This is a genomic window from Kribbella sp. NPDC058693 (assembly GCF_042715335.1).
Taxonomy (GTDB): domain Bacteria; phylum Actinomycetota; class Actinomycetes; order Propionibacteriales; family Kribbellaceae; genus Kribbella; species Kribbella jiaozuonensis.
In genome coordinates this window covers 1-54,890 of record NZ_JBHXSQ010000001.1, presented here as the reverse complement: position 1 = coordinate 54,890, position 54,890 = coordinate 1, and the positions used below count along the sequence as shown (strand labels likewise).

The window sequence follows — 54,890 nt, the reverse complement described above, 5'->3', positions numbered from 1 at the left end:
CACATCGAGCGGGTTCGCCGGGATGTGCAAGCTCTCGATCATGCCGTCGCGCATCCGCTGCACGACGACGGCTGTGTCGATCAGATCGCCACGGAACTTCGGGAACAGCACGCCGCGCGACACCGCGCCGACCTGGTGACCCGCACGACCCACTCGCTGCAATCCACTCGCGACGGACGGCGGCGCCTCGACCTGGATGACGAGATCGACTGCGCCCATGTCGATGCCGAGCTCGAGGCTGCTCGTCGCGACGACGCAGGGCAGCCGCCCGGACTTCAGATCCGCCTCGATCAGTGCTCGCTGCTCTTTACTGACCGAGCCATGGTGGGCTCGGGCGATCAAGGGAGGCGCGGCCAGGGATCCACCCGACTGAGCCATCACCTGCGCAGGCGAGCCCAACTCCGGCAGCTCCAGCTCGGCCCGCTCCGCAGCGATCTCGTTGAGCCGAGCGGTCAGTCGCTCGGCCAATCGTCGCGAGTTCGAGAAGACGATCGTCGACTTGTGCTGGGAAATCAGATCGAAGACGTGCTCCTCGACATGTGGCCAGATCGAGGCGTGCTGCTGGGGACCGGCCGCGGATCCAGAGGTCTCGACCTCGGTCGCGGCCAGCTCTGCCATGTCCTCGACCGGAACGACAACGCTCAGATCCCACTGCTTGGTGAACTTGGGCTGCACCACAGTCACCGGCCGCTCGCCACCAAGGAACCGCGCAACCTCCTCCACTGGTCGCACTGTCGCGGACAGTCCGATCCGCTGCGCAGGCTTCGGCAACAAGGTGTCGAGTCGCTCGAGTGTGAGCGCCAGATGGGCGCCCCGCTTGGTCCCGGCGACCGCGTGCACCTCGTCGACGATGACGGTCTCGACTCCTCGCAGCGACTCCCGCCCCTGCGAGGTCAGCAACAGGAACAACGACTCCGGGGTGGTGATCAGTACGTCGGAAGGCCGCGTCGCAAACCGTCGGCGCTCGCTGGCGGGAGTATCGCCCGAACGCACCGCGACTTCGACGTCGATCGGTGCCTCACCGAGTCGGCGCGCAGTCTCCCGGATGCCGATCAGCGGCGCACGAAGGTTGCGCTCGACGTCGACCGCGAGCGCCTTCAGCGGTGATACGTACAGCACTCGGCAGCGCAGCTTCGGATCGTCTGGCGGGGGCGTCGTGGCCAGCCGGTCGAGCGCCCAGAGGAAGGCCGCCAGCGTCTTACCTGATCCCGTCGGGGCGACCACCAGCGCGTCCCGGCCCGCGGTGATGGCGTCCCACGCCTCGAGCTGGGCCGGGGTGGCCGCCTCGAAGACGTCGCCGAACCACGCCCGGGTCGCGGGCGAGAACCGGCTCAACGCGCTGGTTTTCTTCACGCTGACCATCTTGCCGGGTCCCGCCGACAGTTTTCACGAGCGGTTGGTGGCAGACGGTGAGGAGACGCTTTCCGTCCGGTGCAGAGGTTGTCCCCGTCGTCTGGAATGATCGGCGACATGATCAACCGCGTACGCGCAGCGCTCGTCGTCGTTGCCTGCCTGGTCGCTCTGACCGGGTGTGTGAAGCTCGACGCCGATCTGAAGGTCGGGTCGAACGAGACGGTCTCGGGCTCGATGAAGATCGGGGTCGACAAGCAGCTGCTGCAGTCCAGTGGCCAGTCCCTCGACAAGGTCCGCCAGCAGATCGAGAGCGGTATCAAGCAGACGACCACCGAAGGGGTCAGCTGCAACTCGTTCGAGGACGACAAGTACGTCGGTTCGAACTGCACCTTCGAGAGCGTCCCGTTCGACAAGATGGGCAGCTCCAGCGGCGACGGCGTCAGCTTCCGCAAGGACGGCGACAAGGTCATGGTCACGGTGAAGGCCGGCAACCTGGGCAGCGTTCCGTCCGGCAGCCAGCCCGAGGTCAACTTCAAGATCACCATGCCGGGCAAGATCCTCGAGCACGACGACGGTGCGAAGATCAGCGGCCGCACAGCGACGTACGACAGCCTCGACAAGCTCGGCAAGATCTCGCTGACGTCCGAGGCCGGCGGCGGATTCCCGACGTGGGCGCTGATCCTGATCATCGTGCTGGTGCTGCTGGCGATCGCCGCGGTCGTGTTCTTCGTGCTGCGCGGCCGCAGGCGCAAGGGGCAGCAGGGCTACGGACAGCCGTTCCCGGGTGAGTACCCCGGCCAGCCTGGTCAGTACGGCGGTCCGGGGCAGTATCCGGGGCAGCCGGGGTACGGGCAGCAGCCTGGTCCGGGTCAGTACCCGGGGCAGCCGGGTCAGTACGGCGGTCCGCAGGGGCAGCCCGGTCAGTACGGTCCGCCTGGGCAGTACCCGGGTCAGCCGCCGCAGGGTCAGCCGCCGTACGGCGGTCAGCCTGGTCAGCCGCAGTACCCTGGGCAGCCTCAGCCGGGGCAGTGGGGTCCGCAACCGGGGCAGCAGCCGCCTCAGCAGGGACAGCCTCCGCAGCAGGGCCCTGGTGGCTGGGGACAGCAGCCCGGCCAGGGGCAGCCTGGTCAGTACGGTCAGCGGCCGCCGCAGCAGGGTGGTCCTTCGGGATCCCAGCCGGGGCAGCAGGGCGGTTGGGGACCGCCGCCGAGGAACGATGACGGGCAGGAATGAGACTGACGGAGTTCTGGGCTCGGATGGATCACCATCTCGGTCCGGCGTACGCGCGGACCTGGGCCGAGACCCAGGTGGTCCAGGAACTCGGCGGCCGTACGGTCGTCGAGGCCCTGGCCGAAGGGGAGGCCGCGAAGGTGGTCTGGCGTGCCGTGTGGGCGCACCTGAACCTTCCGGCCAGCGAACGTTGATGCCCTAGGCAACAAACGGTCTAGGCGGTCCACCCGGTGCGGGCGGCCCACTCCTCGGCCGGCAGGTAGATGAGGTCGCAGACCGGGTCCTTGAGATCGGAGTAGTCGCCGATCTCGAGCCGGAGCGCGGCAGCCTGCTGCTTGAAGACGGCGTACGCACGTGCTGTCTCCGGATGGCTGCGCAGATAGTCGCGGAACAGCAGCGCGTACCGCTGGTTGGCGCGTCCGGCCACGCGGATGTGCAGATTCACCCGGCGCCGGTACATCGGCTCGACCAGCATGCGTTTCACCCACTGCGTGTCATCGGTAGGCAGGCCCGGCACCGGGTGGTCACGACGCGGCGGCCGCAGTTCCCAGTCCGCAGCGGCCATCCGCTCCGCCACGTCGTCCAGCTCCGGCTCCGAGCCGACCGTCACCTGGATGTCCAGGATGTCCTTGGCCGGCAGGCGGGGCACGGCAGTGGAGCCGACGTGATCGATCCGCTGAGCCAGTTCGCCGAGCAGTCCGCCGATCGCATGCGCGGTCTTCTCGTACTGCGAGGGCCAGCTGTCGTCCGGTCGTACGATGACGATCCCAGTCATGCGGAGATCATCCCAGTACTCCGGCGGCCGGTCACAGTCCTTCAGACAGGTTTGATCCGGAACGCGCCGTTCGTGAGCAGGTCGGCCGCTTCGTACGCCGCCTTGCGAATGGCCCTGCGCTCGTCGAAGTACCCGCCGACCATTCCGATACCCGGCAGCTTCCCGACGAACCGGGCGCCGAGGCCGCCCCGCGGACGCTCCTCGAACACCTCACCGAGCCCGCCGAAGAGTTTGCTGATCCGCCAGAGCAGACGGATGCCCTGACGCAGTCCGGCCTCCTCGGACTCGTCGCCGAGACCTAGCTGCTTCGCCACGTCCTGCCCGGCCGCGGTCGGGTCGTCGTACTTGAGTACTTCGTCCGGCGTGATCGGGCGGTCGGTCAGTACGCGCGCAATGACCGCAGTCCGGTCGGCGTGCGCTTCCACGCCGTACTCGCGGCAGATCGCGCCGATCACCATGGCCTGCACGGCGGCGCCGAGGGTGTCTTTGATCGGGAGCCGGTCGGCGGCCGCACCGCTGATCCGGGGGAAGGCCGCGACCACGGCCGCGAATCCGCCCAGCCGCTGCACCCACCAGTCGCAGCGCTTGGCGAGCGGCAGCTTCGGCCACTCCGAGTGCCCGGGCACCTGTATCTTCAGCAGCTGGTCGATCGCGAGGATCAGCGCCCGTTCGGCCAGGTTGGGCTTCTGCTGGGCGGAGTACTCCGTCAGGATGCTGCGGACGCCGAACGGGTCGGGGGTACGGAGCGCGTCGAGAACGGTGTCGATGCCGAACTCGACCCTGCTGAGTGCCAGGATCACGGCGGAATCGGGCACGTCGGGACGGTCGGTCACGCCCGCAAGGGTAGGGATCCGGCGGGTCAGATCGGTTGCCGTGCAAGCTTCGGCGTGTCAGTTGTGATTCGAACACGTGTTCGGGATACTTTGGTGCGCGGAAGGTGTGGCGGGCGGTCGAGTTGTCCACAGATTCGGAAGTGGCGACGAAAACTGTCCGACGTGATGGATACCTTCTCTGGCGACACGAGAAGTCCTCCGGGCGGCTGGGAAGCGGCCCCGATTATGAGATGGGTCAGGTGGCATTCAGATGGCGGGTGCAGCGAGTGCGGAGCGCGCGGTGGCCGATCGCGAGAAGGCGCTTGCGACCGCGCTGACGCAGATCGAGCGGCAGTGTGGCAAGGGTTCGGTGATGCGTTTGGGGGAGCAGAACAGGCCGCCGATCGAGGTCATCCCGACCGGGTCGATCTCGCTCGACATCGCGCTCGGGATCGGTGGTCTGCCACGCGGTCGCGTGGTGGAGATCTACGGCCCGGAATCTTCCGGTAAGACGACGGTTGCCCTGCACGCGGTCGCGAACGCGCAGCGGGCCGGCGGGATCGCGGCCTTTATCGACGCCGAGCATGCGCTCGACCCGGAGTACGCGAAGAAGCTCGGCGTCGACACCGACGCGCTGCTGGTCTCGCAGCCCGACTCCGGTGAGCAGGCGCTGGAGATCGCCGACATGCTGGTCCGCTCCGGCGCGATCGACATCGTCGTGATCGACTCGGTGGCCGCGCTGGTGCCGCGCGCCGAGATCGAGGGCGAGATGGGCGACAGCCACGTCGGTCTGCAGGCCCGGCTGATGAGCCAGGCGCTGCGGAAGATGACCGGTGCGGTCAGCGGGACGAACACGACCGCGATCTTCATCAACCAGCTGCGCGAGAAGATCGGCGTGATGTTCGGCTCTCCGGAGACGACGACCGGTGGTAAGGCGCTGAAGTTCTACGCGTCGGTGCGGCTGGACGTGCGCCGGATCGAGTCGCTGAAGGACGGTACCGACGTGGTCGGCAACCGGACCCGGGTCAAGGTCGTGAAGAACAAGGTGGCCCCGCCGTTCAAGCAGGCCGAGTTCGACATCATCTACGGCCAGGGCATCAGCCGCGAGGGCAGCCTGCTCGACCTCGGTGTGGATCAGGGCTTCGTCCGCAAGGCCGGCGCCTGGTTCACCTACGAGAGCGACCAGCTCGGCCAGGGCCGGGAGAACGCGCGGAACTTCCTGCGCGACAACCCCGATCTGGCCAACGAGCTGGAGAAGAAGATCAAGGAGAAGATGGGCATCGGCCCGACCCTTGACCAGCCGGCCGCCGAGGCCGCTGCGGCCGAGGTCGATGTCGACTTCTGATCGCCCGACCGCGGGCGGCAGCGTCCCCCGGCAGCCCACCGCTGCCGACGACGCTGCCCCCGCGGCGCTGTCTCTACCCCACGACGAACGCCTGGCGCTGGCACGCAAACTCCTAGCTACGGGCACGGACGCTTCCACGCTGTCCAGCAGTTCGAGCCAAGAAGCTGGTTCCGGCGCCGATCGCATTACCGATCGTGCTGGTGGTGCTGAGCGGGGTCGCGCTGACGAAGGCGGCTCCGACGCAGTTCGTGGTTCTGACGCGGGCGTGGAGCGTGGGCGTCGTGGTGGTCGTACGTCGGGTGCGCGGCGGGGTGAGCCGTTGGCCGATGCGGACGAGTTCGTTGGTGAGGACGAGTCGGGGTGGGACGGTTCTCGTCGACGTACGGGCTCCATCAGGCGAACGGTCGGCACGGTCGACCCGTGGGACGAACCGCAGGACGAGCAGAAGAAGGCTCGGCCGGCGAAGCGTCGGGGTGGTTCGGGGCGGGATTCGAGCGCAGGTTCGGCTGATCCTTGGGGTGAGCAGGAGGAGAGCTCCGGTCGTACGTTCGAGGCGCGGGCGGCCGATCGGTTGGCTGAGGCGCGTGCCTTTGCGGATGACGCGCCGGCGCGGGCGGCGGACCTAGGTACGCCTTCAGACCAGTTCGATCCGTGGGCAGACGCGGATTCAGCAACCGCGGTTGAACCCGCCGCCGGCATCTCGTCGAGTTCTCAAACGCGGGCGAGCAGTACGCCGAGTGCGGAGCGCACACCCAGCCCAGACCAGCACACGCCGGCTGACGAGTCTTCGCAGTCGGAGAGCACGACCTCAGCGCAGGCGCCGTCCGAGGGCGAGAACACGTCCGCCAACGAGCACATGTCCGCGGACGAGAGCTGGCCGGCAGGCGAGAGCGGGTCGGCAGGCGAGAGCGGGTCGGCGGTCGAGAGCGGGTCGGCAGGCGAGAGCAGGCTGATAGCCCGGAGCAGGCCGGCGGGCGAGGCTGAGTCGGTGGGGGCGGGCGACGGGGCACCGGGTGGCGAGCCGGGTGCGTCGGGTCGGTCGGTGGCTGGTGGGCGGGCTGGTGGGCGGGCTGGTGGGCGGGCTGACGGTCAGGCTGACGGTCAGGCTGACGGTCAGGCTGACGGTCAGGCTGACGGTCAGGCTGACGGTCAGCCTGCTGGGGACGGGCCTGCAGTAGGCGGGCAGGCTGCTGGGCACGCTGACGGGCAGGCTGGTGGGGACAGGCCTGCAGTTGGCGGGCGGGCTGACGGGCGGGCTGCTGGCCGGGCTGCTGGGCAGGCTGCTGGACCTACTGCTGGGGATGGGCCTGCAGTGGGTGGGTGGGCTGCGGAGAGTGGGCGGGCTGCTGGGCGGGTGAGTCGGGGGCGGCGGACTGTTGGTGGGGGGTTTGGGCGGGGGCGGAAGCGGCGGGGGAGTGAGGAGCCGGAGGGGGTTGGGGATGCGGCGATGGAGCAGGAGGCGGATCCGGCTTCGGTGGCTCGGACGATCTTGCTCGATAAGTTGACGGGGCAGCCGCGGACGAGGGCTGAGTTGGCTGATGTGTTGGCGGAGCGGGACATTCCGGACGAGGTGGCCGATGAGGTGCTGGATCGGTTCACGGATGTCGGGCTGATCGACGATGCCGCGTTCGCGAATGCGTGGGTCGAGTCGCGGCATCGTGGGCGTGGGTTGGGAAAGCGCGCACTGGCGCAAGAGCTTCGGCGGCGAGGCGTGGATGACGAGCTGGCCAGGGACGCGCTCGAGGAGCTGGAGCCGGAGCAGGAAGAAGAGACGGCGCGGCAGCTGGTACGGCGGAAGCTGCGGTCGATGCGTTCATTGGAGCGGCAGGTGGCGATGCGCCGACTGCTCGGGATGCTTGCGCGGAAGGGGTACCCGGGCGGGATGGCGATGAGCATCGTGAAGCAGGAGCTCGACGCCTCGCACGACGAGTTCCCGCTCATTGATTCGTCCGGCCTAGGACCTGAATGACGACCGAGCCGCCGATCATCCGTGAAGCGACACCGGCGGATCGAGCAGGCATCCAGCGGCTGTTGCGCGAGCTGCACGGCGACAGTGCAGACTCCACAACCCTGCCCGAGATCCGTCAGCAGGCTCGGACCTTCGTTGCCGGCGATGACGAGATCCGAGGGCTCCTCGTAGCGACCTTCGTGGACTACGGACACGAGCCGTACGGCGTCCTGGAAGAGCTCGTAGTGGATCAGGCCAGCCGCGGCTCCGGGACCGGCAGCGCCTTGCTCGCGCAGTGCAAATCCTGGCTAGGAGCGCTGGGAGCCGAGGTGGTCTTCGTCTCCGCCATCGACGAAGAGGCAGCCGACTTCTACCTGCACGCCGGATTCACCCGATGCACCGGCCCATGGCTCTGGGCGGCGGCGGATCAACCAGGTTAGGCGGGCCTAAGGGTGTTTACCTTTGCTAAAGGTCGTGCTCGGTAACTGGTCCGGCAGTGTTGGAGAGCGAGCCGGGCGCTGGCCACCTTGTGGGCGGAAGGTTCTTGACGGAATCACCGCCTACTTTCGAGAGGTTCCGCCCAATGTCTGACTTCACCCGCCGCCGATTTCTCGGCGGCGCTGCAGCGACCGCGAGCCTGGGTGCCGCGGCCGCGTTGATGCCCGCGAGCGTCCAGAAGGCCCTCGCATCCCCGCCGCCGCGCCCGGCGCGGCTCGGCGACATCAAGCACGTTGTGATGCTCATGCAGGAGAACCGCAGCTTCGACCACTACTTCGGCACGCTGTCGGGAGTGGCCGGGTTCGACGACCCGCACGCGATCAAGCTGTCCACCGGGCGCAACGTCTTCTACCAGCCCGACGCGGAGAACCCGGACGGCTATCTGCTGCCGTTCCACCTCGACACCCACTCCACCAACTCACAGGCGATCCCGTCCACGAGCCACGCGTACTCGGTCCAGCACCAGGCCTGGAACGGCGGCAAGATGGATGCCTGGCTGCCCGCGCACCGCGCCGCGGACAAGGCCAACGGGCCGTACGTGATGGGGTACTACACCCGCGACGACATCCCGTTCCAGTACGCGCTCGCCGACGCGTTCACGATCTGCGACCAGTACCACTGCTCGGTCCAGGGCCCGACCTGGCCGAACCGCCTGTACTGGCAGACCGGCACGATCGACCCGGGCGGCACGCTCGGCGGCCCGATCACGTCGAACTCGGTGCCCAACGGCGCGTACCGCTGGACGACGTACGCCGAACGCCTCGAGGCCGCCGGGGTCAGCTGGAACGTGTACCAGGACCAGGTCGGTCTGAGCAGCTACAACATGCTCCCGCACTTCAAGCAGTTCCAGGACGCCACGCCTGGTACGCCGCTGTACGACAAGGGCATGAAGGTGTCGTCGCTCGGCCAGTTCGAGTACGACGCTCTGCACGACAAGCTCCCGACCGTGTCCTGGCTGATGACGGCCGGTGGCGTCTCGGAGCACCCGAAGGAGATGCCGGCCGCCGGGGCCGACTTCGTCGCGTCGAAGATCGCCGCGATCGCCGCCAACCCGGACGTCTGGAAGAAGACCGTCTTCATCCTCAACTACGACGAGAACGACGGCCTGTTCGACCACGTCGTACCGCCGACTGCTCCGGCGGGAACGCCGGACGAGTACGCGCTCAACCTGCCGATCGGTGGTGGGTTCCGGGTGCCGTGCATCGTGATCTCGCCGTGGACCGCCGGTGGTTGGGTCAGCAGCCAGAAGTTCGATCACACGTCGGTGGTGCAGTTCCTCGAGAAGCTCACCGGCGTACAGGAGCCGAACATCAGCCAGTGGCGTCGCAAGACGTTCGGCGACCTGACCTCGGTGTTCCGCCACGACCACATCAGCAAGCCGCCGGCGCTTCCCGAGACGGGCGCCCGGCTGAACCTGGCGACGTACGAGGCCGCGCAGTTGCCGGCTCCGACGTTCCCGACCTCGTCGCAGGTCGTCCCGCACCAGGAACGCGGCGGCCGCCACCGCCTCTGACGTAGGACGACGGCCGGGCAATCGCACCTGATCGCCCGGCCGCGTCACGCCTCGACAAGAGGTAGCGTCAGCGCCATGGCGACCTTCGAAGACGTGGAGCGGTTGGTTGGCCAACTGCCGGAGACCGAGGAGATGACTCGGCACGGCCGGCGGACCTGGGCGGTTGGCGGCAAGGGGTACGCGTGGGAGCGGCCGTTCAGCAAGGCAGACCTCAAGCGGTACGGCGACGAGACGCCGCCCGACGGGCCGATCCTGGCGATCACGGTCGAGGACCTGGCCGAGAAGGAAGCCGTGTTGGCCGCGCGCGCAGACGACGGATTCTTCACGATTCCGCACTTCAACGGGTACGCCGCCGTGCTCGTGGAGCTCGACAAGGTGCCGGAAGAGGTGCTGCGAGAGGCCTTGCTCGACGGGTGGCTGGTGCACGCGCCGGCCGAGGTGGCGAAGGCCCACCTGGACGGGCGGTAACGGAGAGTGAAGTGGTTTCAGGTCCGGTGAGCGGCGAGGGGCGTTGACGGGTGCGGTGCGACGGTGTGTTATCCGAGGTAGGACTGGTATTTGGATCGGTCCGTAGGCTGGGATTTTCCGTCGATCCGCCCCAGACACCGCGGAGGGTGCAATGAACGATTTCCAGGAACAGGCGAAGAACTGGCTCCGGAATGTCGTCAAGCAGAACCCGGACAAGATCAAAGCCGGCGTCGAGAAGGCCGGCGACCTGATCGACAAGCAGACCGGCGGGAAGTACGCGGAGAAGGTCGACTCGGTCCAGCAGAAGGTCGGCACGTTCGTCGACAAGCAGACCACCGAAGAGCCGGGCCAGGCAGCCCAGGCGGATCAGACACCCGCGGACACGACCTCGGAGTCAACCACCGCAGGTACGGCGGAGCCGGACCGGCCCGCCGACCGTTCGACGAGCTCGCCCGTGGACGGCCCCGCGAACTGATCAGCTCCGCATCTGCAGCCCCGCAGCCGGTTCGGCGCCGCGGGTGCTGGAGGTTCGGCCGGGTCGGGGTGTAGACCTCTGCCCGTTGTGGAGTAGTCCAGTGCCTGAAGTGGTCTCATCCCGCGGGTGACGGGGGAGTGTCCGTCTTGACCGCGTGATGGGCCGCGCTTAGCCTCGGGATCAAGAAGGGATGAATCCACCGCAACGGTGGCGGATATAACGATCGGTGAGTCGGGTGAAACAGCCGACTGACCGGCAAAAAGACGCAACCACGCTCGACTGAGCTGAAGGAAGGACGACGGCGCCGTGCGCCGTCGATAGACGGCACCGCACGCAAAACCCGGACGGTAACCATCCGGTCAGGGCGCGAGCGGCGTCACCGCGATCTCCGCGTTGTCGGCGGCGACTCACGGTGAGCAAGAGGCAAGCAACGCTGGAAAGCCGCACCGCGCGGCATCCACGGAGTCGTCGCAACGGTAGACACCGGTACCGCCATACCCAGGTGGCACCGGCACTGCCGTACCCCGATAGCCGCTGGAACCCCGGTGGCGCCTTCAGTCGTACCAGTGGCGAGTCCCTTCGACAGACGGCCACAGTCCCGCGTGGACTCGAAGGAGAGGGGAGAAGCCGATGACCGCTACGTCCATTGGCCTGACCCTGATCGGTTTGCTGATCGCCGGATTGCTGGCCTGGATCGGCCTGACCCTCTCCCGCCGGAAAGCCGCCGACAACTCGACCGCCCAACTCGAGGCCGCGCAGCTGGCCGCCGGCGCGAAGTCCGCCGCCGAGCTGATACGCCGGCAGGCCGAGGAAGAGGCCGCCGTACTGCGGACGCGGGCCGAGGCGGCCGAGCAGCGCAGCGAGGAGATCCGCCGCAGCGCCGAGGACCGTGCCTCCGAAGTACGGCGGGATGCCGAGCAGCGGGCGTCCGACGTACGGCGGGAAGCCGAGGCGGAGGCGCAGTCGATCCGGGACGACCTGCGCGAGCAGCGACTCGAGATGGAGCGCCGCGACCACCGGCTGACCGAACGCGAGGAGCGGGCCGACGAGCAGCACCGCGCGATGGAGCAACGCCAATTCGAGCTGACCGCGCAGCTGGCCGAGCTCGATCAGCGCAAGCAAGAGATCAAGGACCTCGAGGACGAGCGCCGCCGGATCCTCGAAGGCGTCGCGAACCTGACCACCGAGCAGGCCAAGGCCGAGCTGGTCGCCTCGATCGAGGAAGAGGCCAAACGGCACGCACACACGATCGTCCGCGACATCGAGCGGCAGGCCCAGGATGAGGGCGAGATCAAGGCCCGCAAGATCATCACCGGTGCGGTGCAGCGGTTGGCGTCCGAGCAGACCAGCGAGTCGGTCGTGTCCGTCGTACACCTGCCGAGTGACGACATGAAGGGCCGGATCATCGGGCGCGAGGGCCGCAACATCCGGTCGTTCGAGCAGACCACCGGCGTGAACCTGATCATCGACGACACCCCTGAAGCGGTGCTTTTGTCCTGCTTCGATCCGGTACGGCGGGAGACTGCGCGGCTGACCTTGGACTCGCTCGTGCTCGACGGCCGGATCCACCCGAGCCGGATCGAGGAGATCTACGAGCGCAGCAAGGGCGAGGTTGCCGAGCTGTGCGAGCGGGCGGCCGAGGACGCAATGGCCGATGTCGGGATCACGGACCTGCACCCGGAGCTCGTTCGCACGATGGGGCTGCTCCGCTACCGGACGTCGTACGGGCAGAACGTGCTCAAGCACCTGATCGAGTCGGCGCACATCGCGGGGATGATGGCGGCCGAGCTCGGGCTGGATCCCAAGCTGTGCAAGCGCGGCGCGTTCCTGCACGACATCGGCAAGGCGCTCACGCACGAGTCCGAGGGCAGTCACGCGATCGTCGGCGCCGAGCTGGCCCGCAAGTACGGCGAGAACGACGACGTCGTGCACTGCATCGAGGCGCACCACAACGAGGTCGAGGTACGGACCGTCGAGGCTGTGCTGACGCAGGCCGCGGATGCGGTGAGTGGCGGGCGGCCCGGGGCGCGGCGCGAATCGTTGGAGGCGTACGTCCAGCGGCTCGAACGCCTCGAGGAGATCGCGATGCACCACGACGGCGTCGAGAAGGTGTTCGCGATGCAGGCCGGCCGCGAGATCCGGGTGATGGTGCTACCGGACGCGGTCGACGACATCGCGGCGCAGGTGATGGCGCGCGATATCGCGAAGCAGGTCGAGGAGGAGCTCACGTACCCGGGCCAGATCCGCGTGACCGTCGTACGCGAGTCCAGGGCTACTGAGGTGGCGAAGTAACGTACCTCGCCCGCCACTCGGGCGGCTCGAACGGAGCCCCGTCGATCCGGGTCTCACGCGCGATCCGTCCGTCGCGGAACTCGACGACGTTCGCCACGTAGTACACATCGCCGCCGTAGTCCGACCGGCCGAGGACGACGAAGTTGTCGCCGGAGCCGGTGATGCGGAGAATCCGGATCGACGGCGGGTTCGGGTACTCCTGCTGCATCGCACGCATGGTGCACCCGGCTCGCGTCGACGGCCGTGGCTACATCTGCGAGCGGTTCTGCTTCCCGCGGAGGTGTGTCGGGGTCACGTCGATCGGCTCGTCGGCGACGCGCTCCGGCGGGGCCGTGCGGTACTGGGCCTCGACCTCCGGGTCGATGACCGGACGGTCGGTGCTCCGGCGCTGGTTCGCGAGGCGGTACGACAGCCAGATGCCCGCGGCTCCGCCGAGCATAATGATGATCCCGAGAGCGGTCAGGTTGAACGTGTCGGACGTGTCCCGTACGGCGAACGCGATGACAGCGCCGATCACGACGAGTGCGATCCCGGCCCCGATCCGCATACCTGCTCCTTCCATCAACAGGGAGTAACTGCTCTCACTCCCTGTGCCCAGAAGAGGCCGGGTGTATGCGGTCTAACGGAACGCGGACTGCCCGGTCAGCGCCTGGCCGATGACGAGCTGGTGCACCTCGGACGTGCCCTCGTAGGTGAGGACCGACTCGAGATTGTTGGCGTGCCGCATGATCGGGTACTCGCCGCTGATGCCGTTCGCCGCCAGGATCGTGCGGCACTCGCGGGCGATCGCGATCGCCTCGCGGACGTTGTTCAGCTTGCCGACCGACACCTGCTCGGGGCGGAGCGTGCCCTTCTCCTTCAGCCGGCCGAGGTGTACGGCGAGCAGGACGCCCTTGTTCAGCTCGACCGCCATGTCGGCGAGCTTCGCCTGGGTCAGCTGGTACGCCGTGAGCGGCTTGTCGAAGACGATCCGCTCACCGGCGTACGCGATCGCGGTCTCGAGGCAGTCGCGGGCCGCACCCATCGCGCCGAAGATGATGCCGAACCGGGCCTCGTTCAGGCAGCCGAGCGGGCCGGACAAACCGCGTGCCTCGGGCAACATTGCGCTCGCCGGGAGTCGTACGTCCTCGAGCACCAGCTCGGAGGTGACCGATGCCCGTAGCGACATCTTCTGCTTGATCTCCGGCGCCGAGAAGCCGGGCGTCGACGTCGGTACGACGAAGCCGCGGACGCCGTCGTCGGTCCGGGCCCAGACCACCGCGACGTCGGCGACCGAACCGTTGGTGATCCACATCTTCGAACCGTTCAGCACCCAGTCGTCCGTGTCACTGGAACCGTCGCGGCGGGCGTTGGTGCGCATGCCGGCCGGGTTCGAGCCGAAGTCGGGCTCGGTCAGCCCGAAGCACCCGATCGCCTCACCGGCGGACATCCGGGGCAGCCACTCGTCCTTCTGCTCGTCGCTGCCGTACTTCCAGATCGCGTACATCGCCAGCGATCCCTGCACGGACACGAGCGACCGCATCCCCGAGTCCGCCGCCTCGATCTCCAAGCAGGCGAGGCCATAAGCCACCGGGCCAAGCCCAGCACACCCGTACCCCGTCAGGTGCATCCCGAGAAAACCGAGCGCCCCCAACTCCTTCGCCAACTCCCGCGCCGGAATCGAAGCCGCCTCGAACCACTCCGGCAACGCCGGCCGCAACCGCTCATCCGCAAACCGCCGAGCAGCCGCCCGAACATCAACCTCCTCCTCACTCAGAAGAGAGTCGACGTCAACGAGGTCCAGAGAAGCGGTCATACCCGAACGCTAATCGATCACTTGCGGTACCAGGGCCACCACCAGTGGCGTTTGCGGGGGTGGCGGACTATGACGCTGGCGTGGTGGGCTCGGCCGGTGACGTGGAGGCGGACTCCGCCGGGGCGGGGGGCGACGGCTCGGTTCTTCGCGCTGCTGTGGTTTGCCTCGACCTGGTCGATGTCGACGCTCCAGCCTTCGGGGATGACCATGACCACCGAGCTGTGGATGGCCTGTGCGTCGACGTGGATGTCGGCCCAGTGGACCACCGCGTCGGTGAAGTCGAGTTTGACCGAGGAGTGTTCCGCGATCGCGGTCAGCCGCTCGGGCACGACCCACGCGCCTTCACGTTTCTGTGCGCTGTGCCTGGCGCGGAGGGTGAGCTCCTGGGTGCTGCCGTGGGCGACCGGCATCAGGTCGGCGGTCGCGTTGCGCAGTTCGAGCTGGGTCTTCGCCGTGTAGATCTGGGTCAGCCGCTCGTCCAGTTCCTCGAAGTCCAGCCGTCCGTCGGTATGTGCTTCCTGGACCACGGCTGCGGCACGCTCACGGTCGTTGTCGGATGCCCGGTGACCGGGCGGCGGCTGCTCCAGACTCATGCGACCAAAGGTAGCGCCGCTACCGGTCCGAGCAGAACGACAGGAACGTGCCGACGACCGTCGACCACGTCTTGTCCAGCTCCTCCGCGTACCGCTGGGCGTCCGCGAGCACGGTCGCCGGGTCGAACCCCATCGACCGCAGCCTGTCCGGGTTCCATCGCCGCACCCGGTCTGCTGCGACCTCCGGGTGGAACTGCACGCCCCAGCTCCGGTCGCCGACGCGCAGCATCTGGTTCGGGCACCGCTCACTGGACATCAGCAGTACGGCGTCCTCCGGCAGCCTCGTGATCTGGTCCTGGTGACTCTCTACCGCCCGCACCGTCGACGGCAGATCGGTGAGCAGCGGATCGTCTGCGGCAGCAGGCAGGACTGTCAGCGACGTCACACCCTTCTCCGGCAGCCCGTACTTCCCCTGCACCTCGCCGCCGAACGTGTGCGCCAGCAACTGCCCGCCCAAGCAGATCCCGAGCACCGGCACCTTGCCGTGCGCATCACGCAACAGCTCACGCTCCGCCGGCAACCACGGCGCACGGTCGTCCTCGTCGGGCAGCAGCCCGCCGCCGAGCATGATCAGTCCCGCATGACCGTCCACGCTCGTGGGAACCGGCTCACCGTCCCAGGCCCGGACGACGACGGGAGTGAATCCACGGTCATCGAGCCAGCCGAGCAACTTGCCCGGGCCGCTGTCCTGGTCGTTCTCGATCATCAGCAGGGTCGTCACCGGGCCACGGTACGCGGCACACCGGACACCGCCGTACCGGAGTCGTGATTCCTGGATACTGATGCACTGGGGGTGCAGATGGAGCCGATCAGTGGATTCGTGCGCGCCGTGGTGGGGGACGTTGCCTTCATCTTCGGCAAGGGCATGGTGAACGCGTACCTGCTGGCCCGCCGCAACGGAGTGTCGAGGCCGCAGCTCGACCTCCTCGTGCGGTCACACGGCCAGTACGTGCCGCTCGCCATCCCCACCGGCACCGTGCCCGCTGTCGACCGGCTGGTCGGCCTCGACGAGGTCCGTCCGGCGCCGCTGGTGACCGTCGAGTTCACCCCGGGCGACACCGGAGCCGAGGCGCACCTCACTGCCAACAATCCGGTCCTCATCACGATCACCGACGTCAGCCACCGCGAGTACGACGCTGTAGTACTGACTACCTCGCTCGGCTCAGCGGCGTATGCGCAACTGCCACCCGGGTACTACCACGTCTCCGCTGTCGTCATCGACGAGTACGGCGAACTGCTGCAGGGGTACGGCGCTCAGCACAACCTGCACGTGGACAAGGGCGACGACCTGATCGTCTCGCTGTCGATCCGCACCGCCGGGGTCGGCGAGATCGCGACCGCCCTGGAGACCGGGCCGCAGCCGGTGCTCGTGGGGGAGGAGGGTGACGTCGTACCACTGCTCGACCTGGTCCGGATCGGACGCGCACCGGACTGCGACGTGATCATCGACCGTCAGGAGATCAGCCGGCACCACGCGGAGCTGCTGCGGATCGACGCGAACAGTTACGAGCTGCGCGACCTCGGCTCGACCAACGGCACGCACGTCAATGGTGCGCGGGTCGAGACCGCGTTGGTTGGCGACGGTGACGAGATCCGCCTCGGGGCGCTCCCGTTCCGGCTGTTCCTGTCCTGACCTGGAAGAATGGCGTCGTGAACTCACGCAGCGTCGTCATCCTCGGCTCGACCGGCTCGATCGGTACTACGGCGCTCGAGCTCATCGGCCGGAACCGGGAGCGCTTCCGCGTGCTCGCGCTGTCCGGCGGCGGCCAGAACGTCGGGTTGCTCGCGCAGCAGGCGCTCGAGTTCGACGTCGAGGTTGTCGCGGTGGCGAAGGCCACGGTCGCGCAGGACCTGCAGCTGGCGTTCTACGCCGAGGCGCAGCGGAAGGGGTACGCGCAGGGCGAGTTCCGGATCCCGAAGATCATCACCGGGCCGGATGCCTCCAGCGAGCTGGCCGCGATGCCGTGTGACGTGGTTCTCAACGGCATCAACGGATCGGTCGGCCTGCACGCGACGCTGGCCGCGCTGGACGCCGGGAACACGCTGGCGCTGGCCAACAAGGAGTCACTGGTGATCGGCGGGCCGATCGTCACCCGGCGGGCCAAGCCGGGCCAGATCGTCGCGGTCGACTCCGAACACAGCGCGATCGCCCAGTGCCTGCGCGGCGGTACGCCGAACGAGGTCCGCAAGCTCATCCTGACCGCCAGCGGCGGCCCGTTCCTCGGCCGTCCCCGCAGCGAGCTCGCGGACGTCACGGTCGAGCAGGCCCTCAACCACCCGAACTTCGCGATGGGCCCGGTTGTCACGATCAACTCGGCCACGCTGGTCAACAAGGGGCTGGAGCTGATCGAGGCGCATCTGCTCTTCGGCATCCCGATGGACCGGATCGACGTCGTGATCCACCGGCAGCAGGCGATCCACTCGATGGTCGAGTTCTTCGACGGCGCCACGATCGCGCAGGTCGGCGTACCGACGATGACGGTGCCGATCGGGCTCGCGCTCGGCTGGCCTGACCGGATAGCGGACGCCTCGCCGCCGTGGAACTTCGCCGAGGCGAGCAGCTGGACGTTCCAGCCGGTCGACGACGCCGAGTTCCCGTCGGTCGGCCTGGCCCGCGAGGCGGGCACCCGGGGCGGTACGGCGCCGGCCGTGTTCAACGCCGCGAACGAGGTGTGCGTGGAGGCGTTCCGGGCCGGTCGGCTGCCGTTCACCGGGATCGTCGACACAGTCGCCCGGGTGGTGACCGAACACGACGTACCCTCGTATGTGGAACTGTCCGTCGACGACGTGCTCGCCGCGGACGCGTGGGCCCGAAAGCGGGCTCGTGAGATCACCGGCGGCGTACAGGAGAACCAGAAGGCATGACTGTGCTTCTCACCACTCTCGGCATCGTGCTGTTCGTTGTCGGGGTGCTGATCTCGGTGGCGCTGCATGAGATGGGCCACATGCTCCCGGCGAAGGCCTTCGGGATGAAGGTCACGCAGTTCTTCGTCGGCTTCGGCCGTACCGTCTGGTCGACCAAACGCGGCGAGACGGAGTACGGCATCAAGGCGATCCCGGCCGGCGGGTTCGTCCGGATCATCGGGATGCTGCCGCCGGGCAAGGGACAGGACCCGACCAAGATCCGCAAGGCCAACACCGGCCCGATCCAGTCGATGGTCGAGAACGCGCGGTCCGCGGAGTACGAGACGATCTCGCCCGAGGACGACGGCCGGCTCTTCTACCAGAAGGTGTGGTGGAAGAAGCTGATCGTGATGGCGTCCGGGCCGCTGGTGAACGTGGTGATCGCGTTCGTGCTGTTCGGCGGGCTGTACATGCTCTACGGGACGCCGGTCGCGCAGACCACGGTCTCCACCGTCACCGACTGCGTGATCCCGGCCTCCCAGGCCACGGCGGACCGCAAGTGCACCGACGCCGACAAGGTGTCGCCGGCCAAGGACGCCGGCTTCCGGGTCGGTGACAAGATCGTGTCGTTCAACGGCACGCAGATCACCACCTGGGACCAGCTCACCCCGCTGATCCGCGCGAACACCGACAAGCCGGCCGTGATCGTTGTCGAGCGCAACGGTGCGCAGAAGACGCTGCAGACCAACACGATCCTGAACCAGGTGCAGGAGAGCGCTACCTCCGACAAGCTCGTCTCGGTCGGGTTCCTCGGGATCTCGCCGACCGAGCAGGTGGAGCGGCAGAGCTTCGGCTTCGTCGTCGACCAGATGGGCAAGCTGACCGTCAGCACCGTGCAGGCGCTCGGCAAGTTCCCCGAGAAGCTCGTCGGGGTCGCCAAGTCGATCGTCGGCGGTCAGCGCGACCAGGACAGCCCGATGAGTGTCGTCGGCGCCAGCCGGGTCGCGGGTGAGGTCGCCTCCAGCGATCTCGGCGTCGGCCAGAAGATCGCCACCGGGATCCTGCTGCTCGCCTCGCTGAACCTGTTCCTTGCCCTGTTCAACTTCATCCCGCTGCTGCCGCTGGACGGCGGCCACATGATCGGCGCGATCTGGGAAGGTATCCGGCGCGGCTTCGCCAAGCTGTTCCGCCGGCCCGACCCCGGGTACGTCGACGTGGCCAAGCTGCTCCCGATCGCGTACGTCGCGGCCAGTGCGATCGTGGTGATGGGCGTGCTGCTCGTCATCGCCGACATCGTGAACCCGATCAAGCTCTTCAACGGCTGACCCTCACCCAATGGTTAAGGACTTATGAGCATCAACCTGGGCATGCCCGCGCTGCCGCCACCGACCCTCGCGCCGCGCCGCAAGACCCGTCAGATCAAGGTCGGCAGCGTGCTGGTCGGCGGCGACGCGCCGATCTCCGTGCAGTCGATGACCACCACGCCGACCAACGACGTCAACAAGACGCTGCAGCAGATCGCCGAGCTGACCGCGGCGGGCTGCGACATCGTCCGGGTCGCCTGCCCGCGGCAGGAGGACGCCGACGCGCTCGCGGAGATCGCGAAGCACTCGCAGATCCCGGTGATCGCCGACATCCACTTCCAGCCGAGCTACGTGTTCGCCGCGATCGAGGCCGGGTGCGCCGCGGTCCGGGTGAACCCGGGGAACATCCGCAGGTTCGACGACCAGGTCAAGGAGATCGCCCAGGCGGCGAAGGACCACGGTACGTCGCTGCGCATCGGCGTGAACGCGGGTTCGCTGGACAAGCGGCTGCTGGAGAAGTACGGCAAGGCGACGCCCGAGGCGCTGGTCGAGTCGGCCGTCTGGGAGGCATCGCTGTTCGAGGAGCACGACTTCCACGACTTCAAGATCTCGGTCAAGCACAACGACCCGGTCGTGATGGTGCAGGCCTACGAGCAGTTGGCCGAGCGGGGCGACTGGCCCCTGCACCTCGGCGTGACCGAGGCCGGCCCGGCGTTCCAGGGCACGATCAAGTCGTCGGTCGCCTTCGGCGCGCTGCTGTCGAAGGGCATCGGTGACACGATCCGGGTGTCGCTGTCCGCGCCGCCGGTCGAGGAGGTCAAGGTCGGCCTGCAGATCCTGCAGTCGCTGAACCTGCGTGAGCGCAAGCTCGAGATCGTCTCCTGCCCGTCCTGCGGCCGCGCCCAGGTGGACGTCTACACCCTCGCCGAGCAGGTCACTGCCGGCCTCGAGGGTATGGAGGTCCCGCTCCGCGTCGCGGTCATGGGCTGCGTCGTCAACGGCCCCGGCGAAGCCCGCGAAGCCGACCTCGGTGTCGCCTCCGGCAACGGCAAGGGCCAGATCTTCGTCAAGGGCGAGGTCATCAAGACCGTCCCGGAATCCGCCATCGTCGAAACCCTGATCGAAGAAGCCATGCGCATCGCCGAAACCATGGAGACCACCGGCGACGCCGGCGAACCCACCGTCACCGTCAGCTGAGCCCGCGATGACCGACTACCTGGTGGTGAGTGCTGTCGCCGGGGAGGCTCGGTATGTTCCCGACGGGATTCCGGTGGTGATTACCGGGGTTGGGAAGACTGCTGCCGCGGTGGCGGTCAGCCGGGCCTTGGCGGGGCGGGGGACCGCAGAACTTGTCGTGCTCAACGTGGGGACGACGGGGGCCTTGCGGGACGGGTTGTCGGGGTTGTTTCTGCCGAGCACGGTGATCAATCACGATGTGAATGCGGATGCGATTCGGGCTATTGGGTTGGATCCGCAGGATGAGTTGGCGGTTGAGGGTGGGGACGGGACGGTGCTCGCGTCAGGGGATGTGTTTGTGACGGATCCCGTGGTGCGACAGCGGCTGGCTGAGCGGGCGCATCTGGTGGACATGGAGGCGTACGGCGTCGTCTACGCCTGCCGCGAGTACGGCGTACCTGTGCGGGTCGTGAAGCATGTGTCGGACTCGGCGGACGAAGCCGCGTTGGACTGGCCGGCTCTGGTGGATGCGAGTGCGAAGGTGTTGGGGGAGTGGGTCAGCGAGTACGTGCGCTGAGCCACTCCAGTACGGCGGTCTCGCGCACCAGCCAGCGCATCACACCGACGCCGCTCTCCATCACGCGACGGTTGGCCGCCAGGGCCGCGTCGACAGTCACCCACTGCGGCGTGAGCTCCAGCTCGGCCTCGTAGCCCTCCAACTGCTGCTCGCCGACCGGCGTCCCGCCTGAGCAGTCGAAGTAGTACGACGTCATGCCGAAGACGTCGTACTCCGCCTCGATCGCCGGCACCTCCTCGCGGGTCGTTACCAGCTCGGCCCCGACGACCACCGCGTCGTACCCGCACTCCTCGCGGAATTCTCGCTGCAGGGCAACAGCGAAGGACTCACCCGGCTCGACACCGCCGCCGGGGAACTTGTAATCACCGTGCCGGGACGCAAGCAGTAGCAACTCCGGGCCGCGGAACAGGACCCCGCGGACGGCGGTGCGCTCGACCAACCGGCCGCCGGGTGCGAGTTCCGGTGAGCGAAAGGTCGCGAGCAGCATGCGGTCTATGCTGACCTGGCCTCGGGTCACCCGCGTCACTTCGTGGAGGTTCGTATGTCGCTTCTGCCGGCACTCGTCGCAGCGCTTGCCGATGGGTCGATCGAGGTGGTGGATCTGACGTCGCCGCTGTCCGCGTCGACGCCGGTGATCCAGCTGCCGCCGGAGTTCGGTCAGACGGCGCAGTTCGCACTCGAAGAGATCAGCAGGTACGACGATCGCGGCCCGGCCTGGTACTGGAACAACTTCACCAGCGGCGAGCACACCGGCACGCACTTCGACGCGCCGAACCACTGGGTCACCGGCAAGGACCTCGCCGACATCGCCTCGGTCCCGGCGAACCGGCTGATCGCACCGGCCGTCGTACTCGACTTCACCGCAGAGGTGGAGAAGAACCCCGACTTCCTCGTCGAGGTCGACCACCTCAAGGCCTGGGAGGCGGAGAACGTCCCCCTGCCCGCCGGCGGCTGGCTCTTCGTACGCACGGGGTGGGACGCTCGATCGCACTCGCAGGAGGCGTTCCTCAACGCCGATGAGAACGGACCGCACACGCCAGGCCTGTCGCCGGAGTGCGCGCGGTGGGTCGCGCAGGAGTCGCCTGTGCTCGGCATGGGCGTCGAGACTGTCGGCACCGACGCGGGCAAGGCGCACTCGTTCGATCCGCCGTTCCCGTGCCACTCCTACTTGATGGGCAGTGACAAGTACGGGCTGACGCAACTGCAGAACCTCGCCCAGCTCCCGCCGACCGGCGCCGTCATCATCGCCGGACCGCTGCCGATCGTCGGCGGCTCCGGCGCTCCGGCCCGGGTGCTCGCGCTGGTCGAACGCGGATGAACGTCGCGGATGCCGTCGGCCGCGCGTTGGCGGCCGCGGGTGTCCGCCAGGTGTTCGGCGTGGTCGGGTCGGGCAACTTCCACCTGACGAATGCGATGGTTGCCGGGGGCGCGCGGTTCGTCGCCGCGCGGCACGAGGGCGGCGCCGCCACGATGGCCGACGCGTACTCGCGGATGAGCGGCACGGTCGCCGCGCTCACGGTCCATCAGGGCTGCGGCCTCACGAACGCCATGACCGGGATCGCCGAGGCAGCGAAGAGCCGTACGCCGATGGTCGTGGTCGCAGCCGAGGTCCTCGAGCCGCGGTCGAACTTCTACGTCGACCAGGAGGCGCTGGCCCGCGCGGTCGGCGCGGTGCCGGCGCGGATCACCTCGGCAGAGACCGCGGTGGAGGAGGCAAGAGCCGCCGTGGCAACCGCTGTAGAAGAACGGCGGACAGTACTGCTGAATGTTCCGCTTCCTGTGCAGGCGTTGGAGACTTCTACGGCGGTGGACGAGCGGTTACCGAAGCGGGCTGCGGTGGTGCCGGACGACCACGCCGCTTTGGTCGAGCTGTTGCGGCGTGCGGAGCGGCCCGTCTTTGTCGCCGGCCGCGGGTCACGTGGACAGCGGCAGGTGCTCGAAGCGTTGGCGGAAAGGTGCGGCGCGCTCCTCGCGACCTCCGCCGTCGCGCACGGTCTGTTCCACGGCAACCCGTGGTCGCTCGGGATCTCCGGCGGCTTCGCCTCGCCGCGTACCGCCGAGCTGATCCGTGCCGCCGACCTCATCGTCGGCTGGGGGTGCGCGCTGAACATGTGGACAATGCGCCACGGCCAGCTGATCGGACCCGGCGCCACCGTGGTGCAGGTCGATGACGACGCGTCCGCGCTCGGTGCCCATCGAGAGATCGACCTCGGAATCACCGGCGACGTCGGACTCACCGCCACGCTCGCGATCGACGCATTCGGCGAGCAGCACACCGGCTACCGCACCGCTGAGCTCGGAAGCGTGCGCTGGCGAGACGTCGAGTACGACGACACGAGTACGGCGGAACGGATCGACCCGCGGACATTGAGCATCGCGCTCGACGACCTCCTGCCGGCCGAACGCGTGCTCGCCGTCGACTCCGGCAACTTCATGGGCTACCCGAGCGCATACCTCGACGTGCCGGACGAGAACGGCATGTGCTTCACCCAGGCGTTCCAGTCCATCGGGCTCGGCCTGTCCACCGCGATCGGTGCCGCGCTGGCCCAGCCGGACCGGCTGCCCGTCGCCGCGCTGGGCGATGGCGGAGCCCTGATGAGCGCCGCGGAACTGGACACGGTCAGACGGCTCGGCCTGCCGATGCTGGTGGTCGTCTACAACGACGACGCGTACGGCGCCGAGGTGCACCACTTCGCTCCCGGCGGGCACGCGCTGGACACGGTGACGTTCCCGCCGACCGATGTCGCCGCGATCGCGCGCGGCTACGGCTTCGAGGCCGCGACCGTACGCACCGTCGGCGATCTCGCCGCGGTCAAGGACTGGTTGAACGGACCGCGCTCGGCGCCGATGCTCGTGGACGCCAAAGTTGCGGACCAGCCGTCCTGGTGGCTCGAGGAAGCCTTCCGGGGTCACTAGGCTTGACCTTGACCCCAGGGGCAAGGTTTAGCGTCGGGGTGAAGGAGGCGGAATGCGGATCAGCGATCTGGCAGCCGAGGCCGGTGTGACGGTCAAGGCGGTGCGGTACTACGAGGCGCAGGGGTTGCTCAAACCGCGGCGCGAGGCGAACGGGTATCGCACGTACGACGCCGACGATGTGGTCGTGGTGCGTGAGGTGAAGGCGCTGCTCAGCCTCGGGCTGACCGCCGAGCAGACGTACCCGTTCATCGAGTGCCTGCGCGCCGGCAACGAACGCGCGGACGTGTGCCCGGCGTCGCTGTCGGCGTACCGGACCCGGATCGCGGACGTGGACCGGCGGATCGCGGAACTCACCGATCTGCGGGCCCGGCTGACCGACCTCCTGACCGATGCCGAGAGCTGGAGGACGAAACAACTATGAGCGAACTGCGTACCGTCGACGAGGCCACCTTCGACGAGGTCGTACTGCGGTCGGAAAAGCCGGTACTCGTGGACTTCTGGGCCGAGTGGTGCCCGCCCTGCCACCAGATCGCCCCGGTCCTCGCCCAGATCGCCGCCGACCGCGCCGATCAAATGACCGTGGTCAAGCTGAACTCCGACGAGAACCCGTCCATCTCCGCCCGCTACCGCGTGATGGCACTGCCGACACTGATCCTCTTCCACCACGGCGAGATGATCTGGTCGGTTGTCGGCGCCCGCCCGAAGGCCCGCCTTCAGAAGGAACTGGACGACGCGCTCCTGACCGCCGTCTAGCTGGTGAACTTGTAGAGCTCGACCAGTACGCCGTGGGGTCCCGCGACGTACGCCGACGTTGTGCCCCAATCGGTGTCGGTCGGCTCGAGGACCACGTTGCCGCCTCGGCGGCGGATCTCTTCGATGTCGGCACGGACGTCGTCGCTGCTGAATTGCAGGAGGGTGCCGCCGAGGGGGCCGAAGTCGTCGATCATCGCACCGGTGTGCAGGGCGATGGTCATCGCGCCGGCTTTCACCTCGGCGTACCCCTCACTGGCGGTGCCGGAGATCTCCAGGCCGAGGATGCCGGCGAAGAAGTCGGCCAGCTCCTGGTTCTTCTCGCGGGTGTCGGTGAGCAGGCCGAGGTGGTCGAAGCGGAGGTTCATCGTCGGAGCTCCCTGCCGATTGACGCTTAGCTGTCTAGGATGCTAGCAATATAGCCATGGCGGATGACGGTGGCAAGAAGGTGCAGTTCAACGTGTATCTGCCGCCCGGGTTGGTGCGGCGGGTGAAGCACAAGGCGATCGACGAGGGCGCGAGTCTGTCGTCGCTGGTCGAGCAGGCGCTGGCGGAGTACCTGGACAAGCATGGGGAGGCGCGGGGATGAGCAACGTGACGATCAGGCCGTTGCGGTTCACGGCCGACGTGGAAGGGATGCGGGCGTTCCTCGAGACGCTCGGGCTGCGGTCGCGGATCGAGTCCGAGCACGGCGGCTGGGTCGACATGCTGACCGGTCGCGGCATGGTCGCGCTGCACGACGCGGCGAGCAGTAGCACCGGCGGGCAGCCGGGGCAGACAAACCTGTCGTTCGAGGCGGACAAGATCGACGAGTTGCGGGACCGGCTGGAGCAGGTGGGGTTCGTCGACGCGACTGTCTTCGACGAGGCGTACGGGCGCGTGCTGTCGGTCACCGGCCCGGATGGCGTCGTCATCTGGGTCGACGAGCGGGCCGAGGACCTGTACGGGTACAAGGTGCACGATGCGCGTCCGGACGAGCGCTGGTCGGTCACGCCGTACCTGAGCGGTGCAGAAGAGCCGGCCTGGCGCCGCTTCTTCGAAGGCGTCGGCCTGGACACCCCTGTGCGGTTCGGGCCTTCCGACAGCGGCTTCGCTGTGAGGCTGGATCTCAGCACCACCGAGGACCTGGACGAGGTCGAGGGCCGGCTGGACGACTACGAGGTCAAGCGATCCGCGACCGGGCTCGACATCGTGGACCCCGACGGGCAGCTCGTGGTGGTGCACGGATGATCGCCGTACGGCGGGCCGAGCTCGGCGACGTCGACGCGATCCGGCAGATCGGCCTGACGACCTGGCCGGTGGCGTACGCCGGACTGGTCCCGGACGCGTTCATCACCGACGGACTGGCCCAGTGGTGGTCCGTAGAGGCAGTCGAACGAGGTATCAGCAAAGGCATCACCCTCGTGGCGGCGGACGGTGACGCGCTCGTCGGCATGGTCGGCCTGGGCCGCGAAGAAGACTCCTGGGTGATGTGGAAGCTGTACGTGCTTCCCGACCAGCAGGGCAGGGGCGTCGGCAAAGCGCTGCTCGACGCCGCGATCGCTGCCCTCCCGGACGGTACGCCGGAGCTCCTGCTCGACGTCCTGGTCGCGAACGAACAGGCGATCGGCTTCTACCGCAGTCAAGGATTCACCGAGGCGCAGCGGACCCCGAGTCGCGATCTCGGTGACGAATTGATGTGGATGGTCATTGACCTCGACCGCACCTGAGCTTGCAGGATTCCGTCATGACGACAGTGATGCCCGCGCGGCTGCGCGACGACCCGGACTTCCGGCGGTACTGGACGGCCCGTGCGCTGTCGATCACCGGCTCGATGGTTACAGCGATCGCACTACCGGTGCTTGTCTACCGGCTGAGCGGTTCGACCGTCCTGACCGCAGTGGTGACCGCGCTCGAGTCGGCGCCGTACCTGCTGGCCGGACTGTTCGCGGGTGCGCTCGCGGATCGCTGGAACAGGCGTCGAACGATGGTGACGGCCGACTGCGTCAACGCTGTACTGGTCGGGTCTGTGCCGGTCGCACACCTGCTCGGTGTGCTGACCGTCGCTCACGTACTGGTGGTCGCGTTCACCGTCCAGGCGGTCCACACGTTCTTCGACGGTGCGAACTTCGGCGCACTGCCGGTCCTGGTCGGCCGGGCGCGGGTGGCGCAGGCCAACTCAGCAGTCTGGACGGCCTCGAGCCTGATCGAGTTGTTCGTCCCTCCACTGACCGGTCTGACGCTCGCCGTACTCGATCCGGCCAGTCTGCTCACGCTGGACGCACTCAGCTTCGCAGCGTCCGCGTTTGCCGTCCGCGGGATCGTGCGGGCGATGTCCGAGTCGCGCGAGGGTCAGCCGCCGCTGCGGCCGCGGGTAGTACTGGCCGACATCGGTGACGGCCTGCGGTACCTGATTCAGCACGCCGGCGTACGGACGATGACGATCGTCGGCAGCATCCAGTCGTTCGCCGGCGGCGGATTCATGGCGCTGATCGTGGTCTGGTGCGACCGCGTCCTCGACATCGGTACGTCGGGACTCCGGTTCGGACTGGTCTGGGGGACGTGGGGGATCGGCGGACTGATCGCCGCACTCAGTCTGCCGCGGTTGCTGAAGCGGATGCCGCCCGCAGCGATCACTCTGTACGCGCTGCCGGTCTCGGCGCTCCTGGGCGTGCTCACACCACTGTCACCCCAGTGGGTCGTTGCTGCGCTCGCAACGCTCGTCTGGGGTTCCGCGTACGTGCTGGTGATCGTCAACGCGATCTCGTACCGCCAGCAGGTGACTCCGGAGAAGCTGCTCGGCCGGGTCAACACAGCGGGCCGGATGCTGTCCTGGGGTGTGGGGTGGACGCTGGGCTCGGTACTCGGCGGAGTGCTCGGCAACGCCTTCGGACCGCGGACCGGAATGGTGTTGATGGGACTGTTCGGGTGCGTCGGTGTCGTGTTCGCCTGGACCTCGCCGCTGCGCCGGATCGCGGCCGGTCACGACAACGAGGCGGTCTGACCGAGGCCCTGTTTTATACGTGCGGGGCGATCATCCGCTAAGTTCTGCGCGTGGGCGTACGGGTTCTCGGTCCTCGTGACCTCGCGGCGGCGCGCGCGGTCATCGCCCGCGATCCAGTCGTGAATGTGTTCGTCGACAGCCTGGTCCAGGCGTCCGGCCTCGACCCGCGCCGCGGCGCCGAGGTCTGGGGGTACGTCGACAAGGGCGCGCTCGAGGCCCTCTGCCACGCCGGCGGGAACATGGTGCCAGTCGGCGCCGACGACGCAGCGCTGCGGGCGTTCGCGGCGTACGCGATGCGTCGGGGGCGGAACTGCTTCCAGATCCTCGGGCAGGCCCGCGCGGTCGATCAGCTGTGGAGCATCCTCGAGCCGCACTGGGGTCCGGCCCGCGAGGTCCGCGACGACCAGCCGTTCATGGTGATCGAGGGGTCGCCGTTGATCGCGCCGGATCCGCTGGTCCGCGCGGTGGAGCCGGTCGAGCTGCCGGTCCTGTATCCGGCCTGCGTCGCGATGTACACCGAGGAGGTCGGTGTACCGCCGCAGACCGGGCCGGACGGGACGTTCTACCGGTCGCGGGTGGCCGAGCTGATCCGGGCCGGGCGTGCGTTCGCTCGGATCGAGGACGGGCGGGTCGTGTTCAAGGCCGAGGTCGGATCGGTCGGGTCCGGGGTTTGTCAGATCCAGGGCGTGTGGGTCGATCCGGAGTACCGCGGTCGCGGGCTTGCTGCTCCCGGGATGGCGGCGGTGGTCGAGCTTGCCCGGCAGATCGCGCCGGTCGTCACGCTCTACGTGAATGCGTTCAACCTGCCGGCGCGAGCGGCGTACGAGCGGGTCGGCTTCCGCACGATCGAGACGTTCGCGACGATTCTGTTCTGATTCCGCGTACTCTCCGTGATCCGCCGATGATTGGCTGGTCGGCGTGCGAAGGCTCGCGGCTCTTCTCTGCACCCTTGCCGTCACGTTCATGTCCTCGACGGCCTATTCATCGCCCGGTGTGACGTACTACGGCGGGTACCACACCGTCACCGGCCACGAGCAACACAACGCGGCCGTCGCCGCCGCGCACCCGGATCTGGTGAAGCTGTACGACATCGGTGACTCGTGGCTGAAGGCGAAAGGGCAGGGCGGGCACGACATCCAGGCGTTGTGCATCACGAAGCTCGCGCCCGGCGACTGCGCCTTGAACAGCACCGGGAAGAAGCCCAAGTTCGTACTGCACGCCCAGATCCACGCGCGCGAGATCGCGACCGGCGAGATCGCGTACCAATGGATCGACCTGCTCGTCTCTTCGTACGGCGTCGATCCCGAGCTGACCAAGCTGCTCGACACCCGCGAGCTGTGGGTGGTGCCGATCGCGAACCCGGACGGCGTGGACGTGGTCGCGTCGAATCCGGCGCGGCCGCTGCTGCAACGGAAGAACGTCGACGACAGCGCCGGCGACTGCACCGCGGGCTACCCCGGAGTCGACCTGAACCGGAACTCGTCGTTCCATTGGGACGGCGATCAGGGCGGTCCTTGCGACGAGATGTACCCAGGTGCGAAGGCGGCGTCCGAGCCGGAGACCGTAGCGATCCAGGGCTTGCTGTCTGCGATCTTCGCGGGCAGGACAGGCGTCTTCATCACCCTCCACAGCTACGGGAACGACATCCTGGCGCCATGGGGCTACACAAGGACGCCCGCTCCCGACCAGGCCGCATTGGTGGCCTTGGGCAACAAAATGAGTGCGTTCACGGGGTATCCGGTGTTCACCGGGGACGGCGGGATCGGGTACCTCACGCCGGGTTCGACCAGCGACTGGTTGTACGGGACGCGCGGCGTGCCGTCGTACACCTTCGAGATCGGGCCGAAGACCGGGTGGTGCGCCGGTTTCGTGCCGCCGTACTCGTGTATTGCCTCGACGTTCTGGCCGTTGCTGAAACCAGCGTTGGTTTACGCCGCGAAGGCGGCCGCGACGCCGTACGGGCCATTGCCGTGATTACTGTCGGGTAAGCTCCGGCGCATGTCGCGGAGCAAGAGCACCACCGGCCTGGCCGTTCTGTTCGGCGTGCTCGGATCCTTGCATTTCCTGAAGCCGGAACCGTTCGAACAGATCGTTCCGCATGCTTTGCCGCGCAAGAAGGAACTTGTTTACGCCTCAGGTGTGGCCGAACTGGCCTGCGCGGCGGGTCTGCTGCACCCGCGCACGCGGCGATTGGCCGGATTGATGAGCGCCGGCCTGCTGGTCGCGGTGTTCCCCGCGAATGTCCAGATGGCCGTCGACCTGCGCTCCAAGGGATCGCGGACGGCGCAGGCGATCGCCTATGCACGGTTGCCGCTGCAGCTCCCGTTGATCAGATGGGCGCTCAAGGCAGCCCGCGAGTGACCTGTGGATAACGTGGTGGGAGCATCACCACCAGACCGATATCCTCTGTGACGTCCCGTTCTCGACTTTGCACGCTTGGAGACTCCCGTGATTTTGCGTATGTCGTCGCTGTTCCTCCGCACCCTTCGCGAGGATCCGGCGGACGCGGAGGTCCCGAGCCACAAGCTGCTCGTCCGCGCCGGGTACATCCGGCGCGCCGCGCCCGGTATCTACACCTGGCTGCCGCTGGGCCTGCGGGTGCTGCGCAACGTCGAGCGGATCGTCCGCGAGGAGATGGACGCGATCGGCGCGCAGGAGCTGGTGTTCCCGGCGCTGCTGCCCCGCGAGCCCTACGAGGCCACCGGCCGCTGGACGGAGTACGGGCCGAACATCTTCCGGCTGAAGGACCGCAAGGGTGCCGACATGCTGCTCGGTCCGACCCACGAGGAGATGTTCACGCTCGTCGTGAAGGACCTGTACTCGTCGTACAAGGACCTGCCGCTGTCGATCTACCAGATCCAGAACAAGTATCGCGACGAGGCGCGGCCGCGGGCCGGCGTGCTGCGCGGGCGTGAGTTCGTGATGAAGGACTCGTACTCGTTCGACATCGACGACGACGGCCTCGCCGCGTCGTACGAGAAGCATCGCGAGGCGTACATCAAGATCTTCGACCGGCTCGGGTTCGACTACGTGATCGTGCAGGCGATGTCCGGCGCGATGGGCGGCTCGCGGTCCGAGGAGTTCCTCGCCATCGCGGAGAACGGCGAGGACACCTTCGTCCGCTCCCCGGGTGGGTACGCCGCCAACGTCGAGGCGGTCGTCGTGCCGCAGTCGCCGGCTGTCGACGCCTCGGCCGTGCCCGCGTCCGAGGTCGTGGACACGCCGGACACGCCGACGATCGACACACTCGTGGACGCGCTGAACGCGAAGCACGCGCGCAGCGACGGTCGCGAGTGGACCGCCGCGGACACCTTGAAGAACGTGCTCGTGATAGTCGTGCACCCGGACGGGTCGCGCGAGCCGCTGGCGATCGGCGTCCCGGGAGACCGGGCGATCGACGAGAAGCGGCTCGGTGCGCAGGTCGAGCCGGCCGAGGTCGTCGCCTTCGAGGAGGCGGACTTCGAGAAGTACCCGTCGCTGGCGAAGGGCTACATCGGCCCCGGTGTGCTCGGCAAGGAGAACACGTCGGGCATCCGCTACCTGCTCGATCCGCGGGTGGCCGAGGGCTCCGCGTGGGTGACGGGTGCGGACAAGTCCGGTTTCCACGTCATCAACCTGGTGCACGGTCGCGACTTCACCGCGGACGGGACGATCCAGGCCGCCGAGGTGCGCGACGGTGACGAGGCGCCGGACGGTTCGGGTGCGCTGGAGTCGGCGCGCGGGATCGAGATGGGCCACATCTTCCAGCTCGGCCGCAAGTACGCCGACGCGCTCGACCTCAAGGTCCTCGACCAGAACGGCAAGCTCGTCACGGTCACGATGGGTTCGTACGGCGTCGGCGTCACCCGCGCGGTGGCGGCGATCGCCGAGGGCAACCACGACGAGCTCGGTCTGGTCTGGCCGCGCGAGATCGCGCCGGCCGATGTCCACCTTGTTGCCACTGGCAAGGATTCCGAGGTCTTCTCGAAGGCGGCCGAGCTCGCTGCCGAGCTGGAGTCCCGCGGCGTGTCGGTGATCTACGACGACCGCGAGAAGGTCTCCCCGGGCGTGAAGTTCAAGGATGCCGAGCTCATCGGCGTTCCCACCATCGCCGTCGTGGGCAAGGGCCTCGCCGACGGCACGATCGAGGTCAAGGACCGCCGCTCCGGCGACCGCACCGACGTACCGGTCGCTGACGTCGTCGACCACCTGGTCGCGGCCGTCCGCAGCTGAACCAACCGTAGAACCGGTCCCACTCCGCAAACGGGGGTGGGGCCGGTTTGCATTTTCTTCGGTCGAGCGTGTCGAGGATCGTCGGTCGGCTCCGATCCCGGGGTGAGACGCCAGAGGGGGCGTCTCGGAATCCAGGGAGTTGGCGATGACGGAATCTGTAGTGGTTGGGCGGGGGATCGACGAGCTTCGCGAGGTTGCGCTGGGGGAGGTCCTCGTCGACGGGGACGCGGGGTACGCCGAGGCCGGGCGGGTGGTGATGGCCGAGGGACGGCCGAGCGTGGTGGTCCGGTGTGCCGGTGCGGCCGATGTGGTGGCTGCGTTGAGGTACGCCGAGGCGCAGGACCTGCCGGTCGCCGTACGGAGCGGTGGGCACAACGCGGCCGGGTTCGGTACGAATGACGGCGGCGTGGTGATCGACGTACGGCCGATGGATGAGGTCAAGGTGCTGCCGGACGATGTCGTTCGGGTCGGCGTCGGAGCGACCTGGGGCACCGTGGCCGCGCGGCTCACGAAGCTCGGGTTGGCGATCTCGTCGGGGGACACGGCGAGCGTCGGCGTCGGCGGGTTGATGGCCGGCGGCGGCATCGGCTGGATGGTCCGCAAGCACGGGTTGGCGATCGACAACGTGGTGTCGGCCGAGGTGGTCACGGCCGACGGTTCGGTACGCCGGGTCGACGCCGCGAACGAGCCAGAGTTGTTCTGGGGACTGCGCGGCGCGGCGGGCAGTCTAGGCGTCGTCACGTCGTACGACATCACCGCCGTACGTCAGCCGACCGTGCACTTCGGCACGCTGCTGTATCCGTGGACCCAAACTGCAGAGGTGCTCAAGGGCTGGGCGGAGTACGCCGCGCACGCGCCCGTGGAGGTCACGTCGTCGCTGCAACTCGCGCCGACGATGATGGCCGATCGTCAGGTGCCGGTCGCGATCATGGTCTGCGTTGCCGGCGACCCTGCGCTCCTCGAACCGCTGCGCAACCTCGGCACGCTGCTCACCGACAAGGTCGCCGAGGTGCCGTACGCCGAGGTGTTCTCGGACATGTCGATGCCGGCGGAGTGGCGTCCGCGGATCCGCAACGGCTTCTTCGACTCGTGGTCAGCTGAACTCGCCGACCGCCTGCTCGAAGCCCGTCAGCAGATCCCGGCGATGGCGATGGAGATCCGATCACTCGGCGGTTCGTTCGGCGAGATGCCCGCGGACGCGACCGCCTTCGCCCACCGCGACGCACAGTTCATGGTCAACTCTGTCGTGATGGGAACGCCCGACGAACAAGCCGCGCAGGACTTCGACGCCTTCTGGCAGACGCTGCGGCCGAACGGTGCATACGTGAACTTCCTGTCCAACCCGACCGACGCGGACCTCGACAGCTGCTACCCGGAATCACACCGCGCTCGGTTGGCCGCGCTCAAGCAGGCGGTCGATCCGGGGCACGTGTTCCGCAGCGCGTTGAGTGTCGCGCCGCGGCCGGAGTGGACCGGCGGCCGTCGTCACTTGATGAGGTGGGCGATGCGGTCGCGGAGGTAGTTCTGCTCAGCCGTGTTCCGGGTGCGCTCCAGCGCGGCGAGGTAGTTCGACCGGGCCAGGTCCGGGCGACCGGCGAGCTCGTGCAGGTGGGCGAGGACCGACAGCCGGCGATGGTGCTCACCGAGGTACTTGTCGTCGGCCAGCCCTTCGACGATCGCGATGCCCGCGTCCGGACCCTCGGTCATCGCGATCGCGACGGCGGCGCCCAGCGTCACCATCGGACTCGGGTCGACCTTCTCGAGGAGCCGGTACAGGCCGACGATCTGTTCCCAGTCGGTGGTCTCGACCGAGTCGGCCTCGCTGTGCACCGCCGCGATCGCCGCCTCCAGTTGGTACGGGCCGACGGCGCCGGTGCGCAGGGTCTCCTCGACGATGCGAGTGCCCTGGGCGATCTCGTCGGCGTACCAGCGGGACCTGTCCTGCCGATCGGCCGGGATCAGATTGCCACCGGGTCCGGTGCGCGCGTCGCGGCGGGCGTGGGTGAGGGTCATCAGCGCCAGCAGGCCGGCCACCTCGCCCGCCTCGCCCGTGGCCTGACACAGCAGGCGGGTGATCCGGAGTGCCTCCTCGGCGAGATCCACGCGTTGCAACGAATCGCCCGCGCTCGCGGTGTGACCCTCGTTGAAGATCAGATACAGGACCTGCAGTACGGCGGCCAGGCGCTCGTCGTACTCCTCGGCCGTCGGGAGCTCGAACGGGGCGTCCTTGATCAGCCGCTTCGCCCGGCTGATGCGCTGCGCGACGGTGCTCTCGCTGACAAGCAGGGCGGCAGCTACCTCGGCGGTGGTGAGGCCGCCGACCGAGCGCAACGTCAGCGCGATCTGCGACGCCGGAGTCAGCGCCGGGTGACAACACAGCACCAGCAGCCGGATCGTGTCGTCGGCGTCCTCGTGGTACTCGTCGGGGTCGTGCTGGTCGGCCGGCGCCCGCAGGAAGTCGTTCAGCTCGCGCTGCCGCCGCGCGTTGTCACGTCGCCAGCCGTCCATCATCCGGCGCGACGCGACGCTGATCAGCCAGCCGATCGGCTGCTCCGGTACGCCGTTCGCGCCCCACTGCACGAACGCGTCGACGAGCGCCTCCTGTACGGCGTCCTCGCACTGGTCGAACGCGTCGTACCGCCGGACCAGCACCGCCAACGCCCGCGGCGCCGCCGCCCGAATCGCCGCTTCGAGCTCGGACGCCGCAGGACCGGTCACGCTTCGCCGGCTCCCTCGATGAAGGCCAGCTGGGCAACGAACTCGTCGTGGTCCTGGTTGATCTCGCGGAGCTCGACCCGACGGAACTCTGCCAGCGGAATCAACGCCGCGATCTCCAGCGCCCGCTCCACCGACGCGCAGTTCAGGATCATCGCGCCGGCCAGGAACTCCTTCGTCTCCAGCAGCGGACGGTCCGAGATCACCGGCGTACCGGCGACGAGCTGGACGTCCTTCTCCTCGCCCGGGTCGTTGAGCCGGAGAACCGACACCAGCTCACCGCTCGTCAGCAGCTCCCGCGCGGTGGCCGCGATCCCGGCCGGGCCGCCGGACATCTCGAACAGCTGGTGCTCGGTGAACTGCTTGAGTGCCTCGGCGTTGTTGTGGATCAGCAGTAGGAACTTCACCCCGCCATTCTCCCGGATCGAGTGTCATAACTCTCACTGGGCGGTGTAAGGGTTGAGTGGTACTACGCCCTTACCTGATCATCGGGCTCTGTGCCTGATGTTTCGTTGTGGACGTTGTTGTTCCTGGTGATCGCCGCCTTCGCGGCCGGCTGGATCGATGCCGTGGTCGGAGGCGGCGGGTTGTTGCAGTTGCCCGCGATGCTGCTCGGCCTGCCGAACGCGTCGCCGGCGCAGATCCTATCGACCAACAAGATCTCGTCGCTGTGCGGTACGACGACCAGCGCGGTCACGTTCGGCGTGAAGGTCCGGCCCGACAAGAAGACCGTCCTGCCGCTGGCGATCCTGGCCGGGCTCGGCGCGGCGACCGGTGCGTTGGTCGCGACGAAGATCCCGATGTCGTGGTTCAAGCCGATCGTGCTGGTGCTGCTGATCGTGGTCGCGATCTACACCGCGATGAAGCCGTCCCTCGGCGCGCGGACCGCGTTGCGCTTCGACGGCCGCGACCACTACCTCGCGGCGAGCGGCGTCGGCGTACTGATCGGCTTCTACGACGGCGCGGTCGGGCCGGGGACGGGCTCGTTCCTGATCTTCGCCCTGGTCGGGCTGCTCGGCTACAACTTCCTGCAGGCCAGCGCCAAGGCGAAGATCGCCAACGTCGCCACGAACCTCGGCGCGATCCTCGTCTTCGCCCTCCACGGCGCACCCCTGTGGAGACTCGGCCTGATCATGGGCGCGGCCAACATGCTCGGCGGTCTCCTCGGCGCCCGTACTGCGGTCGCTCGCGGCAGCCGCTTCGTCCGGGTCGTCTTCCTGGTTGTTGTCTCTGCTCTGATCGTGCGCCTGGCCTGGGACGTGTTCTAGGGTCTGGGGATGGTGGACTACAACGGTCGGATGGGGAGTGTGTACGTCGCTGGCCGGGGGATCCCGCCGGCCGAGGTGCGGCGGTGGAGCGCGGCGTTCGCGACGTACCTGCCGGAGCGGCGGCCGTTGGACGTGCTCGACCTCGGAAGCGGGACCGGTCGGCTCACCCCGGGGCTGGCTGAGGAGTTCCAGGGGCAGGTGTACGGCGTGGAGCCGTCGGACCGGATGCGTGCGGCGGCCGAACCGCATCCGCGCGTGACCTATCTGAAGGGCAGCGCCGAGCAGATTCCGTTGCCTGAGGCATCGGTTGACGCGGTGCTGATGTTCCTGACGTTCCACCACTGGACCGATCCCGTGCAGGGACTCCGGGAAGTCCGCCGGGTGCTGCGGCCCGGGGGAGTGGGACTGCTGCGGACGCAGTTCTCGGACGTGATGCCGGACCTGTTCTGGTACCGGTACTTTCCGTCTGCGCGCGAGGTCGACGCGACGATGTACGTCTCGGTCGCTGAGGCGCAGGCGCTCGCGGTGGAGGCGGGGCTGACGCCGGGCGAGGACCTCGTACGGATCACCGCCGAGGAGCCGCGGACGTTGCGGGAGACCTACGAGCGGCTCAAGCTGCGGGCGTTGTCGACGTTCGAGTACCTGCCGGAGGAGGAGGTCGAGCCGGGGTTCGAACGGTTCGCGGCGGACGCGGAGCTGGATCCGGACCGGGCTATGCCGGTGTACGACGCGACGATGCTGGTGCTTACGCGTCCCAGCTGACGCGCAGCGCGGACGGCTTGCGGAAGACGAGGCCGCGCGGTGGCGGCGAGTCGTCGGCCAGGCGGAGGCCGGGGAGTCGGAGGGCTGCTTCCAGGGCGGTGAGCGTCTCCAGGCGGGTCAGGTGCATCCCGAGGCAGATGTGCGGGCCGCTGGCGAAGGCGAGGTGGCGGCGGGCGTTGGGTCGGCGTACGTCGTACGTGTCGGGCGACTCGAACACCTCGGGGTCGCGGCCGGCGCCGGCGAGGGAGACGGTGACCATGTCGCCGCGGCGGATCTGCGTGCCGGCGAGCTCGATGTCGCGGGTGGCGTAGCGGTCGACGACGGCGGCGGCCGGTTCGAGGCGGAGTGACTCCTCCATGGCGTTGGGGAGGAGGGACGGGTCGGCGAGGACGAGATCGAGCTGGTCGCGGTTGGTGAGGAGGTGCCAGAGGGCGTTGGTGATCATGCCCTCGGTGGTCTCGATACCGCCGAACATCAGCACGGCCGCGTTGGCGACAACCTCGTCCACACCGAGCCCGGCATGCGCGGCCGCGGCGATCAACGAGTCCGACGAGTCGATGCCCGCGGCAACATGCTTGTGCAGCTCGCCGAAAGCGGCAGCCCCTTCGGCGGTCACGGGATGGCCGGCGGAAACACCGGAGACGGACGCGGAGATCGCCGTGTACCAGTCGAGCACGGTGGAGGCGGACGCCGGCGGAAGCCCGAGCGAGTAGGCAACCACGGCAACCGACAACGGACCCGCGAGTGTCGTCCGAAGGTCCGCGGACGGGTGCGCGGCGCCGGCCGCGCCCGGGGTCTGGCCGGCGTTGCGTCGAGCGGCAGCCATCAGTTCGTCCACGGTCTGTTCGACCGGGGTCGTGAAGCGGCGGCGGGTTTCGGCGAGGGTGAAGGGGGACTCGAAGGGGTCGCGGTGTGCTTTGTGCACCTGGCCGTCGAGGGAGAGCATCGACGGGCCGACTACCTGGGCGGTCGAGAAGCGGGGATCGTCGACGGTGAAGGTGTCCGGGTCGCGCAGGACGGTGAGTGCGAGGGCGCGGGAGGTGACGACCCAGCTGTTCAAGGGCTCGAGCCAGCCGATCGGGCGGATCGCGGCAAGCGTCGGATGCGGGTCGGTTTCGAGTTGCTCAACGGTCACCACGGGACCAGCCTACGGATAGGACCACTAACCCTGCTGGTATTGCTGAGACAGATCGGATATGAACGACTCAGCGGGCCTCCGGGTTACGAATCCTTCAGCATCGCCCTCTAGGGTGTGGGCCATGTCAGACAACCTGGTGCTGCTGCCTGCCGTCGATGTGGCGGACGGGCAGGCGGTTCGGCTGGTGCAGGGTGAGGCCGGGAGCGAGACGTCGTACGGCGATCCGCTGGCTGCTGCGATGGCCTGGCAGGACGCCGGCGCGGAGTGGATCCACCTGGTCGACCTGGACGCCGCGTTCGGCCGTGGCAGCAACCGGGAACTGCTCGCCGAGGTGACCGGCAAGCTGGACGTCCAGGTCGAGCTGTCCGGCGGCATCCGCGACGACGACTCCCTGGAAGCCGCGCTGGCGACGGGCGCGCGACGCGTCAACATCGGCACCGCCGCGCTCGAGGACCCGGAGTGGTGCGACCGGATCATCCAGCAGTACGGCGACCGGATCGCGATCGGCCTCGACGTCCGCGGCCGGACGCTGGCCGCCCGCGGCTGGACCAAGGAAGGCGGCGACCTGTACGAGGTGCTCGACCGGCTGGAAGCGGCCGGCTGCGAGCGCTACGTGGTCACCGACGTCACCAAGGACGGCATGCTCCAGGGCCCGAACCTGGACCTGTACCGCGACCTGTGTGCGCGCACCGACAAGCCGATCATCGCGTCCGGCGGCGTCTCGAGCCTCGACGATCTCAGGGCTCTGAGCACGCTGGTCCCGGACGGCGTGGAAGGCGTGATCGTCGGCAAGGCCCTGTACGCCGGCGCGTTCACCCTGACCGAGGCACTCGAGCTCACGCGTGGAGGCGACAAGTGAGTCTGGCCGACAAGCTCAAGGACAAGAAGGTCCTTGTCACCGGCGTCACCGGCTTCGTCGGTGAGGCGCTGCTGCACCGGATCATCGGCGACCTGCCCGGCACCACCGTGGCCGCGATCATCCGGCCGAAGGGCTCGCTGACCGGCGCCGACCGGATGGCACAGCTGCTCCGCAAGGACATCTTCAAGCCGTTCTACGGCGAGGGCACGGAGTACGCCGACGCCGAGGCACTGTCCGCGGCCCGGATCCACGTGATCGACGGCGACCTGTCCGACGTACCGGAGCTGCCGAAGGATCTCGACATCGTCGTGCACTGCGCCGGCGACGTCAGCTTCGACCCGCCGATCCACGAGGCGTTCACGACCAACGTGCTCGGCACCAAGAGCCTGCTCGAGCGGATCGACGAGAGCCGGCAGGGGACGGACCGCCGGATCCACTACGTCCACATCTCCACCGCCTACACCGCCGGCCGCCGCCGGGGCGCGATCCCCGAGGCGTCGGTCGAGCACCTGGTCGACTGGCGGACCGAGGCCGAGGCCGGGATGGCGATGAAGGCCCGGATCGAGGAGCAGTCCCGGTCCGCGCCGATGCTGGCGAAGTTCCGCAAGGAGGCCGAGAAGCTGCACCGCCGCGCCGGTCACCTGACCGCCGCGGCCGACACCGAGCGGCGCCGGATCGACTGGGTCGCGAAGAAGCTGGTCGAGACCGGCACCGAGCGCGCCCGCAGCCTCGGCTGGACCGACTGCTACACGTTCACCAAGGCACTCGGCGAGCGCGTGGTCGAGGAGTTCGCCGGCAAGCTGCCGACGTCGATCGTCCGCCCGGCCATCATCGAGTCCGCGCTGCAGTCCCCGCACCCGGGCTGGATCGAAGGCTTCAAGATGGCCGAGCCGCTGATCCTGGCGTACGGCCGCGGCGAGCTGCCGGAGTTCCCGGCCAGCCCCGACTCCGTCATCGAGATCATCCCGGTCGACCACGTCGTCGGCGCGATCTGCGCGGTGATGGCGACCGAGCCCGAGCTGAACAAGCCGGAGTACTACCACATCGGCTCCGGCGCCCGGAACCCGTTGACGTTCGAGCAGCTGTACGCCGGCGTCCGTGCGTACTTCTCCAAGCACCCGTTCGACCTGGGCGAGCGCGGCGCGGTCCGGCTGCCGGTCTGGAAGTTCCCCGGCGGCGACTCGGTCGAGACGATGCTGCGGTACGGCGAGAAGGCCCACAAGATCGCGGACCGGATCATCACGACCGTGCCGCGGAGCGAGCGGGTCCGCAAGTACGCGCGCGAGCTCGACGTACAGAAGCGCCGTCTCGACTTCCTCCGCCGCTATATGGATCTGTACTCCGAGTACGCGCAGGCCGAGCTGCAGTTCATCGACGACAACGTGCTCGCGCTGCACAACGCGCTCGAGGGTGACGACAAGGAGAAGTTCGCCTGCGACACCGCGGTCGTCGACTGGCAGTACTACCTGCAGGAGCTGCACTGCCCGAGCGTCACGGAGTCGATGCGCCGGCTGGACGTCGTACGCAAGAAGCGGAACAAGGCGCTCGCCGAGTCCGCCGGCGTACTGAAGAAGGTCGAGCCGTCGTCGGAGTCCAAGGTGATCGCCGCGTTCGACATGGACGGCACGCTGCTGTCGTCGAACGTGATCGAGACCTACCTGTGGATGCGGCTGCCCGAGCTGGACGGTCCGCAGCGGGTCGGCGAGATCGGCGCGATGCTGCGCAAGCTGCCGAAGCTGATCGCGGCCGAGCGCAAGGACCGCGGCACGTTCCTCCGGACGATCTACCGGCGGTACGCCGGTGCGGATCTGGAGGAGCTGAACCAGATCGTCGACGAGATCCTCGCCGAGCACGTGCTCGAACGCCTGAGCGGCGCGGCCGTACGACGGATCCGCGAGCACCGCGCCGCCGGGCACAAGACGATCCTGATCACCGGTGCCGTCCGTCCGCTGACCCGTCCGTTGGAGCCGCTGTTCGACGAGATCGTCGCGGCGGAACTGGCTGTCGACGACCGCGGTCGCTGCACCGGCTTCCTGTCGGGTCCGCCGTTGGTCGGTGAGTCGCGGGCCGCCTGGATCAAGCACCACGCCCGGCAGACCAACATCGACCTCTCCAAGTCGTACGCCTACGCCGACAGCCACTCGGACCTGCCGATGCTGGAGACCGTCGGCAATCCGGTCGCGGTCTCGCCGGACGTGTCGCTGTTCCGGGCCGCCCGGGCCGCGCGCTGGCAGATCGTCGACTGGAAGACCCCGTCCACGTCCTCCCGTCTGGAGCTCCCTGGGGTGAACGCCCGATGATGCTTGCCCTAGAGATGTACCGGTCGCCGGCGAAGTTCCTGGCGGCCAAGGCGGTCGGCGGCCGCATCCCCGGCATCCTGACCGGACCGGCCGCGCCGCTGCGCCTCGTCACGATCAACGAGCCGAAGGCCGAGCGGCCCGGCTGGGCACGGATCCGGCCGATCCTGTCCGGTATCTGCGGCTCCGACCTCGGCATGGTCACCGGCTCGACCAAGCTGTACTTCTCCGCGGTCGTCTCGATGCCGTTCGTCCCCGGTCACGAGATCGTCGGCGAGCTGCTCGACGACTGCGAGGACCTGCCGAAGGGCACCCGGGTCGTGATGGACTCCGTGCTGACCTGCGAAGCGCGCGGCGTCGAGCTGTGCGAGAACTGCGTGACCGGCAACACCAACCGGTGCGACCGGATCACGGTCGGCCATGTCGCGCCGGGTCTGCAGACCGGGTTCTGCCAGGACACCGGCGGCGGCTGGGGAAACCTGCTCGTCGCCCACCGCAGCCAGCTGTACGCCGTACCGGACGGACTGTCCGACGAGCGGGCCGTCCTGGTCGAGCCGCTGTCCGGTGCGGTGCATGCCGCGCTCCGGGCCAAGGTCCAGCCGGGTCAGTCGGTGCTCGTCAGCGGCGCCGGTGCGGTCGGGCTGTTCGCCACGCTCGCACTGCGCGAGCTGACGCAGGCCGGTCGGATCACCGTGGTTGCCAAGCACCCGAAGCAGCGTGAGCTCGCGCGGGCGTTCGGTGCCAGCGATGTGGTCGCCCCCGACGAGGTGTTCCGCGGCGTACGGCGATCGACCGGCGCGTTCCGGCTCAAGCCGGACTTCGGCGCGGGCGAGTTCCTGCTCGGCGGCGTGGACGTCGCGGTCGACGCGGTCGGCAGCAAGGACTCGATCGACACCGTCCTGCGCGTCACCAAGGCCGGCGGCCGGGTGGTGCTGTCCGGGATGCCGGCCAGCGGCGCCGACCTGTCGCCGGTGTGGTTCCGCGAGCTCGAGGTCACCGGCACCTACGCGTCCGCGCGGGAGGAGCCGAACGGCCGCCCGGCGTTCGAGACCGCGCTGGAGCTGGCCGGACGGGCTCCGCTGGACGGGATCGTCGGTGCGCGGTACCCGCTGTACCGGTGGCGCGAGGCGCTGGACCACGCGCATTCGGCCGGCCGACTCGGCACGGTCAAGGTTGCTTTCGATGTGAGGGCCTCATGAGGGCGCTGAACGTACGACGAGAGAGGTTCTGAACATGTCTCGGCCAGGTTTTGTGCTTGAGGTGGACGACCGGACCCCGCCGCTGCTCGTGCACAACGGTGAGGGCTTCCTGCTGGAGCGGTTCCCGCTCGGCACCCGGGTGGTGTACCCGCCGGAGGCGCTGCCGCCGGTGCGGGACGTCGACGAAGCGATCCAGAACGCGCTGCTGAACCCGATCGAGTCCGAGCCGCTGCCCGAGCTGCTGCGCGCCGGCATGCGGCTGACGATCGCGTTCGACGACATCTCGATCCCGCTGCCGCCGATGAAGAAGCCGGACATCCGGCAGCGCATCATCGAGGCCGTGCTGGAGCTGGCCGCGCAGGCCGGTGTCGACGACGTCGAGCTGATCTCGGCGAACGCGCTGCACCGCCGGCTCACCCCGAACGAGCTGCGCGACATCGTCGGCGAGCGCGTGTTCCGCTCGTTCTTCCCCGACGGCAAGCTGTACAACTTCGACGCCGAGGACAGCGCGAACCTGACCCACCTGGGCCAGACCAGGCACGGCGAAGACGTCGAGATCTCCAAGCGGGCGGCCGAGTCCGACTTGCTCGTCTACGTGAACGTGAACCTGGTGGCGATGGACGGCGGCCACAAGTCGACGTCGATCGGCCTGGCGTCGTACAAGTCGCTGAAGCACCACCACAACAGCCACACGATGATCCACTCGCGGTCGTTCATGGACCACAAGCGGTCGAAGATGCACGAGTCGGCCTGGCGGATGGGCGAGATCCTCACCCAGCACGTCAAGGTCTTCCAGATCGAGACCACGCTGAACAACGACATCTTCGGCGGGCCGCTGGAGTTCCTGCAGAAGCGCGAGTGGGAGTGGTCGCTCAAGGACCAGGCCTCGATGCTCGGCACCAAGCGTGCGCTCGCCGCGGCGCCGAGCAAGCTCCGGCACAAGATCTTCACCGACGTCCGCTCGAACTACGGCCTGACCGGTGTGCACGCCGGCAAGATCGAGCCGGTGCACGACAAGACGCTGGAGAACGTCCACCGCCAGCACATGGTCGAGGTACAGGGTCAGTCCGATGTCGCGATCATGGGCGTGCCGTTCATCGGCCCGTACAACGTGAACTCGGTGATGAACCCGATCCTGGCCGCCTGCATGGGCCTGGGCTACTACTTCAACTCGTACCGGGGCAACCCGGTCGTCCGCAAGGACGGCGCGGTGATCCTGTACCACCCGGTCGACTACGAGTTCAGCCAGCTGCACCACCCGTCGTACGTCGACTTCTTCGAGGAAGTGCTTGCCGAGAGCACCGATCCGGCGACGATCGAGGCGAAGTTCGAGAAGCAGTACGCCGAGGACCCGTGGTACATCCACCTGTACCGGACCTCGTACGCGTACCACGGCGTGCACCCGTTCTACATGTGGTACTGGATCTCGCACGCGCTGGACCACTGCGGCGACATCGTCTGGGTCGGGGCGAACCGCAAGACCGTCGAGCGGATGGGCTTCCGGTCCGCGTCGACGCTGTCCGACGCGCTCGAGATGGTCAGCCACTCGGTCGGCCGGTCGCCGTCGATCACGTACCTGCACAACCCGCCGCACCTGCTCGCGGACGTGCGCTGATGGGTACCAGCCTGGTGAAGTTCAGCCGGGACACCGCGCGTGACGTGAAGCAGGTCGCGCGCGGCTGGCGGTGGGGCCGGCGGCCGCAGGTACCGCGGTCGGCCGAGCCGTACGTGATCCCGAAGGAGTCCACGGTCTTCCCGACCAAGTGGGCCCGGACGCCGGCCGCGATCGCGGTCCGCGACCTGATCCAGAAGGGCCCGCTGAACGCGGTCCTGAACTTCGAGGTCAGCCCGCAGGTGAGCGGCCTGGACTCGCTGCTCAAGCTCGACGGGCCGGCGATCATCGTCGCGAACCACTCGTCGCACCTCGACACCCCGTTGCTGCTGCTGTCGCTGCCGGACGCGATGCGCCGCAAGACGGCGTTCGCGGCCGCGGCCGACTACTTCTTCGACACCTGGTGGCGGGCGGCCGGGTCGGCGATCGTGTTCAACACGTTCCCGATCGAGCGCCGCGGCGGCAACCTGAGCTCGACGCCGGGCGACCTGCTCGCCGACGGCTGGAACGTGGTCGTGTTCCCGGAGGGGACGCGGTCGCCGGACGGCTGGATCCAGCGGTTCCGGATGGGCGCGGCATACCTCGCCGTCGAGCACGACGTGCCGGTGATCCCGGTCGGTATCAAGGGCTCGTTCGCCGCGATGCCCCGCGGCCGCGGCTGGCCGGTCCCGGGCCGCCCGGCAGTACACGTCCGGTACGGCGACCCGCTGCGTGCCGCCGAGGGGGAGAGCCCGCGCGACTTCGCGCCCCGGATCGCCGCCGCGGTCTCGGCGTTGCTCGACGAGGAGTCGACCACCTGGTACGAATCCCGTCGCCGCGCCGCCATCGGCGCCTCCCCGTCCCAGACCGGACCCGAGGCTGCCCGCTGGCGCCGCGTTTGGGAGACCACGCGGCCGATGAAGTCCACTGACGGGCGCCGCCGCGCCTGGAAGTAGCTGTCGCTGGAAGGGGCCGCAGGCAACTACTGCCTGCGGCCCCTTTCTAGTGGCCGAGCGTCTTGGCGGCTGCGGCGGCCATCGCCGCGTACCCGGCGTCGTTCGGGTGCAGGTGATCGCCGGAGTCGAGCGCCGGATCGATCCGTTGCTCGTCCGCCGGATCGCCGACGGCCAGGGCGAAGTCGGCGACCGCGTCGTACTGACCTGAGGTTCGGATCCATTGGTTTGCCTGGGTGCGGATCGCTTCGGCCCGCTCGAAGTCGGCCGGCTGCATGTAGTCGGCCTTGAACGGGGTGATGGTGCCGCCGATGATCCGTACTCCGCGGGCGTGCGCGGCGGCGATCATGCTGCGGTAGCCGGCGATCAGCTGGTCCGCCGTGATCCTGGGCGTCTCGCCGCAGCCGAAGTTGAACTCGCTGTCCCAGATGTCGTTCTCGCCCTCCTCGACGATCACCGTGCGGACTCCGGGCTGCCCGAGTGCGTCGCGCCGGAACCTTGTCACGCCGACATCGCCGAAGCAGGGGAGCTGGTGCAGCAGCAGGTTTCCGCTGATGCCGGCATTGGCTACACCGAGCCTCGTCTTCCCGAGTCGTTGCGCCAGGTCGTCGGAGTACCGGTGATCGGCGCTGACGGTGGAGTTGTGCCCATTGGTGATCGAGTCGCCGTAGGCCACGATCGTGCCCGCGGCGCCGGTCACGTCGACACCGGTGAGGTAGTAGAAGGCGTGGCTGGTGGCCGTGCCGGGTGCGTTGTCGTGCAGGTGGTTGCCGGCGGTCGCGGACGTCGTGGTGAGCCCGTCCTCGTGGAACGTCGCCGGGCCGGTCGCGCCGTCGACGTACACCGAGACGACGAGTTGCTCACCGGCAACGGACGGGACTGCGACCGCGTCGGAGGTCGCGGTCCGGCCGGGGGCGATCGTCGTACGGCGTGAGCCGTGGAAGGTGACGTCGGCGCGGGCGACTGTGATGCCCGTGAGCTGGAGCGGCTTGGTGCCGTACAGGTTGGACAGCCGGATCCGCAGGCTCCGGCCGCCGGTGCTGAGGCGGACTGTCTGCCGGATGGTCTGGTGGTCGAACCCGGCCTGGCTCCAGTTGCCGTCGGCGGTGGTAGGGCTTTGCATCGCGCTCGCCCAGGCGGCCGACCAGGCCGTGTCCCGGGGCTGAGCTATCGCCGGCGTGGTGAACATCGCCGCAGCGATCACACCGGCAGCCAGGAACTTCGTGGTGCGCATGTCGATCCTCTCGTTGTGAGAATCGATAGTTTCAGTGACACTAGTGGCAATGCAACTAGTTAATCGGTGACCGCATACCAGCCGACGAGGAGATGGACCGGGACGCCGTCTGGATCGTCGTCCTCGAGGGCGTCGAACTCGGCCTGGAGAGCGAGCAGTCGGCGGCGGAACTCGGCGGCGCGGTCGCGGCTGACGTTGGCGACCATGCCGCGGCCGACCAGTAGGCCTAGTGGCGTTTCCGCCTCGGCGCCGATCGGGACGCGGCCGGCGGTCAGGTTGGTGACCAGTTCGGTGCGGAACTCGCCGAACAGCGCGGACAGCGTGTCGGCGAACTCCGCGGACGCCGCTTCGTTGGTGACCAGGTCGCGGCTGATGGTGAAGTCCAGCTGGGCGGTCTGGTAGCGCTGTTCCTGGATGCCCGACACCAGCCGGGTCTCCGCCACCCGGATCAGCCCGGCGGCCTCGAGTTGCTTGAGGTGGCGGTAGAGCTTCGTCTGCGGTTCGCCGAGAGCGGCCGCGAGCTCCTTGGCCGACATCACCGGTGGCGCCGAGCGGTCGCCGCTCATCAGCAGGCGAAGGATCGCGACCCGGGTCGGGTCCGACAATGCGCGCATAGTCTCGACGTCCGTGATCGCCCGGACCGGCGTCGGTTCCTGCATGGCGACTCCTTCTCGTTTACGTCTTGCGCAACATTCTCACATCTGACAATGTTCACGCCAGCGTGAATAGGAGTCGTAGATGAACAACGAACAGCTGGAGCGTTTCGCCGACCTGGTCGTCCGCGTCGGCGTGAACGTGCAGCCGGGCCAAGGCGTCGTGCTCAACGCCGATATCGCCCAGGCCGAGATCGCCAGGGCAGTGGTCGAGCGCGCGTACGTCGCCGGGGCACGCTGGGTGGAGGTGCTCTGGACCGACGGCCTCGTACGCCGGTCCGACCTGATCCACTCAGACCTGGAGACGCTGTCGGCCGACCGGCCGTGGGCGATGGAGCGCATCCGCGGCTGGGAAGAGGAGGGGATCGCAACGATCGCCTTGACCGGTACGCCGGACTCCGGCCTGTACGCCGGGATCGACCCCGCCCGCGTCGCCGCAGTCCGGAAGCAGGAGATGGCGGCGAGGCAGCAGGCGGTGATGAGCGGACGGTGGCGCTGGACCGTGATCGCCGCGCCGAACGCCGGCTGGGCCACCCAGGTGTACGGCGAACCCGACGTCGACCGCCTCTCGGACGCGGTCGCCCGGGCGATGCGGCTCGACGAGGCGGATCCGGTGGCCGCCTGGCGGGAGCGTTCCGCCGTACTGGCCGAGCGGTGTGCGGCCCTCGACAAGCTGGAGATCACCGAGCTCCACTACACCGGCGAAGGCACCGACCTGACCGTCGGTCTGCTGCCTGACTGTCGTTGGACGGGCGGGTCCGTGACCGACCCGGCGGGTATCCCGTACCTGCCGAACATCCCGACCGAGGAGGTCTTCACCAGCCCCGACCGTCGGCGTGCGGACGGCGTCGCGCGGGTGACCAAGCCGGTCGTCATCGCGGGCCAACTCGTGGAAGGGCTGCAACTCACCTTTAAGGCCGGCAGGATCACCGACGTGGATGCGACGACCGGTGCCGGCCTGGTCCGGGCGCAGCTCGACGTCGACCCCGGCGCCCGCAGCCTCGGCGAGGTCGCCCTGGTCGACAAGGACTCGCGGGTGGCGCAGGCCGGCGTCGTCTTCCACAACACCCTGTTCGACGAGAACGCCGGCAGCCACATCGCCTGGGGACAGAGCTTCCCGTTCGCCGTTGCCGACGGCATGCAGTTGACGCCCGACGAGCGGGCCGAGCTGGGGCTGAACAACGCGACCGTTCACACCGACGTCGTCCTCGGCGGCGACGGGCTGACGATCACCGCCACGACACCCGACGGGCCGGTCGTGTTGCTGCGTGATGACGTCTGGGTCCTGGGAGGCTGACGGTACCCTTTCCGCGTGAGCCTTGCCGTACGAGTTATCCCGTGCCTGGACGTCGACGCCGGCCGTGTCGTGAAGGGCGTGAACTTCGCCGACCTGCGAGACGCCGGCGACCCGGTCGAGATGGCGCAGGTGTACGACGCGGAGGGCGCCGACGAGCTCACGTTCCTCGACATCACCGCGTCGTCGGGTTCCCGCGAGACGACGTACGACGTGGTCGGCCGGACCGCCGAGCAGGTGTTCATCCCGCTCACGGTCGGCGGCGGGGTCCGCGAGGTGACCGACGTGGACCGGCTGCTCCGGGCCGGGGCGGACAAGGTCGGCATCAACACCGGCGCGATCGCCCGGCCCGATGTGATCCGCGAGATCGCGCACCGGTTCGGCAACCAGGTGCTGGTGCTGTCCCTCGACGTACGGCGGTCGGCGGATCAGCCGAGCGGGTTCGAGGTGACGACCCACGGCGGGCGGAAGTCGGCCGGGCTGGATGCGATCGAGTGGGCGCAGCGCGGGTGCGAGCTGGGCGCGGGGGAGATTCTGCTGAACTCGATGGACGCCGACGGGACCAAGCAGGGGTTCGACCTGGAGCTGATCAAGGCCGTGCGCGCGGTCGTCGACGTACCGCTGATCGCCAGCGGGGGAGCGGGGGCGCCGGAGCACTTCCCGCCCGCGGTGCAGGCCGGGGCGGACGCCGTACTCGCGGCCAGCGTGTTCCACTTCGGCGACTTCCGGATCGCGGACGTGAAGAAGGCCCTCCGTGACGCGGGGATCGTGGTCCGATGAGTACGCCGGCGCACGTCGAACGCTCGGAGGAGATGGTCGCCGCCATCGAGCAGGAGCTGTCCGCGCTGTTCCGGCGTTCGCGGTCCGCGTCGCTCCGGCTGGCGCGGCGCGTCCACCCCGAGATGGACGCCGCCGGGTACGCGTTGATCTCCCAGATCGAGATGGGCACCGGCAACGGCGCCGGCGTACGGGCCTCGGATATCGCCGAGGTCCTCGGCCTCGACAAGTCGACCGTCAGTCGCGGCATCACCCAGCTCGAGACCCTCGGCCTGATCGAACGCGTCGGCGACCCGGACGACGGCCGCGCCCGCCTGCTCCGCCTGACGACTACCGGCGCCGAGCGGTACGAGGCGATGCGGACCCAACGCCAGACCGAGTTCCGCGCGATCCTCGACCGCTGGAACCCGACGGACCTCTCCGACCTGGGCCGCCTGCTGGCCCGCCTGAACACCGACCTCGGCTGAGGTCTCACCCCGTGTAACCAGTTATCCACAGCCTGGGCATATGGTTGTGGAAACCAACTATCCGGGTATATAGTTGGGTTATGCAACTAGCTCAGCAACCCCTTGTCCCGGGGGTAGAGCGGGACGTACCTGCGCAGGAGGTCCTCGAAGGGGTCAGTTCGCTGATCCGCGCGGTGCGATGTATCGAACACCGGCACCTGATGCCCGACAGCGGGCTGCGACGGTCCGACGCGAGTGTGCTCAAGATCCTGCACAAGGGCGGCGAGCAGCGCGGCGGAGAGATCGCCGCCAAGCTCGGCGTCGACGCGTCGGTGGTGAGCCGGCAGGTGGCCGCGCTGGAGGCCGACGGACTGGTGAGCCGTCGACCCGACCCGGCCGATGCCCGGGTCGGGCTGGTCAGCCTGGCACCCGCCGGAAAGGCCCAGCTGGAGGCCCTCTACTCGTCCTACACCCAGCACCTTCGTGCGGCCCTGGCCGACCTCGACGACGACGCGCTGCTGACCGCTGCGGAGACCATGCAGCGGATCGCGCACGCCATCACCGAGGTCAACCAGGTCGTGAGGCGCACCCAATCGACTGGAGACTGATGACTGTCACCGAGACCCGGCAGCAGATGCCCGCTGCGCCGGAACTCACCCACCGCGAGATCCTCGAGATCCTGATCGGCCTGCTCGCCGCGCTGTTCACGGCGATGCTGAGTTCGACGATCGTCAGCAATGCCCTGCCGACGATCATCGCCGACCTCGAGGGTTCCCAGACGCAGTACACCTGGGTCCTCACCGCGAGCCTGCTGGCCACCACGGTGTCCACGCCGATCTGGGGCAAGCTCGCTGATCTGGTGAGCAAGAAACTGCTGGTCCAGGTCGCGATCTCGGTCTTCGTGATCGGGTCCGCGCTGGCCGGCCTGTCCCACAGCGTGCCGTTCCTGATCGGCGCCCGCGTCCTGCAGGGCCTCGCGATGGGCGGTCTGATGGCGCTGGCCCAGGCCATCATCGGCGCCGCGATCCCACCCCGGTCGCGCGGCCGGTACTCCGGCTACATGGGTGCCGTGATGGCGGTCGCGACCGTCAGCGGTCCGCTCATCGGCGGTGTCATCGTCGACACCTCGTGGCTCGGCTGGCGCTGGTGTTTCTACGTCTGCGTCCCGCTCGCCGTGGTCAGCCTGGTGATCCTGCAGAAGTACCTGCACCTGCCACTGATCAAGCGTGAGGTCCGGATCGACTACGTCGGTGCTGTCCTGATCAGCATCGCGGCCAGCCTGCCGCTGCTGTGGGTCACCTTCGCCGGTACGGACTTCGCCTGGATGTCGTGGCAGTCCGCACTCTTCGTCGGCGGCACGTTGCTCGTCGGGTTCCTCGCCGTCATGGTCGAGAACCGGGTGAAGGAGCCGCTGGTCCCGCTGAAGGTCGTCCGCGAGCGGACCACCGCGCTGGCGATCGTCGCCAGCCTCGCGGTCGGCGTCGCGATGTTCGGCAGCGCGCTGTTCCTCGGCCAGTACTTCCAGATCGCCCGCGGCTACAGCCCGACCGAGGCCGGCCTGCTGACGATCCCGATGATGCTCGGTTCGTTCGTCGGCTCGGCGGGCTCCGGCCAGCTGATCACCCGCTACGGCAAGTGGAAGCGCTACCTGGTGTCGGGCGGCGTACTGCTGCTCGTCGGTCTGCTGATCCTCGGCACGATCGACCACTCCTCGCCGTACTGGTACGTCGGACTCGGCATGCTGGCGATGGGTCTCGGTATGGGTATGACCATGCAGAACCTGGTCCTCGCCGTACAGAACACCGTGGACGTCCGGGAGATCGGCGCATCGAGTGCGACCGTGGCGTTCTTCCGCAGCCTGGGTGGTGCGGTCGGCGTGTCCGCGCTGGGCGCTGTCCTCGCCGCTCACGTGAAGAGCCTCATCGTGGCCGGCGTGCTCGCCGGTCCGGGCGGTGCCGAGGCGGCGCGCAAGCTGCAGGAGGGTGGATCCGGCAGCACGAGCCTGCTCGACGTCGGTCACCTGCCGCCGCAGCTGGCCGAGCTGGTGCGGCAGTCGTACGGCGACGCGACCGGCCGGATCTTCCTGATCGCGGCGGCGTGTGCAGCGGTTGCCCTGATCGCGGTGATCTTCATCAAGGAGGTCCCGCTGCGCAAGACCGTCAGCAAGGTCGACGACGTCGAGGACCTGGCGGATCGCGCAGTACACGACTAGAGCTCAGGTGGCTCCAGGCCACTCAGTTCGCGGGTGCGGATGATCGGTGAGCCGATCAGCCACAGCACCGAAAGCAGGCCGCCGGCTGCGGAGACGAGGAGGGTTTCGCGGACACCGATCCAGGTGCCGAGGAACCCTCCGACGACCGCGCCGAGCGGCCTGACGCCGTAGTTGATACTGCTGAACGCGCCCGCGACCCGGCTCCGCATGTGGTCGTGGATCACCGCCGCCTGCAACGAGTTCAGCGGTACGTCGAAACACATCACCGCGAACGTCGCGATGAACATGCCGCCTGCCAGGACCGTCGCGCGGACCCACTCCGGCCCCTGGGCCAGAACCGCCAGCGCCATCGAGCCCGGGAAGATCAGGGCCCCGGCCGCGATCACCCGACCGGCCCCGAAGATCTTGCTCAACGGGGCCGCGGCGACCGCGCCGAGCAATCCGCCGGACGAGCCGATACCGAAGGCCAGACCGATCGTGCCGGGCGAGAGCCCGAGATCGCGGCTCGCGAACAGCACCAGCAGTGCCATGCCGATCATGTTGAAGAAGTTGACCGTGGTCGCGCAGCCCAGGCTGCGGCGCAGGTACGGATGCTTGAGCAGGTAGCGCATGCCGGCCCGGGCCCTGGACAGCAACGGCTCCGGCGTCTCGTCGGCCTCGCCGGGAGTCACGTCCAGCCGGCTGATCCGGATCGCGGAGAACACGAACGACAACGCGTCCACGAGGATCGCGACCGGCGCGGTCAGCCACTGCACGAGCGCGCCGCCGACCGCCGGGCCGCCCATGAACGAGATGGACCGGGTCGCCGACAGTTTGCCGTTGGCCTCGAGGTACTGGTCCCGGCCGACCAGTCGGACGAAGAACGACGCGTAGGCGGTGCCGAACACGACACCCGCCGTACCGGCCAGGATCGCGATCGCGTAGAGCTGGCCGAGGGTGAGCAGATCGAGCCAGTACGCCACCGGGATCGTCACCAGCAGAATGGTGCGGGCCACATCGGCGGCGATCATCAGCGGCCGCTTGTCCCGGCGCTGGTCGACCCAGGACCCGATGAACAGGCTGGCCAGACTCGGCAGCCAGACCGCCGCGGTCAGGAAGCCGACCTGGCTGGGGGAGGCGTTCAGCAGGGTGACGGCGATCAGCGGCAACGCGAGCTCGGTGACCCGGTCGCCGAACTCGGAGACAGCCTGCGCGGACCAGAACGTGCGGAACCGGCGGTCACGCCACAGGCTGGTGGCGGAGAGCGTGCTCATTGCGAGTCCGTTGCTTCGGGCAAGGAAATGCGGAGGTAGCGGACCGGATGCGCGTCGGCGGGGGACTCGTTGGCGTCGCGGCGCTGAACGTACGGCGCGAACAGCTGCTCGATCGCGGACCCGATCTCCTCGGCCTCTTCGGGGGTGATCACCAGCAGCGTGTTCGCCGAGCCCGCCAGTCGGCTCCACTCGGGGGCCAGGTGCGGTTCGGTCTCCACGAGCCAGTGCTGAGCCGCTTCGAGTGCCTGGTTCAGCAGCTCGGCTCGCAGCAGGCGCCCGGCCTCGGCGCCTTCCGGGGTGTCCGGCATCGCGTAGCGGAAGCCGTGGGCGACCGCGTTCCACCAGCGCTGCCGGCGGTCCGAGCCGCTCGGCGGCGGGCCGTCGACGACCAGGCCGAAGCTCGCCAGATGCCGCAGGTGCCAGCTCGTCACCGATGGCGAGGCGCCGACATGCTCGGACAGCTGGGTGGCCGTGGCCGGGCCGTTCTTCTGCAGATAGCTGAGCGCAGCGAGCCGGACGGGATGCGCCAACGCGCGCATCGCCTGCGGGTCGGTGATCTCGAAATCGCCATACGGATTTCTGAGAGACATGTTTCGAGAGTAATCTCTCAGATCTCCGGGAGGCAAGCCTCTGTCGCCGGTCCGGGTACGGCGGGACACTGGCAGGGTGGATGACCCGAGGGCGGACCTCGCCGCTCTGTATCGCCAGAGCTGGCCGCGGCTGATCGGCGTACTGGTGTCGATCGGGGCATCGCGCGTGGACGCCGAGCTGGTGGCGCAGGACGCGTACGCGAGGCTGCTCGGTCGGTGGGATGCGATCTGCCGGTACGAGGATCCGGAGGCGTGGGTGCGCGGGGTCGCCGTACGGACGATCGTGGGGCGGTTGCGGCGTCGGGAGGTGGCGGCGCGGGCGCTGGCCAGGCTCGGTGGTGGTGCTCCGAGGCGCGGGCCGGCTGGTGAGGTGGCGGCTGCGCTCGCTGGGATGACGCCTGAGCAGCGCGCGGTCGTCGTACTGCACGAGGTGATGGAGCTGCCGGTCGAGCAGATCGCTCAGGAGCTGGAGCTGCCGGTGGGTGGGGTCAATGCGCGGCTGGCGCGGGCGCGGCGGGCCTTCAAGGTGGCCGAGCATGCGTGACCTGATCGAGTACGTCGACGAGCGGACGCCGGAGGAGGCGCCGCCGTTCGAGGAACTCGAGCGGGCCGCGCGGGATCTGCGGCGGCGACGGTACGTCGTGTCGGCCGCGGTCGTGATGATCGTGATCGTCGCCGGGATCGCCGGCGTTCTGGGCTATCCGCGAGCTGAGACCGAGCCGACTCTCGGGCTTGAGATGCCGAAGTACGCGGTCGACGGGCCGGCGCCGCTGCAGTACAAGCTCGGTACGACGGTCATCCTGCTCCGCGGCGAGATCGCGGTGACGTCGGCGCGGCTGGATCCGGATCATCTCTCGCTGCTGACCGTCGGAGTTGAACCGGACGAGGTCGCGATCGAGCCGTGCCTGCCGAACACGGTGGTGCGGATCCTGTCCCAGGACGGCGGCTCGGTCCGGATCGCGGCGTACCGCTATGGCATCGCGCCGGACCAGAACGAGGGCCACCAGTGCAACAATCCGGGACCGGCTCCGACGAGTCTGCAGCTCGATCTGAAGACTCCGCTCGGGAACCGGACTGTGTATGCCGGGACGATGGGCGAGCGGGTCGTGCTGAAGGGACGCGGGTGCTTCAGGCCGGCTGCATCGTTCTCTGCCAGATGTCGCTGATCAGGTCCGGGCGCATGCCGACGCCGGTGTAGAGGGCGACGGCGGGGGTGGGGTTGCCGGTGTCGACGTGCAGGATCGTGCCGTCGCGCCCGGCCGCCGAGTCGGTGGCGAAGGCGGTCCGCAGGAGGAACTTGGCGAGACCGCGACCACGTGCGGAGGGTATGACGGCGAGGCGGCCGACGTACCCGCAGTTGTCGGTGCTGACGAAGTTGTCGTTGCACTCGGTCACACCGACCGCCTGCCCGTCGATCTCCACGATCGTCACCTGCGACCAGTCGAACGTCGACCGACTCTCCCGCGAAGCCGCCCACTCCTCGAACGGCCGAGGCAACGCATCCGGCTGCTCCGCAAACGCCTCCATCAACACGCCGTGAACCGCCCGCCGCGCCACCTCATCCGGCGCCCCACGCCGAACAACAACCCCCGCAGGCACAACAGGCGCCACCACCGGCCCGTCAAACCCGATCCGCATCCGCTGCACAGACGTGCGGACCACAAACCCCCGCGCAGCAAGCACCCCCGGCAACACCCGATCCTGCCGAATCACCCCCACCCGCAACACAACCTCACGCCGCCCGCCGGCGGCGCCGGCGGGCGGCGGGGAGACGAGGGCGGAGCCTCCCC

Annotated in this window: 61 protein-coding genes (1 of these 61 running past the window's edge); 43 read left to right on the top strand and 18 right to left on the bottom strand. The window is 68.5% G+C overall.

Going from position 1 to position 54,890, the window contains the following annotated elements:
- Positions 1–1,362, bottom strand: the start of a protein-coding gene (locus tag ACFWUU_RS00305) for an ATP-dependent helicase (RefSeq protein ID WP_380171413.1). 3,294 nt of this gene lie to the left of the window's left edge; only the first 1,362 of its 4,656 coding nucleotides appear in the window; its start codon is at positions 1,360–1,362; its stop codon lies off the left edge, out of view.
- A 108-nt stretch (positions 1,363–1,470) separates the two neighbouring features.
- Between ACFWUU_RS00305 and ACFWUU_RS00300 the strand changes: the two genes are divergently transcribed.
- Both ACFWUU_RS00300 and ACFWUU_RS00295 read left to right on the top strand, forming a co-directional pair.
- Complete coding sequence (locus tag ACFWUU_RS00300; protein WP_380171411.1) at positions 1,471–2,586, top strand: LppM family (lipo)protein; 1,116 nt, start codon at positions 1,471–1,473, stop codon at positions 2,584–2,586.
- Positions 2,583–2,777 (top strand): DUF3046 domain-containing protein, encoded by a 195-nt coding sequence (locus ACFWUU_RS00295; protein ID WP_134098478.1) that lies wholly within the window; start codon positions 2,583–2,585, stop codon positions 2,775–2,777. Before ACFWUU_RS00300 ends, ACFWUU_RS00295 begins: the two co-directional genes overlap by 4 nt.
- Before the next feature lie 20 nt (positions 2,778–2,797).
- Here the strand turns inward: ACFWUU_RS00295 and ACFWUU_RS00290 are convergent, their stop codons facing one another.
- Complete coding sequence (locus tag ACFWUU_RS00290) at positions 2,798–3,358, bottom strand: GrpB family protein (RefSeq protein ID WP_380171409.1); 561 nt, start codon at positions 3,356–3,358, stop codon at positions 2,798–2,800.
- A 41-nt stretch (positions 3,359–3,399) separates the two neighbouring features.
- Complete coding sequence (locus tag ACFWUU_RS00285) at positions 3,400–4,191, bottom strand: hypothetical protein (RefSeq protein ID WP_380171407.1); 792 nt, start codon at positions 4,189–4,191, stop codon at positions 3,400–3,402.
- Between the two features lie 250 nt (positions 4,192–4,441).
- On the opposite strand from ACFWUU_RS00285, the gene recA reads away from it, so the two are divergent.
- The 9 genes from recA to rny all read left to right on the top strand — a co-directional run bounded on the left by recA (position 4,442) and on the right by rny (position 12,709).
- The gene (gene recA, locus ACFWUU_RS00280) at positions 4,442–5,515 is read left to right on the top strand and encodes a recombinase RecA (RefSeq protein ID WP_137254624.1); all 1,074 of its coding nucleotides are present in this window, start codon (positions 4,442–4,444) and stop codon (positions 5,513–5,515) included.
- 1,025 nt (positions 5,516–6,540) lie between these two features.
- Positions 6,541–6,693, top strand: a complete 153-nt coding sequence (locus ACFWUU_RS00275; RefSeq protein WP_380171405.1) for a hypothetical protein — start codon at positions 6,541–6,543, stop codon at positions 6,691–6,693.
- A 36-nt stretch (positions 6,694–6,729) separates the two neighbouring features.
- A complete protein-coding gene (locus ACFWUU_RS00270) occupies positions 6,730–6,873 on the top strand; it encodes a hypothetical protein (RefSeq protein ID WP_380171403.1) in 144 nt (47 codons plus the stop codon).
- Between the two features lie 89 nt (positions 6,874–6,962).
- A complete protein-coding gene (locus tag ACFWUU_RS00265) occupies positions 6,963–7,484 on the top strand; it encodes a regulatory protein RecX (protein WP_380171402.1) in 522 nt (173 codons plus the stop codon).
- A complete protein-coding gene (locus ACFWUU_RS00260) occupies positions 7,481–7,903 on the top strand; it encodes a GNAT family N-acetyltransferase (protein ID WP_380171400.1) in 423 nt (140 codons plus the stop codon). The genes ACFWUU_RS00265 and ACFWUU_RS00260 overlap by 4 nt, the downstream gene beginning before the upstream one ends.
- Positions 7,904–8,046: 143 nt before the next feature.
- Entirely contained in the window at positions 8,047–9,474 is a 1,428-nt protein-coding gene (locus ACFWUU_RS00255) for an alkaline phosphatase family protein (RefSeq protein ID WP_380171398.1), read from the top strand.
- A gap of 75 nt (positions 9,475–9,549) precedes the next feature.
- Positions 9,550–9,942 carry an MmcQ/YjbR family DNA-binding protein gene (locus ACFWUU_RS00250; RefSeq protein ID WP_380171396.1) on the top strand — a complete coding sequence of 131 codons (393 nt, stop codon included), beginning with the start codon at positions 9,550–9,552 and terminating at the stop codon, positions 9,940–9,942.
- A 151-nt stretch (positions 9,943–10,093) separates the two neighbouring features.
- Entirely contained in the window at positions 10,094–10,417 is a 324-nt protein-coding gene (locus tag ACFWUU_RS00245; protein WP_137254628.1) for an antitoxin, read from the top strand.
- A 630-nt stretch (positions 10,418–11,047) separates the two neighbouring features.
- Positions 11,048–12,709 (top strand): ribonuclease Y, encoded by a 1,662-nt coding sequence (gene rny, locus ACFWUU_RS00240; protein ID WP_380171394.1) that lies wholly within the window; start codon positions 11,048–11,050, stop codon positions 12,707–12,709.
- Here the strand turns inward: rny and ACFWUU_RS00235 are convergent.
- From ACFWUU_RS00235 to ACFWUU_RS00215, 5 genes are all read right to left on the bottom strand, one after another.
- Positions 12,690–12,917: a hypothetical protein gene (locus ACFWUU_RS00235; protein ID WP_380171392.1), complete on the bottom strand. Its 228-nt coding sequence runs from the start codon at positions 12,915–12,917 to the stop codon at positions 12,690–12,692. The genes rny and ACFWUU_RS00235 overlap by 20 nt on opposite strands.
- Positions 12,918–12,956: 39 nt before the next feature.
- A complete protein-coding gene (locus ACFWUU_RS00230) occupies positions 12,957–13,256 on the bottom strand; it encodes a DUF6458 family protein (RefSeq protein ID WP_202877692.1) in 300 nt (99 codons plus the stop codon).
- Between the two features lie 72 nt (positions 13,257–13,328).
- Positions 13,329–14,504, bottom strand: a complete 1,176-nt coding sequence (locus ACFWUU_RS00225; RefSeq protein WP_380171390.1) for an acyl-CoA dehydrogenase family protein — start codon at positions 14,502–14,504, stop codon at positions 13,329–13,331.
- A gap of 17 nt (positions 14,505–14,521) precedes the next feature.
- Entirely contained in the window at positions 14,522–15,097 is a 576-nt protein-coding gene (locus ACFWUU_RS00220; protein WP_380171388.1) for a DUF1707 domain-containing protein, read from the bottom strand.
- Positions 15,098–15,116: 19 nt separating this feature from the next.
- On the bottom strand, positions 15,117–15,818 hold the full coding sequence (locus ACFWUU_RS00215; RefSeq protein WP_380171386.1) for a type 1 glutamine amidotransferase: 702 nt from the start codon (positions 15,816–15,818) through the stop codon (positions 15,117–15,119).
- A 78-nt stretch (positions 15,819–15,896) separates the two neighbouring features.
- Between ACFWUU_RS00215 and ACFWUU_RS00210 the strand changes: the two genes are divergently transcribed.
- From ACFWUU_RS00210 to ACFWUU_RS00190, 5 genes are read left to right on the top strand one after another with little or no spacing between them, the layout of a single operon-like run.
- Positions 15,897–16,730: an FHA domain-containing protein gene (locus ACFWUU_RS00210; RefSeq protein ID WP_380171384.1), complete on the top strand. Its 834-nt coding sequence runs from the start codon at positions 15,897–15,899 to the stop codon at positions 16,728–16,730.
- 17 nt (positions 16,731–16,747) lie between these two features.
- Positions 16,748–17,962: a 1-deoxy-D-xylulose-5-phosphate reductoisomerase gene (gene dxr, locus ACFWUU_RS00205; RefSeq protein WP_380171382.1), complete on the top strand. Its 1,215-nt coding sequence runs from the start codon at positions 16,748–16,750 to the stop codon at positions 17,960–17,962.
- On the top strand, positions 17,959–19,266 hold the full coding sequence (locus ACFWUU_RS00200) for a M50 family metallopeptidase (protein ID WP_380171381.1): 1,308 nt from the start codon (positions 17,959–17,961) through the stop codon (positions 19,264–19,266). The genes dxr and ACFWUU_RS00200 overlap by 4 nt, the downstream gene beginning before the upstream one ends.
- A gap of 24 nt (positions 19,267–19,290) precedes the next feature.
- The gene (ispG, locus tag ACFWUU_RS00195; RefSeq protein WP_137254637.1) at positions 19,291–20,442 is read left to right on the top strand and encodes a flavodoxin-dependent (E)-4-hydroxy-3-methylbut-2-enyl-diphosphate synthase; all 1,152 of its coding nucleotides are present in this window, start codon (positions 19,291–19,293) and stop codon (positions 20,440–20,442) included.
- Between the two features lie 7 nt (positions 20,443–20,449).
- Complete coding sequence (locus ACFWUU_RS00190) at positions 20,450–20,998, top strand: nucleosidase (protein ID WP_137254638.1); 549 nt, start codon at positions 20,450–20,452, stop codon at positions 20,996–20,998.
- On the opposite strand, the gene ACFWUU_RS00185 is transcribed toward ACFWUU_RS00190, so the two are convergent.
- The gene (locus ACFWUU_RS00185) at positions 20,979–21,485 is read right to left on the bottom strand and encodes an NUDIX domain-containing protein (protein ID WP_380171379.1); all 507 of its coding nucleotides are present in this window, start codon (positions 21,483–21,485) and stop codon (positions 20,979–20,981) included. The genes ACFWUU_RS00190 and ACFWUU_RS00185 overlap by 20 nt on opposite strands.
- 54 nt (positions 21,486–21,539) lie before the next feature.
- Here ACFWUU_RS00185 and ACFWUU_RS00180 point away from each other — a divergent pair, with 54 nt between their 5' ends.
- The 4 genes from ACFWUU_RS00180 to trxA are packed head-to-tail and all read left to right on the top strand — an operon-like array spanning position 21,540 to position 24,667.
- A complete protein-coding gene (locus ACFWUU_RS00180; RefSeq protein ID WP_380171377.1) occupies positions 21,540–22,316 on the top strand; it encodes a cyclase family protein in 777 nt (258 codons plus the stop codon).
- Entirely contained in the window at positions 22,313–23,914 is a 1,602-nt protein-coding gene (locus ACFWUU_RS00175) for a thiamine pyrophosphate-binding protein (RefSeq protein ID WP_380171375.1), read from the top strand. The genes ACFWUU_RS00180 and ACFWUU_RS00175 overlap by 4 nt, the downstream gene beginning before the upstream one ends.
- A 52-nt stretch (positions 23,915–23,966) precedes the next feature.
- The gene (locus ACFWUU_RS00170) at positions 23,967–24,335 is read left to right on the top strand and encodes a MerR family transcriptional regulator (RefSeq protein ID WP_380171373.1); all 369 of its coding nucleotides are present in this window, start codon (positions 23,967–23,969) and stop codon (positions 24,333–24,335) included.
- Complete coding sequence (gene trxA, locus ACFWUU_RS00165; protein WP_137254643.1) at positions 24,332–24,667, top strand: thioredoxin; 336 nt, start codon at positions 24,332–24,334, stop codon at positions 24,665–24,667. Before ACFWUU_RS00170 ends, trxA begins: the two co-directional genes overlap by 4 nt.
- On the opposite strand, the gene ACFWUU_RS00160 is transcribed toward trxA, so the two are convergent.
- The gene (locus tag ACFWUU_RS00160; protein WP_137254644.1) at positions 24,664–25,032 is read right to left on the bottom strand and encodes a VOC family protein; all 369 of its coding nucleotides are present in this window, start codon (positions 25,030–25,032) and stop codon (positions 24,664–24,666) included. The two genes, trxA and ACFWUU_RS00160, sit on opposite strands and share 4 nt — an antisense overlap.
- 56 nt (positions 25,033–25,088) lie before the next feature.
- Between ACFWUU_RS00160 and ACFWUU_RS00155 the strand changes: the two genes are divergently transcribed.
- The 9 genes from ACFWUU_RS00155 to ACFWUU_RS00115 all read left to right on the top strand — a co-directional run bounded on the left by ACFWUU_RS00155 (position 25,089) and on the right by ACFWUU_RS00115 (position 33,381).
- Entirely contained in the window at positions 25,089–25,253 is a 165-nt protein-coding gene (locus ACFWUU_RS00155; protein ID WP_130450832.1) for a CopG family transcriptional regulator, read from the top strand.
- A complete protein-coding gene (locus ACFWUU_RS00150) occupies positions 25,250–25,894 on the top strand; it encodes a VOC family protein (RefSeq protein WP_380171371.1) in 645 nt (214 codons plus the stop codon). Before ACFWUU_RS00155 ends, ACFWUU_RS00150 begins: the two co-directional genes overlap by 4 nt.
- Positions 25,891–26,373 carry a GNAT family N-acetyltransferase gene (locus ACFWUU_RS00145; RefSeq protein WP_380171369.1) on the top strand — a complete coding sequence of 161 codons (483 nt, stop codon included), beginning with the start codon at positions 25,891–25,893 and terminating at the stop codon, positions 26,371–26,373. Before ACFWUU_RS00150 ends, ACFWUU_RS00145 begins: the two co-directional genes overlap by 4 nt.
- Before the next feature lie 17 nt (positions 26,374–26,390).
- Entirely contained in the window at positions 26,391–27,647 is a 1,257-nt protein-coding gene (locus ACFWUU_RS00140) for an MFS transporter (protein ID WP_380171367.1), read from the top strand.
- A 50-nt stretch (positions 27,648–27,697) separates the two neighbouring features.
- Positions 27,698–28,522: a GNAT family N-acetyltransferase gene (locus ACFWUU_RS00135; protein ID WP_137254648.1), complete on the top strand. Its 825-nt coding sequence runs from the start codon at positions 27,698–27,700 to the stop codon at positions 28,520–28,522.
- A 43-nt stretch (positions 28,523–28,565) separates the two neighbouring features.
- Positions 28,566–29,621, top strand: coding sequence for a M14 family zinc carboxypeptidase (locus tag ACFWUU_RS00130; RefSeq protein WP_380171365.1), 1,056 nt, complete (start codon positions 28,566–28,568; stop codon positions 29,619–29,621).
- 24 nt (positions 29,622–29,645) lie between these two features.
- On the top strand, positions 29,646–30,008 hold the full coding sequence (locus ACFWUU_RS00125) for a DoxX family protein (protein WP_380171364.1): 363 nt from the start codon (positions 29,646–29,648) through the stop codon (positions 30,006–30,008).
- Between the two features lie 87 nt (positions 30,009–30,095).
- Positions 30,096–31,859, top strand: a complete 1,764-nt coding sequence (locus ACFWUU_RS00120) for a proline--tRNA ligase (RefSeq protein ID WP_380171363.1) — start codon at positions 30,096–30,098, stop codon at positions 31,857–31,859.
- A 145-nt stretch (positions 31,860–32,004) separates the two neighbouring features.
- Entirely contained in the window at positions 32,005–33,381 is a 1,377-nt protein-coding gene (locus tag ACFWUU_RS00115; RefSeq protein WP_380171362.1) for an FAD-binding oxidoreductase, read from the top strand.
- Here the strand turns inward: ACFWUU_RS00115 and ACFWUU_RS00110 are convergent.
- Together ACFWUU_RS00110 and ACFWUU_RS00105 are read right to left on the bottom strand one after the other, a co-directional pair.
- On the bottom strand, positions 33,345–34,577 hold the full coding sequence (locus tag ACFWUU_RS00110) for an RNA polymerase sigma factor (RefSeq protein ID WP_380171361.1): 1,233 nt from the start codon (positions 34,575–34,577) through the stop codon (positions 33,345–33,347). The genes ACFWUU_RS00115 and ACFWUU_RS00110 overlap by 37 nt on opposite strands.
- Positions 34,574–34,981, bottom strand: a complete 408-nt coding sequence (locus ACFWUU_RS00105) for a YciI family protein (protein ID WP_380171359.1) — start codon at positions 34,979–34,981, stop codon at positions 34,574–34,576. Before ACFWUU_RS00105 ends, ACFWUU_RS00110 begins: the two co-directional genes overlap by 4 nt.
- 90 nt (positions 34,982–35,071) lie before the next feature.
- On the opposite strand from ACFWUU_RS00105, the gene ACFWUU_RS00100 reads away from it, so the two are divergent.
- Together ACFWUU_RS00100 and ACFWUU_RS00095 are read left to right on the top strand one after the other, a co-directional pair.
- Complete coding sequence (locus ACFWUU_RS00100) at positions 35,072–35,842, top strand: sulfite exporter TauE/SafE family protein (protein WP_380171357.1); 771 nt, start codon at positions 35,072–35,074, stop codon at positions 35,840–35,842.
- Positions 35,843–35,851: 9 nt separating this feature from the next.
- The gene (locus tag ACFWUU_RS00095) at positions 35,852–36,604 is read left to right on the top strand and encodes a class I SAM-dependent methyltransferase (protein WP_380171355.1); all 753 of its coding nucleotides are present in this window, start codon (positions 35,852–35,854) and stop codon (positions 36,602–36,604) included.
- Here ACFWUU_RS00095 and ACFWUU_RS00090 read toward each other — a convergent pair.
- The gene (locus ACFWUU_RS00090; RefSeq protein WP_380171353.1) at positions 36,588–37,742 is read right to left on the bottom strand and encodes a cytochrome P450; all 1,155 of its coding nucleotides are present in this window, start codon (positions 37,740–37,742) and stop codon (positions 36,588–36,590) included. The genes ACFWUU_RS00095 and ACFWUU_RS00090 overlap by 17 nt on opposite strands.
- 121 nt (positions 37,743–37,863) lie before the next feature.
- Here ACFWUU_RS00090 and priA point away from each other — a divergent pair, with 121 nt between their 5' ends.
- Genes priA through ACFWUU_RS00065 form a run of 5 tightly spaced genes read left to right on the top strand, consistent with a single transcriptional unit; the run spans position 37,864 to position 44,644 of the window.
- Positions 37,864–38,601, top strand: coding sequence for a bifunctional 1-(5-phosphoribosyl)-5-((5-phosphoribosylamino)methylideneamino)imidazole-4-carboxamide isomerase/phosphoribosylanthranilate isomerase PriA (priA, locus tag ACFWUU_RS00085; RefSeq protein WP_137254658.1), 738 nt, complete (start codon positions 37,864–37,866; stop codon positions 38,599–38,601).
- A complete protein-coding gene (locus tag ACFWUU_RS00080) occupies positions 38,598–40,901 on the top strand; it encodes an HAD-IB family hydrolase (protein ID WP_380171351.1) in 2,304 nt (767 codons plus the stop codon). The genes priA and ACFWUU_RS00080 overlap by 4 nt, the downstream gene beginning before the upstream one ends.
- A complete protein-coding gene (locus ACFWUU_RS00075) occupies positions 40,898–42,097 on the top strand; it encodes a zinc-binding dehydrogenase (RefSeq protein WP_137254660.1) in 1,200 nt (399 codons plus the stop codon). The genes ACFWUU_RS00080 and ACFWUU_RS00075 overlap by 4 nt, the downstream gene beginning before the upstream one ends.
- Before the next feature lie 34 nt (positions 42,098–42,131).
- On the top strand, positions 42,132–43,712 hold the full coding sequence (locus tag ACFWUU_RS00070) for a lactate racemase domain-containing protein (RefSeq protein WP_137254661.1): 1,581 nt from the start codon (positions 42,132–42,134) through the stop codon (positions 43,710–43,712).
- Positions 43,712–44,644, top strand: a complete 933-nt coding sequence (locus tag ACFWUU_RS00065; RefSeq protein ID WP_137254662.1) for a lysophospholipid acyltransferase family protein — start codon at positions 43,712–43,714, stop codon at positions 44,642–44,644. Before ACFWUU_RS00070 ends, ACFWUU_RS00065 begins: the two co-directional genes overlap by 1 nt.
- 46 nt (positions 44,645–44,690) lie before the next feature.
- Here ACFWUU_RS00065 and ACFWUU_RS00060 read toward each other — a convergent pair whose 3' ends face one another.
- Positions 44,691–45,875: an SGNH/GDSL hydrolase family protein gene (locus ACFWUU_RS00060; protein WP_380171349.1), complete on the bottom strand. Its 1,185-nt coding sequence runs from the start codon at positions 45,873–45,875 to the stop codon at positions 44,691–44,693.
- A gap of 59 nt (positions 45,876–45,934) precedes the next feature.
- Positions 45,935–46,534, bottom strand: coding sequence for an ArsR/SmtB family transcription factor (locus tag ACFWUU_RS00055; RefSeq protein ID WP_380171347.1), 600 nt, complete (start codon positions 46,532–46,534; stop codon positions 45,935–45,937).
- 79 nt (positions 46,535–46,613) lie between these two features.
- Here ACFWUU_RS00055 and ACFWUU_RS00050 point away from each other — a divergent pair, with 79 nt between their 5' ends.
- The 5 genes from ACFWUU_RS00050 to ACFWUU_RS00030 all read left to right on the top strand — a co-directional run bounded on the left by ACFWUU_RS00050 (position 46,614) and on the right by ACFWUU_RS00030 (position 51,257).
- Positions 46,614–47,825, top strand: coding sequence for an aminopeptidase (locus tag ACFWUU_RS00050; protein WP_380171345.1), 1,212 nt, complete (start codon positions 46,614–46,616; stop codon positions 47,823–47,825).
- A gap of 15 nt (positions 47,826–47,840) precedes the next feature.
- Positions 47,841–48,602 carry an imidazole glycerol phosphate synthase subunit HisF gene (hisF, locus tag ACFWUU_RS00045; RefSeq protein ID WP_380171343.1) on the top strand — a complete coding sequence of 254 codons (762 nt, stop codon included), beginning with the start codon at positions 47,841–47,843 and terminating at the stop codon, positions 48,600–48,602.
- Positions 48,599–49,066 carry a MarR family winged helix-turn-helix transcriptional regulator gene (locus ACFWUU_RS00040; protein WP_137254667.1) on the top strand — a complete coding sequence of 156 codons (468 nt, stop codon included), beginning with the start codon at positions 48,599–48,601 and terminating at the stop codon, positions 49,064–49,066. Before hisF ends, ACFWUU_RS00040 begins: the two co-directional genes overlap by 4 nt.
- Positions 49,067–49,146: 80 nt before the next feature.
- Positions 49,147–49,653, top strand: coding sequence for a MarR family winged helix-turn-helix transcriptional regulator (locus tag ACFWUU_RS00035; RefSeq protein ID WP_350863084.1), 507 nt, complete (start codon positions 49,147–49,149; stop codon positions 49,651–49,653).
- Complete coding sequence (locus ACFWUU_RS00030; protein WP_137254669.1) at positions 49,653–51,257, top strand: MDR family MFS transporter; 1,605 nt, start codon at positions 49,653–49,655, stop codon at positions 51,255–51,257. Before ACFWUU_RS00035 ends, ACFWUU_RS00030 begins: the two co-directional genes overlap by 1 nt.
- Here ACFWUU_RS00030 and ACFWUU_RS00025 read toward each other — a convergent pair.
- Positions 51,254–52,510 carry an MFS transporter gene (locus ACFWUU_RS00025; protein WP_380171341.1) on the bottom strand — a complete coding sequence of 419 codons (1,257 nt, stop codon included), beginning with the start codon at positions 52,508–52,510 and terminating at the stop codon, positions 51,254–51,256. The two genes, ACFWUU_RS00030 and ACFWUU_RS00025, sit on opposite strands and share 4 nt — an antisense overlap.
- Positions 52,507–53,100, bottom strand: a complete 594-nt coding sequence (locus ACFWUU_RS00020; protein ID WP_380171339.1) for an ArsR/SmtB family transcription factor — start codon at positions 53,098–53,100, stop codon at positions 52,507–52,509. Before ACFWUU_RS00020 ends, ACFWUU_RS00025 begins: the two co-directional genes overlap by 4 nt.
- A 76-nt stretch (positions 53,101–53,176) precedes the next feature.
- Between ACFWUU_RS00020 and ACFWUU_RS00015 the strand changes: the two genes are divergently transcribed.
- Both ACFWUU_RS00015 and ACFWUU_RS00010 read left to right on the top strand, forming a co-directional pair.
- The gene (locus ACFWUU_RS00015; protein ID WP_380171337.1) at positions 53,177–53,644 is read left to right on the top strand and encodes a sigma factor-like helix-turn-helix DNA-binding protein; all 468 of its coding nucleotides are present in this window, start codon (positions 53,177–53,179) and stop codon (positions 53,642–53,644) included.
- On the top strand, positions 53,637–54,266 hold the full coding sequence (locus ACFWUU_RS00010; protein ID WP_380171335.1) for a hypothetical protein: 630 nt from the start codon (positions 53,637–53,639) through the stop codon (positions 54,264–54,266). The genes ACFWUU_RS00015 and ACFWUU_RS00010 overlap by 8 nt, the downstream gene beginning before the upstream one ends.
- Here ACFWUU_RS00010 and ACFWUU_RS00005 read toward each other — a convergent pair.
- A partial coding sequence (locus ACFWUU_RS00005; protein ID WP_380171333.1) for a GNAT family N-acetyltransferase occupies positions 54,229–54,890 on the bottom strand: 662 nt, incomplete at its 5' end. The two genes, ACFWUU_RS00010 and ACFWUU_RS00005, sit on opposite strands and share 38 nt — an antisense overlap.

Coding starts and splice junctions, on each gene's coding strand:
- ACFWUU_RS00300 (WP_380171411.1), top strand. CDS start 1,471: ATGATCAACCGCGTACGCGCAGCGCTCGTCGTCGTTGCCTGCCTGGTC.
- ACFWUU_RS00295 (WP_134098478.1), top strand. CDS start 2,583: ATGAGACTGACGGAGTTCTGGGCTCGGATGGATCACCATCTCGGTCCG.
- ACFWUU_RS00290 (WP_380171409.1), bottom strand. CDS start 3,358: ATGACTGGGATCGTCATCGTACGACCGGACGACAGCTGGCCCTCGCAG.
- recA (WP_137254624.1), top strand. CDS start 4,442: ATGGCGGGTGCAGCGAGTGCGGAGCGCGCGGTGGCCGATCGCGAGAAG.
- ACFWUU_RS00265 (WP_380171402.1), top strand. CDS start 6,963: ATGGAGCAGGAGGCGGATCCGGCTTCGGTGGCTCGGACGATCTTGCTC.
- ACFWUU_RS00260 (WP_380171400.1), top strand. CDS start 7,481: ATGACGACCGAGCCGCCGATCATCCGTGAAGCGACACCGGCGGATCGA.
- ACFWUU_RS00255 (WP_380171398.1), top strand. CDS start 8,047: ATGTCTGACTTCACCCGCCGCCGATTTCTCGGCGGCGCTGCAGCGACC.
- ACFWUU_RS00250 (WP_380171396.1), top strand. CDS start 9,550: ATGGCGACCTTCGAAGACGTGGAGCGGTTGGTTGGCCAACTGCCGGAG.
- ACFWUU_RS00245 (WP_137254628.1), top strand. CDS start 10,094: ATGAACGATTTCCAGGAACAGGCGAAGAACTGGCTCCGGAATGTCGTC.
- rny (WP_380171394.1), top strand. CDS start 11,048: ATGACCGCTACGTCCATTGGCCTGACCCTGATCGGTTTGCTGATCGCC.
- ACFWUU_RS00235 (WP_380171392.1), bottom strand. CDS start 12,917: ATGCAGCAGGAGTACCCGAACCCGCCGTCGATCCGGATTCTCCGCATC.
- ACFWUU_RS00230 (WP_202877692.1), bottom strand. CDS start 13,256: ATGCGGATCGGGGCCGGGATCGCACTCGTCGTGATCGGCGCTGTCATC.
- ACFWUU_RS00225 (WP_380171390.1), bottom strand. CDS start 14,504: ATGACCGCTTCTCTGGACCTCGTTGACGTCGACTCTCTTCTGAGTGAG.
- ACFWUU_RS00220 (WP_380171388.1), bottom strand. CDS start 15,097: ATGAGTCTGGAGCAGCCGCCGCCCGGTCACCGGGCATCCGACAACGAC.
- ACFWUU_RS00210 (WP_380171384.1), top strand. CDS start 15,897: ATGGAGCCGATCAGTGGATTCGTGCGCGCCGTGGTGGGGGACGTTGCC.
- ACFWUU_RS00200 (WP_380171381.1), top strand. CDS start 17,959: ATGACTGTGCTTCTCACCACTCTCGGCATCGTGCTGTTCGTTGTCGGG.
- ispG (WP_137254637.1), top strand. CDS start 19,291: ATGAGCATCAACCTGGGCATGCCCGCGCTGCCGCCACCGACCCTCGCG.
- ACFWUU_RS00190 (WP_137254638.1), top strand. CDS start 20,450: ATGACCGACTACCTGGTGGTGAGTGCTGTCGCCGGGGAGGCTCGGTAT.
- ACFWUU_RS00185 (WP_380171379.1), bottom strand. CDS start 21,485: ATGCTGCTCGCGACCTTTCGCTCACCGGAACTCGCACCCGGCGGCCGG.
- ACFWUU_RS00180 (WP_380171377.1), top strand. CDS start 21,540: ATGTCGCTTCTGCCGGCACTCGTCGCAGCGCTTGCCGATGGGTCGATC.
- ACFWUU_RS00175 (WP_380171375.1), top strand. CDS start 22,313: ATGAACGTCGCGGATGCCGTCGGCCGCGCGTTGGCGGCCGCGGGTGTC.
- ACFWUU_RS00170 (WP_380171373.1), top strand. CDS start 23,967: ATGCGGATCAGCGATCTGGCAGCCGAGGCCGGTGTGACGGTCAAGGCG.
- trxA (WP_137254643.1), top strand. CDS start 24,332: ATGAGCGAACTGCGTACCGTCGACGAGGCCACCTTCGACGAGGTCGTA.
- ACFWUU_RS00160 (WP_137254644.1), bottom strand. CDS start 25,032: ATGAACCTCCGCTTCGACCACCTCGGCCTGCTCACCGACACCCGCGAG.
- ACFWUU_RS00155 (WP_130450832.1), top strand. CDS start 25,089: ATGGCGGATGACGGTGGCAAGAAGGTGCAGTTCAACGTGTATCTGCCG.
- ACFWUU_RS00150 (WP_380171371.1), top strand. CDS start 25,250: ATGAGCAACGTGACGATCAGGCCGTTGCGGTTCACGGCCGACGTGGAA.
- ACFWUU_RS00145 (WP_380171369.1), top strand. CDS start 25,891: ATGATCGCCGTACGGCGGGCCGAGCTCGGCGACGTCGACGCGATCCGG.
- ACFWUU_RS00140 (WP_380171367.1), top strand. CDS start 26,391: ATGACGACAGTGATGCCCGCGCGGCTGCGCGACGACCCGGACTTCCGG.
- ACFWUU_RS00125 (WP_380171364.1), top strand. CDS start 29,646: ATGTCGCGGAGCAAGAGCACCACCGGCCTGGCCGTTCTGTTCGGCGTG.
- ACFWUU_RS00115 (WP_380171362.1), top strand. CDS start 32,005: ATGACGGAATCTGTAGTGGTTGGGCGGGGGATCGACGAGCTTCGCGAG.
- ACFWUU_RS00095 (WP_380171355.1), top strand. CDS start 35,852: ATGGTGGACTACAACGGTCGGATGGGGAGTGTGTACGTCGCTGGCCGG.
- priA (WP_137254658.1), top strand. CDS start 37,864: ATGTCAGACAACCTGGTGCTGCTGCCTGCCGTCGATGTGGCGGACGGG.
- ACFWUU_RS00075 (WP_137254660.1), top strand. CDS start 40,898: ATGATGCTTGCCCTAGAGATGTACCGGTCGCCGGCGAAGTTCCTGGCG.
- ACFWUU_RS00070 (WP_137254661.1), top strand. CDS start 42,132: ATGTCTCGGCCAGGTTTTGTGCTTGAGGTGGACGACCGGACCCCGCCG.
- ACFWUU_RS00065 (WP_137254662.1), top strand. CDS start 43,712: ATGGGTACCAGCCTGGTGAAGTTCAGCCGGGACACCGCGCGTGACGTG.
- ACFWUU_RS00060 (WP_380171349.1), bottom strand. CDS start 45,875: ATGCGCACCACGAAGTTCCTGGCTGCCGGTGTGATCGCTGCGGCGATG.
- ACFWUU_RS00055 (WP_380171347.1), bottom strand. CDS start 46,534: ATGCAGGAACCGACGCCGGTCCGGGCGATCACGGACGTCGAGACTATG.
- ACFWUU_RS00050 (WP_380171345.1), top strand. CDS start 46,614: ATGAACAACGAACAGCTGGAGCGTTTCGCCGACCTGGTCGTCCGCGTC.
- ACFWUU_RS00040 (WP_137254667.1), top strand. CDS start 48,599: ATGAGTACGCCGGCGCACGTCGAACGCTCGGAGGAGATGGTCGCCGCC.
- ACFWUU_RS00035 (WP_350863084.1), top strand. CDS start 49,147: ATGCAACTAGCTCAGCAACCCCTTGTCCCGGGGGTAGAGCGGGACGTA.
- ACFWUU_RS00030 (WP_137254669.1), top strand. CDS start 49,653: ATGACTGTCACCGAGACCCGGCAGCAGATGCCCGCTGCGCCGGAACTC.
- ACFWUU_RS00025 (WP_380171341.1), bottom strand. CDS start 52,510: ATGAGCACGCTCTCCGCCACCAGCCTGTGGCGTGACCGCCGGTTCCGC.
- ACFWUU_RS00020 (WP_380171339.1), bottom strand. CDS start 53,100: ATGTCTCTCAGAAATCCGTATGGCGATTTCGAGATCACCGACCCGCAG.
- ACFWUU_RS00010 (WP_380171335.1), top strand. CDS start 53,637: ATGCGTGACCTGATCGAGTACGTCGACGAGCGGACGCCGGAGGAGGCG.